The organism is Pseudomonas sp. GW821-FHT03E01 (assembly GCF_059420765.1).
Genome location: NZ_JBWKUI010000007.1, coordinates 112,045 through 169,715, shown reverse-complemented (window position 1 = coordinate 169,715; position 57,671 = coordinate 112,045). Strand labels below are relative to the sequence as shown.

At 54.4% G+C, this 57,671-nt stretch carries 40 protein-coding genes and 3 pseudogenes (2 of these 43 only partly in view); 15 read left to right on the top strand and 28 right to left on the bottom strand.

What is annotated here, in order from left to right; all coding sequences use genetic code 11:
• The 6 genes and pseudogenes from AC07VO_RS13955 to tnpC all read left to right on the top strand — a co-directional run.
• A protein-coding gene (locus tag AC07VO_RS13955; protein ID WP_436275202.1) for a sugar phosphate isomerase/epimerase family protein crosses the window boundary here: on the top strand, positions 1-174 show its final stretch. It extends 663 nt beyond the left edge of the window; only the last 174 of its 837 coding nucleotides appear in the window; its start codon lies off the left edge, out of view; the stop codon is at positions 172-174.
• Positions 175-176: 2 nt separating this feature from the next.
• Positions 177-533 carry an SMR family transporter gene (locus tag AC07VO_RS13950; RefSeq protein ID WP_495007603.1) on the top strand — a complete coding sequence of 119 codons (357 nt, stop codon included), beginning with the start codon at positions 177-179 and terminating at the stop codon, positions 531-533.
• An 8-nt stretch (positions 534-541) separates the two neighbouring features.
• Entirely contained in the window at positions 542-1,372 is an 831-nt protein-coding gene (locus tag AC07VO_RS13945; RefSeq protein ID WP_436275201.1) for a glycosyltransferase family 2 protein, read from the top strand.
• A complete protein-coding gene (locus AC07VO_RS13940) occupies positions 1,369-3,723 on the top strand; it encodes a hypothetical protein (protein WP_495007593.1) in 2,355 nt (784 codons plus the stop codon). The genes AC07VO_RS13945 and AC07VO_RS13940 overlap by 4 nt, the downstream gene beginning before the upstream one ends.
• 189 nt (positions 3,724-3,912) lie before the next feature.
• Positions 3,913-4,272 carry an IS66 family insertion sequence element accessory protein TnpB gene (gene tnpB / locus AC07VO_RS13935; protein WP_495007592.1) on the top strand — a complete coding sequence of 120 codons (360 nt, stop codon included), beginning with the start codon at positions 3,913-3,915 and terminating at the stop codon, positions 4,270-4,272.
• A gap of 18 nt (positions 4,273-4,290) precedes the next feature.
• A pseudogene (gene tnpC / locus AC07VO_RS13930) lies at positions 4,291-5,789 on the top strand (IS66 family transposase).
• Between the two features lie 163 nt (positions 5,790-5,952).
• Here tnpC and AC07VO_RS13925 read toward each other — a convergent pair.
• The 4 genes and pseudogenes from AC07VO_RS13925 to AC07VO_RS13910 all read right to left on the bottom strand — a co-directional run.
• Positions 5,953-6,165: pseudogene (locus AC07VO_RS13925) on the bottom strand (IS66 family transposase zinc-finger binding domain-containing protein); the annotation flags it as partial.
• A gap of 75 nt (positions 6,166-6,240) precedes the next feature.
• Positions 6,241-7,308 (bottom strand): glycosyltransferase family 2 protein, encoded by a 1,068-nt coding sequence (locus AC07VO_RS13920; RefSeq protein ID WP_436275198.1) that lies wholly within the window; start codon positions 7,306-7,308, stop codon positions 6,241-6,243.
• A 54-nt stretch (positions 7,309-7,362) separates the two neighbouring features.
• A pseudogene (locus AC07VO_RS13915) lies at positions 7,363-7,623 on the bottom strand (IS3 family transposase); the annotation flags it as partial.
• Between the two features lie 322 nt (positions 7,624-7,945).
• Positions 7,946-9,940 (bottom strand): polysaccharide biosynthesis protein, encoded by a 1,995-nt coding sequence (locus AC07VO_RS13910; RefSeq protein ID WP_436275197.1) that lies wholly within the window; start codon positions 9,938-9,940, stop codon positions 7,946-7,948.
• Between the two features lie 671 nt (positions 9,941-10,611).
• Here AC07VO_RS13910 and AC07VO_RS13905 point away from each other — a divergent pair.
• The 3 genes from AC07VO_RS13905 (at position 10,612) to AC07VO_RS13895 (ending at position 13,858) form a co-directional block, all read left to right on the top strand.
• On the top strand, positions 10,612-11,412 hold the full coding sequence (locus AC07VO_RS13905; RefSeq protein WP_064616679.1) for an ABC transporter permease: 801 nt from the start codon (positions 10,612-10,614) through the stop codon (positions 11,410-11,412).
• Positions 11,413-11,425: 13 nt separating this feature from the next.
• Positions 11,426-12,169 carry an ABC transporter ATP-binding protein gene (locus tag AC07VO_RS13900; RefSeq protein ID WP_064616677.1) on the top strand — a complete coding sequence of 248 codons (744 nt, stop codon included), beginning with the start codon at positions 11,426-11,428 and terminating at the stop codon, positions 12,167-12,169.
• Positions 12,170-12,637: 468 nt separating this feature from the next.
• Positions 12,638-13,858 carry an acyltransferase family protein gene (locus AC07VO_RS13895; protein ID WP_436275196.1) on the top strand — a complete coding sequence of 407 codons (1,221 nt, stop codon included), beginning with the start codon at positions 12,638-12,640 and terminating at the stop codon, positions 13,856-13,858.
• A 300-nt stretch (positions 13,859-14,158) separates the two neighbouring features.
• Here AC07VO_RS13895 and AC07VO_RS13890 read toward each other — a convergent pair whose 3' ends face one another.
• The 20 genes from AC07VO_RS13890 to mtnA all read right to left on the bottom strand — a co-directional run bounded on the left by AC07VO_RS13890 (position 14,159) and on the right by mtnA (position 42,736).
• A complete protein-coding gene (locus tag AC07VO_RS13890; RefSeq protein WP_225609238.1) occupies positions 14,159-15,205 on the bottom strand; it encodes an NAD-dependent epimerase/dehydratase family protein in 1,047 nt (348 codons plus the stop codon).
• Between the two features lie 197 nt (positions 15,206-15,402).
• The gene (locus AC07VO_RS13885; RefSeq protein WP_495007591.1) at positions 15,403-20,352 is read right to left on the bottom strand and encodes a glycosyltransferase; all 4,950 of its coding nucleotides are present in this window, start codon (positions 20,350-20,352) and stop codon (positions 15,403-15,405) included.
• A gap of 724 nt (positions 20,353-21,076) precedes the next feature.
• Positions 21,077-23,014, bottom strand: a complete 1,938-nt coding sequence (locus AC07VO_RS13880; protein ID WP_111454895.1) for a glycosyltransferase family 2 protein — start codon at positions 23,012-23,014, stop codon at positions 21,077-21,079.
• A gap of 136 nt (positions 23,015-23,150) precedes the next feature.
• Positions 23,151-24,170, bottom strand: a complete 1,020-nt coding sequence (locus tag AC07VO_RS13875; protein ID WP_086944631.1) for an MraY family glycosyltransferase — start codon at positions 24,168-24,170, stop codon at positions 23,151-23,153.
• Positions 24,167-25,129 (bottom strand): UDP-glucose 4-epimerase family protein, encoded by a 963-nt coding sequence (locus AC07VO_RS13870; RefSeq protein ID WP_064616666.1) that lies wholly within the window; start codon positions 25,127-25,129, stop codon positions 24,167-24,169. The genes AC07VO_RS13875 and AC07VO_RS13870 overlap by 4 nt, the downstream gene beginning before the upstream one ends.
• Entirely contained in the window at positions 25,126-26,049 is a 924-nt protein-coding gene (locus AC07VO_RS13865; RefSeq protein ID WP_064616664.1) for a glycosyltransferase, read from the bottom strand. Before AC07VO_RS13865 ends, AC07VO_RS13870 begins: the two co-directional genes overlap by 4 nt.
• Before the next feature lie 54 nt (positions 26,050-26,103).
• Positions 26,104-26,994: a glucose-1-phosphate thymidylyltransferase RfbA gene (gene rfbA, locus AC07VO_RS13860; protein ID WP_064616662.1), complete on the bottom strand. Its 891-nt coding sequence runs from the start codon at positions 26,992-26,994 to the stop codon at positions 26,104-26,106.
• Positions 26,991-27,884, bottom strand: coding sequence for a dTDP-4-dehydrorhamnose reductase (rfbD, locus tag AC07VO_RS13855; RefSeq protein WP_111454896.1), 894 nt, complete (start codon positions 27,882-27,884; stop codon positions 26,991-26,993). The genes rfbA and rfbD overlap by 4 nt, the downstream gene beginning before the upstream one ends.
• On the bottom strand, positions 27,881-28,957 hold the full coding sequence (gene rfbB, locus AC07VO_RS13850) for a dTDP-glucose 4,6-dehydratase (protein WP_086944628.1): 1,077 nt from the start codon (positions 28,955-28,957) through the stop codon (positions 27,881-27,883). Before rfbB ends, rfbD begins: the two co-directional genes overlap by 4 nt.
• 229 nt (positions 28,958-29,186) lie before the next feature.
• Positions 29,187-29,426 (bottom strand): LapA family protein, encoded by a 240-nt coding sequence (locus AC07VO_RS13845; protein ID WP_064616656.1) that lies wholly within the window; start codon positions 29,424-29,426, stop codon positions 29,187-29,189.
• A 27-nt stretch (positions 29,427-29,453) separates the two neighbouring features.
• Positions 29,454-29,750, bottom strand: coding sequence for an integration host factor subunit beta (gene ihfB, locus AC07VO_RS13840; protein WP_003369729.1), 297 nt, complete (start codon positions 29,748-29,750; stop codon positions 29,454-29,456).
• A gap of 150 nt (positions 29,751-29,900) precedes the next feature.
• Positions 29,901-30,179 carry a hypothetical protein gene (locus tag AC07VO_RS13835; RefSeq protein WP_019650498.1) on the bottom strand — a complete coding sequence of 93 codons (279 nt, stop codon included), beginning with the start codon at positions 30,177-30,179 and terminating at the stop codon, positions 29,901-29,903.
• Between the two features lie 217 nt (positions 30,180-30,396).
• A complete protein-coding gene (gene rpsA / locus AC07VO_RS13830) occupies positions 30,397-32,088 on the bottom strand; it encodes a 30S ribosomal protein S1 (RefSeq protein ID WP_018929851.1) in 1,692 nt (563 codons plus the stop codon).
• Positions 32,089-32,207: 119 nt separating this feature from the next.
• Positions 32,208-32,897, bottom strand: a complete 690-nt coding sequence (cmk, locus tag AC07VO_RS13825) for a (d)CMP kinase (protein ID WP_007939921.1) — start codon at positions 32,895-32,897, stop codon at positions 32,208-32,210.
• A complete protein-coding gene (locus AC07VO_RS13820; protein WP_018929852.1) occupies positions 32,894-35,101 on the bottom strand; it encodes a bifunctional prephenate dehydrogenase/3-phosphoshikimate 1-carboxyvinyltransferase in 2,208 nt (735 codons plus the stop codon). Before AC07VO_RS13820 ends, cmk begins: the two co-directional genes overlap by 4 nt.
• 28 nt (positions 35,102-35,129) lie before the next feature.
• Positions 35,130-36,242: a histidinol-phosphate transaminase gene (gene hisC / locus AC07VO_RS13815; protein WP_086944627.1), complete on the bottom strand. Its 1,113-nt coding sequence runs from the start codon at positions 36,240-36,242 to the stop codon at positions 35,130-35,132.
• A 12-nt stretch (positions 36,243-36,254) separates the two neighbouring features.
• Positions 36,255-37,349 (bottom strand): prephenate dehydratase, encoded by a 1,095-nt coding sequence (pheA, locus tag AC07VO_RS13810; protein WP_007899727.1) that lies wholly within the window; start codon positions 37,347-37,349, stop codon positions 36,255-36,257.
• Positions 37,349-38,434, bottom strand: a complete 1,086-nt coding sequence (serC, locus tag AC07VO_RS13805; RefSeq protein ID WP_086944626.1) for a 3-phosphoserine/phosphohydroxythreonine transaminase — start codon at positions 38,432-38,434, stop codon at positions 37,349-37,351. Before serC ends, pheA begins: the two co-directional genes overlap by 1 nt.
• Positions 38,435-38,653: 219 nt before the next feature.
• Positions 38,654-41,323 carry a DNA gyrase subunit A gene (gene gyrA, locus AC07VO_RS13800; protein WP_018929855.1) on the bottom strand — a complete coding sequence of 890 codons (2,670 nt, stop codon included), beginning with the start codon at positions 41,321-41,323 and terminating at the stop codon, positions 38,654-38,656.
• A gap of 336 nt (positions 41,324-41,659) precedes the next feature.
• On the bottom strand, positions 41,660-42,736 hold the full coding sequence (gene mtnA, locus AC07VO_RS13795) for an S-methyl-5-thioribose-1-phosphate isomerase (protein WP_018929856.1): 1,077 nt from the start codon (positions 42,734-42,736) through the stop codon (positions 41,660-41,662).
• A 108-nt stretch (positions 42,737-42,844) separates the two neighbouring features.
• On the opposite strand from mtnA, the gene AC07VO_RS13790 reads away from it, so the two are divergent.
• The 5 genes from AC07VO_RS13790 to AC07VO_RS13770 all read left to right on the top strand — a co-directional run bounded on the left by AC07VO_RS13790 (position 42,845) and on the right by AC07VO_RS13770 (position 47,834).
• Positions 42,845-44,179: a TRZ/ATZ family hydrolase gene (locus tag AC07VO_RS13790; protein WP_192350951.1), complete on the top strand. Its 1,335-nt coding sequence runs from the start codon at positions 42,845-42,847 to the stop codon at positions 44,177-44,179.
• Between the two features lie 57 nt (positions 44,180-44,236).
• Positions 44,237-44,935: a bifunctional 2-polyprenyl-6-hydroxyphenol methylase/3-demethylubiquinol 3-O-methyltransferase UbiG gene (gene ubiG, locus AC07VO_RS13785; protein WP_018929858.1), complete on the top strand. Its 699-nt coding sequence runs from the start codon at positions 44,237-44,239 to the stop codon at positions 44,933-44,935.
• Between the two features lie 4 nt (positions 44,936-44,939).
• A complete protein-coding gene (gene mupP / locus AC07VO_RS13780; RefSeq protein ID WP_018929859.1) occupies positions 44,940-45,611 on the top strand; it encodes an N-acetylmuramic acid 6-phosphate phosphatase MupP in 672 nt (223 codons plus the stop codon).
• Positions 45,612-45,792: 181 nt separating this feature from the next.
• Positions 45,793-46,533, top strand: coding sequence for a YciK family oxidoreductase (locus tag AC07VO_RS13775; RefSeq protein WP_007939907.1), 741 nt, complete (start codon positions 45,793-45,795; stop codon positions 46,531-46,533).
• A gap of 374 nt (positions 46,534-46,907) precedes the next feature.
• The gene (locus tag AC07VO_RS13770; protein ID WP_018929860.1) at positions 46,908-47,834 is read left to right on the top strand and encodes a GGDEF domain-containing protein; all 927 of its coding nucleotides are present in this window, start codon (positions 46,908-46,910) and stop codon (positions 47,832-47,834) included.
• A 60-nt stretch (positions 47,835-47,894) separates the two neighbouring features.
• On the opposite strand, the gene AC07VO_RS13765 is transcribed toward AC07VO_RS13770, so the two are convergent.
• Both AC07VO_RS13765 and AC07VO_RS13760 read right to left on the bottom strand, forming a co-directional pair.
• The gene (locus tag AC07VO_RS13765; protein WP_218584820.1) at positions 47,895-48,656 is read right to left on the bottom strand and encodes an iron-containing redox enzyme family protein; all 762 of its coding nucleotides are present in this window, start codon (positions 48,654-48,656) and stop codon (positions 47,895-47,897) included.
• Positions 48,657-48,733: 77 nt separating this feature from the next.
• On the bottom strand, positions 48,734-51,193 hold the full coding sequence (locus AC07VO_RS13760) for an EAL domain-containing protein (protein WP_436275193.1): 2,460 nt from the start codon (positions 51,191-51,193) through the stop codon (positions 48,734-48,736).
• 218 nt (positions 51,194-51,411) lie between these two features.
• On the opposite strand from AC07VO_RS13760, the gene AC07VO_RS13755 reads away from it, so the two are divergent.
• Positions 51,412-55,605 carry a deaminase domain-containing protein gene (locus AC07VO_RS13755; RefSeq protein WP_086944623.1) on the top strand — a complete coding sequence of 1,398 codons (4,194 nt, stop codon included), beginning with the start codon at positions 51,412-51,414 and terminating at the stop codon, positions 55,603-55,605.
• A 13-nt stretch (positions 55,606-55,618) separates the two neighbouring features.
• Here AC07VO_RS13755 and AC07VO_RS13750 read toward each other — a convergent pair whose 3' ends face one another.
• Together AC07VO_RS13750 and AC07VO_RS13745 are read right to left on the bottom strand one after the other, a co-directional pair.
• A complete protein-coding gene (locus AC07VO_RS13750) occupies positions 55,619-57,436 on the bottom strand; it encodes an ABC transporter ATP-binding protein (RefSeq protein WP_086944622.1) in 1,818 nt (605 codons plus the stop codon).
• On the bottom strand, positions 57,429-57,671 hold the end of the coding sequence (locus AC07VO_RS13745) for a DsbA family protein (RefSeq protein WP_172901241.1). It continues 360 nt past the right edge of the window; 243 of the gene's 603 nt are visible here — the last part of the coding sequence; its start codon lies beyond the right edge, outside the window; the stop codon is at positions 57,429-57,431. Before AC07VO_RS13745 ends, AC07VO_RS13750 begins: the two co-directional genes overlap by 8 nt.

Genomic DNA, 57,671 nt, shown 5'->3' with positions numbered 1-57,671 from the left:
GGAGGTACTGAGCATGGACAAATGGCTGCCGCCCTGTCGCAGTACCTGCCCACTCATGTGGTCTCTATCGAGATGGTGGCAACCAAGGATGAGTCGCATGTGGTGTCGATTGAACGAGCCCTTCAGGTGGCGACGCAACATTACCGCGGGACTGGTGTTGAGGTGAGTGTATGAGTATGAAGTGGCTCATCCTCATTCTCGGCATTCTCTCCAATGCTTCCGCCAGTGTGTTGGTGAAGATGGCCATGATGCCCCCGCGCAAGTTTCCCTCCCTCAACGACCCCATGACGGCGTTGAGTAATTGGCCATTTTGGCTAGGGCTTGGGCTATACGGTGCGGCCTTTCTGCTCTATGCCGCTGCCTTGGCGCGCCTGCCGCTGAATGTGGCACACCCGGTTCTGACCGCCGGAGCTGTGGCGACTGTCGCCCTGTTTTCAGTCGTATTTTTTCGTGAATCCTTCCACTGGACTACAGGGGTAGGGATCGTACTGGTAATCGCCGGCGTAGGGCTAATTACAGCTCGCGTAGCTTGATGGTAAACATGATGACCTCTCTCGATATTGCTCCTGCAGCCCGCGACGCGTGGCAAGTACCCACGTTTGACACGCGACTCTGGCTTGGCCGCCAACACCCTTGGTGCGTGGTGATACCCGTCATCAATGAGGGGGAACGAATTAAGAGCCTGCTCGCCAAAATGGCGGCGCTCAAAATCGAAAATATTGCCGACATCATCATCGTAGATGGTGGTACCACGGATGGTTCACTGGAGTTGCAAGCGCTGAAACAAATAGGGGTGCGTGGGCTGCTGGTTAAAACAGCGTCTGGCAAATTAAGTGCCCAGCTCCGATGCGCCTATGCTTTTGCGCTTGACCATGGCTATGAGGGCATCATTACTATTGACGGTAATGACAAGGATGAACCTGATGCCATTGCGCGCTTTATTGAAGCGTTGCAACAGGGCGTGGATTTTGTGCAGGCCTCGCGCTTCGTGGCGGGAGGCGTGGCCGAGAACACGCCAAAATCGCGAAATTTCGCAATTCGTTTTATCCATGCGCCGATGCTGAGACTTTCCTCTGGGTTTAAGTGGACTGATACCACTCAAGGCTTTCGTGCTTATAGTCGGAAAATGCTTCTTGACCCAAAAGTGGCCCCGTTCCGTGATGTATTCATGACTTACGAACTGCTGGCCTACCTTTCGTATCGGGCACCGAAGCTGGGTTATAGCTGTGTCGAGCTTCCTACAGTTAGACGTTACCCAAAAGGTGAAGTGCCGACCAAGATTAGTAGTGTTAAAGGTAATATTTCAGTGTTGAGTATTCTGATAAAGAGTTGTTTTGGACACTACAATGTTAAGAGAGAAAGCGATAAGTGAATAGTTTCTTTAGCGCTCGCACCCTACCTAAAACAATCGGTAATTTAGAGTCCTTGTTAGGGAGGTACAAAACAGAGGGACTGGCCTTTCTGGCCGTTTTTGTTCTTGCTTTCTCCTCATTGAAAATGTATTCGGTGGCATTCTCAAATGGAAATGTTGAACAATGGGCAAATATAACTAATCAGATGTTCTATGGAGGGCAGGACTTTCTGTTTAGTTATGGTCCGCTGTATTGGCTGACTGGAAACAGTTCGTCGCAGTACAACATGTCTACATATTGGGGGTCTATAATATTCCTGAGTGGTTTATACGCATGTTTTTGGTCGGTTATTTTTACACTGATCAGAAAGGTGCGCACATATATATATTTTTCAGTGGCGTTTTTTCTGTTTTTTAGTAGTTTGATTTTTCCGGCGGCACTATTCATTCTACCATTCTCCATCGTAGCCTATTTTGAATTCTCAAAGGATAAGCCATTAATTATCAAGTCGCGATTTATGATGGTTATTGGTGCTGTGGTTGGTTTTTTGTTTTATGTAAGGTTTTTCTACGGTCTCGTTGGATTGGCGACATTTGGGTCTTACTTTTTTGTTCGTTTTTTTTCTGAAAAGAAAGTTTCGAGATTGGCTTTGTTTGTTGTGGGTGTAGTTGTAAGCTATGTTTTTTTTGGGCTGATCATTTTTCATGATAAGATCAGCTTGATTAATTATTTGGTCATTAATAAAAATCTGAGTTTCGGTAACTCGGTAGATATGACGCAGGATGTTGTGAATTCGGGAAGTACTTTTGTTGCTGTGCTGCTGGTGATTGTTTTTTTAAATGTGTATCTTTTGTTTAAGCGTAGATCGCTTCTGCTAACGGCAAACGTTTTATTGTTGCTTTTTTTCAAACTTGGATTTAGTCGCACGGATCACTACGTGGGATATTTCGTTATCCCGACAGCCGCATTAGCACTTATAATGATTTTTGATAAAAGCAGATTGGGGCGACTGCTGTTCGTGCTAACTATGGCTGGTTTATATTATCTTTCAGCCAATCCAAGCTATCCAGGCGCCCCAACTAAAAGTGCTCTGCTTCCGGCAATAGATTTTAGTGTGGAATACGAAGATCGGATGCAGAGCTTATATGCTGAATTTAAGCTTGAAGATGATCTTCTAAGAAGGATTGGCAAGTCGACAATCGACGTATATCCATATAATAATGAGTATGCTTTTGCGAATAAATTGAATTACAAATATCGCCCGTCATTTCAGAACTATATGACGCTTACACCTGCACTGGATTTGATGAATAAGAAATTCTTTGAGTCTTCGGAGCGTCCAAAGTTTGTTTTGTTTACGTCTGGCATAAATTGCGGATCTGAAAAATGCAATGTATTTGATGATTTTGATCAGAAATTTTCATTGAACGAGGACCCTCTGACAGTAAGCTCTATCCTTCTAAATTATCATACCGTTAGCGTGTCGAAAGGTAAAAATGGTTTGCCGTTGATTCTTTTAGAAGAAAATGATGGGTATACCGTTTATTCTGAATCGCCACTATCTGAAAAAACAATGAATTTTGGTGAGTGGTACAAGGTGCCTAGAGCTGCGGATGGGGTAACCAAAATAATTCCTGAATTTGAACTTACAAATTACGGGCGCATAAAGAATTTACTATTCCGTGGAAGTATTCTAAAGGTCAGGTATAAACTCTTTTCAGGCGATGTTCGTGAATACAGGCTAAATATCATAAACTCAAAAAGTGGTGTTTGGGTATCCCCGCTGCTGGATAACTTTGAGCTTTCTGGTGATGCTGTTGATTCAGTTATGTTCTTATCGCAATCATCTAATTACTTTAAACCGAAATTCAAATCTAGATGGGTGAAGGTTCATATTCCGGGGGTGCATACTAAAGTCATTCCAAGGGCATCTACTAAAGATGTAATACTTAACGGCATATCATCATCAATCCCTGGCGTTGATAAAAATGTGGAAATTGCTTGCGATGGCTCAATTGATGCGATTAATGGAGATCTCCCAACTTCATCTGAACTTTATTTTAATGCAGCGGAGCTTTTGAAAGTGCGTGGATGGCTCGCACTCTCAACCAAAGATGGCACATTGTTTGATAAAACATTTTTGACACTTACTGATATCAACGGCAAAAGAACTTTTATTTCGACGAATGGCGAGGTCCGGGATGATGTGGGGGCCGCCTTCAAAAAAACCAGCCTTAACGTGGCAGGTTACAATACGCTAATTGATCTTTCGATACTAAACGGAGCCTACACACTAGGAATGGGAGGTATTCATAATCAAGAGTTTTATAGCTGTAGCCAATATGCAATCCCTGTGACTATAGATAAATAAAATAATGCTTAGGAGGGCCTGGATTATTCAGGCCTTTCTTAGCGTATTGCAAATATCATAAGTTATATGACAGGTCGTGGCTTACCGATATTGTTGCCTAGGACTTGTGTAAGCGCTCCACCCCACATTCAAAGTCACTGCCTGATCCCCGATGCTGTGCTCCCGATTCCTCTCCGGAGCCAGCACCTCATGATGCGTCCCGACGCAAAAGTCGAAAAAGTCTATCTCTACCCCAAGCCCGTCGACTTCCGAAAATCCATCGATGGCCTCGCCGCTCTGGTCGAACTGGACATCAAGGTCGCGGTGTTTGACCCGGTGCTTTTCGTGTTCCTCAACAAGCCTCGAAACCGCGTGAAGATTTTGTATTGGGAGCGCAACGGCTTTTGCCTTTGGCTAAAGCGCCTGGAATCCGAGCGTTTCAAAACATCGCCGGATTGTTCGGATGAAACCATCGTGCTGACGGTTCAAGAACTCAACTGGTTATTGGACGGTTTTGATTTGTGGCGCAACCGTCCGCATCAAGTTTTGACGCCTCGATTCGTCGCCTGATTCGGTATAATCCGCGGCATGATTTCCATGCCCGAAAATCTTCCTGATGACCCTGTTTTGCTCAAGCAACTGCTTGAGCAAATGCTGAGTGAGCGCGAGTCGGATAAGGGCAAGATCGTTCATCTCGAGGAAGAAAATGCGCTGTTGCGTCAGCGCCTTTTCGGGCGCAAGTCAGAGCAGACAGCTGATCCCACGACTCCGCAAATGGCGTTGTTCAACGAAGCTGAAAGCGTGGCCGGGGTTGTCGACGAAACGGTTGAGGAAGAGGTCGTAGCTCCGACCAAGCGACGGGGCAAACGCAAGCCTCTGCCCGCCGATCTTCCGCGTGTCGAAGTCATTCACGAACTGCCCGATCATGAGCTGACCTGCGCCTGCGGTTGCCGTAAACACAGCATTGGCGAGGAAGTCAGCGAGCAGCTCGAGATCGTGCCGATGCAAATCCGCGTGATCAAACATGTGCGCAAGGTCTACGCCTGCCGCGATTGCGAAACTGCACCGATTACAGCGGACAAGCCCGCTCAACTGATTGAAAAGAGCATGGCCAGCCCAAGTGTCCTGGCGATGCTGCTGACGACCAAATACGTCGACGGCTTACCGCTGCATCGCTTCGAAAAAGTGCTAGGCCGCCACGGTATCGATATTCCACGCCAAACCTTGGCGCGCTGGGTTATCCAGCGCGGCGAACACCTGCAACCCTTGCTCAACTTGATGCGGGATCGACTGCTGGAAAGTCGCGTAATCCACTGCGACGAAACGCGCGTACAGGTGATGAAAGAGCCTGATCGAGAACCGAGCAGCCAATCCTGGATGTGGGTGCAAACCGGCGGGCCGCCAAATCAGCCGGTGATCCTTTTTGACTACTCGAAGGTTATCGCGGCTACCTGATGACCGATGATTACGCTGGTTATAACGCCTTGGGCGTGCATCCGGTGTCGAACGCTTAGTTAGGCTGTTGGGCACATGCACGACGCAAGTTCGTCGAGGCGTAAAAGGTGCAGCCTAAAGGCAAAACCGGGCGTGCCTATATCGCCCTGAATCTGATCAACCAGCTGTAAGGTATCGAGCGAGATTTAAAAGAAGTCGGCGATGAACATCGGCACGAAAGCCGACAGCAGAACAGCCTGCCGGTGTTGGCGCAGTTGCACACATGGCTGGAGAAAACCCAGCCACAAGTGACGGCGCAAAATGCACTGGGCAAAGCCATCAGTTTCCCGGCCAGCAACTGGATCAAGTTGGTGCGCTACACCGAAGCCGGTTACTTGCCGATCGACAACAACGCGGCAGAGCGTGCGATCAGGCCCTTCGTTATAGGGCGCAAGAACTTGCTGTTCAGTGACACGCCTAAAGGCGCGATGGCCAGCGCTCAACTTTACTGTTTGGTCGAGACGGCTAAAGCCAACGGCCAAGAGCCCTATGCGTGGCTGCGCCACGTACTTGAGCGCCTGCCACAAGCCACGAGCTTAAACGACTTCGAAGCCTTGCTGCCGTGGAACTGCACGCCGCAAACTCCAAGATAGCCATAGATCCCCATCTTTAAAATGTGGGGTTCATGGAGCGCTTACAAGTCGACGGGCTTGGGGTAGAGATAGACTTTTTCGACTTTTGCGTCGGGACGCATCATGAGGTACTGGCTCCGGAAAGGAATCGGGAGCACAGCATCGGGGATCAGGCGGTGACTTTGAATGTGGGGTTTATGGAGCGCTTAGCGCGGATTTGCATCGGTACGATCTTGAGCTGCTCGCTGACTTCCTCGCCAATGCTGTGTTTACGGCAACCGCAGGAGCAGGTCAGCTCATGATCGAGCAGTTCGTGGATGTCTTCGATACGCGGAAGATCGGCGGGAAGAGGCTTGCGTTTGCCCCGTTGCTTGGGCGGAGCTACGACCTCTTCTTCAACCGTTTCATCGACAGATTAATATATGCGAGGCCGTGCCCTGAAAACTCAGTCCTGTGGAAAAGCACGTAGATATTACACAGATCTAAGCTTGCGAATTACCTTGCCTGCAAAACCACGCAACCCGCCTGATGCTACAGGTTGGACTGTAACAGGTGCAGGTGCGACTGCTGCAGGGCCGAAAAAGTCCTCCTTACCGGAGAGCGAGATAAAATCAAGATAATTGAAGCCGTAAATCGATTCGATATGCTCTTGCTCTTTGGGGCAAGTCATTAGCTGGTAAAGCAACTCGATACCAAATAGTCGAGTACCTGGGCAATTGCTTTTGTAGATGGCGACCATGGCAAGCACGTATTTACTGTTAGCCCCTTGAGGCGTCACCCATTGCTCGGACTCTGGAAAGGCCTCAAGAATATCGGCGAGTGGTAAGTCGATATAATGCTGCTTCTGCAGGTACCACTCCACCTTCAAACGGGCCCGCCTGTCCGGCCGATCACCACTGGCATTGGACTGATCGGAGAAAATCCGATGCAAGGTCAATTTTTCCTGAACCACATGGATGTCGCTTACCTTCAAGAGGCGCGTCCACAGTTCCGCGTCATCGATCTGGGCATGTGCACTCTTATACAAACCGCTCTGCTCGTAAGCGCTTCGTCTGACCAATGCACTCGGATGGCACAGACGATTGTCATTGAAGAAGAGAACCCGCAGCCAAGCTGCGCGGGATTTATTTGGCTGATCGAACCAATCGATTGTTAACGAGCGGTTGTTTTCATCAATACATTGCACATGGGAAAACACCGCACCTATTTGCGGACTTGATTCAAGTACAGCGACCTGCTTCTCCAGCTTATCCAATGCCCAGGCATCGTCCGAGTGATGGATCGCAATGTAGTCGCCAGTTGACTGGGTTTCGATAGCACGGTTGATGTTGTAAATATAACGACGCGTCCGATCATTCCGGATCTTGATGATTCTTGGGTCATTATAGGTCTGGATCACCTCCCAAGAAGTATCTGTCGATACATCATCAACGATGATCAACTCCCAATCATCGTAGGACTGATTGATAACAGTATCGATCGCCTGCCTGATGTATTTATCATGATTGAAAGATGTAAGTACAATCGACACTTTTGCCACTTTACTCTCCTTTGCGCCACTTCATGAACCGCAAAATTCTGCGCAATCGAGTATTCATTCCGGCCTCAAAAACCTTACACGGAATCCCCCGGATTTTCCAGACACTCCCTGCATCATCATATAATGCTTTTCGAACTCTACCGATGACAACAGATTATTGAGATCATGAAGGTGTACGGGTTATAGATCATCTCGATGCGATCAAACATCGCTGTGGAAATCCTGCTTTGTGGTGCAGATGTTCTGCTTAATTCGTTCCCGTTTCAATAGCTGGAAAAACCTCCCAGCCACGGCGTAGTCATCGCAATCGTTTCGCGACTCACGCTGACAATGAAAGTCGAGTGGTGTTGGTGTAGGCGATCTGCTGCAAAGAAGCGATCCGCCTGTGAAAATTGATACCCAGACCTGCCAGTAGACCAGAACGGAGCTGCTGACAGCCCTGCTTATACAAATATACCCTCCCGATGAAACGGGTGCCTCGGTGACAGCTATGACTCAGAGTGGTAGCCAAGGTTTAGGCTTTCAGCTTTCTTTTACGGCCGGCCGTTCAGATGAGTTGCTTCTCCGAAGCTACCTCCCAAACCTTAGTCATGGGACTACTCTGTCAAAAACGAGTCCGTTACAGTGCGTGTAACAGTCAGGGCTCGAGGCGACGCTGCTGGTAAATCAAGTCGACGATTTCACCATCCGGGGCGTAACCACTGACAGTGTCACGCAGAAGTTCGCGAACCCGCGAATAATCATCTCGCTCAACGGCAGACAGCAACTCCATCAAGCTGCGCTTGAGCACTTCCCAAGGCAAATGATCCTCTTTGGCGCTCATGATCATCGGATGCCGGGTAGCAGACACGTTGTCGCCGATCAGCAACTCTTCGTAAAGCTTTTCCCCGGGACGCAGTCCAGTGAACTCGATGGCAATATCGCCTTGCGGATTTTTCTCCGAACGAATGCTCAAGCCAGACAGGTGAATCATCTTCTCCGCCAACTCAATGATCTTGACCGGCTCGCCCATGTCCAGCACAAACACGTCACCACCCTGCCCCATGGAGCCGGCCTGTATTACCAATTGTGCGGCCTCGGGAATGGTCATGAAGTAACGGGTAATCTTCGGATGGGTAACCGTCAAAGGCCCACCCGACTTGATCTGGCTGTGAAAAAGCGGAATAACCGATCCCGATGAGCCCAACACATTACCGAACCGCACCATGGTGAAACGGGTCTTGTTGACCCGGGACACATTGGACTTGTCCCCGAACAACACCGGCGCCAACTCACGACTTAGGGCCTGCAAGGTCAACTCGGCAAGCCGTTTGGTGCTACCCATGACATTGGTCGGGCGTACGGCCTTATCGGTCGAGATCAGCACAAAGTTTGCAACACCAGCCTCCAATGCAGCCTGAGCGGTATTGAGCGTCCCGATCACATTGTTGAGCACGCCTTCGGCAATATTGTGCTCAACCATCGGCACGTGCTTATAGGCCGCCGCGTGATAAACCGTGTCCACGCTCCAGGTCTTCATTACATCCAAAAGTTTATGTGGATGGCGAATCGACCCCAGTATCGGTAATAACCGAACAGGCAACGACTCACGAGTAATACGATGCTCGAGCTCAGACAAAATGCTGTAGAGATTGAATTCGCTATGATCGAACAACAGCAGCGTGGTTGGCCCCAGGGAGAAAATCTGACGACAGAGTTCGGAACCGATCGAACCGCCCGCCCCCGTCACCAAAACGGTCTTGCCCTTGACGCATCGAGCCAACAAATCAGGCTGCGCCGGCACCGAATCCCGCCCCAACAGGTCAGCAATGTCGACTTCCTGAATGTCGTCCACCTTGACCCGACCACTGGCCAGATCAGTGAAATTCGGAACACTGCGCACATGGAGCGGGAAGCCCTCCAGAAAATTGAGAATCTCCCTACGCCGCGCACGAGTCGAAGACGGCAGCGCCAGAAGGATTTCCTGAGCACCAGTCACGTCGATCATCTGCTGAATATGCTTGGGCTTGAAGACCTGCAACCCAGCAATCGAACGATCCGCGATAGAGGAATCGTCATCGATAAACGCCACAGGACGCATCACGCGCCCCATGCGCAACGCTGCAACCAACTGGTTGCCCGCGACGCCAGCACCGTAAATGGCGACCTTGGTCAAACCATCGTCTCGATTGACAAACGGTACATGCTGCGCAGCGGTGAACCAATCGCCCATGAAATACTGACGCATGCACAGACGCAGGCCGCCAATGATTACCAGGCTTAGCCACCAATAATTGAAGATGATGGAGCGCGGCACCACGACTTCGTGATTGCTGTACCAGTAGACCACCACGGCGAGGATCAGCGAGGACAGACTGACCGCCTTGACGATGGCAATCAGTGCATCATTACCGAAGTAGCGCATGACAGCGCGGTACATGCCAAAGCGTACGAAAAGGGGAATGGCAATAATCGAGGCACTGACGAACAGCCAGAAATGCGACTTTAGCGGATTGTACATGTCGTCGATGCCGAGGCGGACGATAAAGGCCAGCCACAAAGCGACCCACACCAAAACCACATCGGTGGCGACCTGTATCAGTCTTTTTTGCCTACGAGGCAAACCCAGCAAAACTCTCCGTACTTTATCCATTCAAACTTTCGAGCACGCAGCCCCCCCCTTTTTACGCGGTCGTTGATCAGCATTGTAACCTCAATGAGGACGAGATCACCCAATACTTGCACATGGCAGGGTCCAGGAAGGAGCATTTAACTGAAAGCGCCGCTATAATTCACCCCTCTGACCGGCCTGCCCGATAGACAACGCACGGACGCGAAACTCGCTTGAAAACCACGAAACGTTGCTGCCGCGAAACTGCTCGTCGGCAACCAGTTAGCTAATCGCTCCACCCGCTTCCGAGCAGGCGATTTATTGGAGCGCTGACGATCAGACGCCGTGACTTGACCCAAAATGCGTTTCTGGAGTGAGGGAAATTTCTTGGGAGTTCACCTCTGACCGTGGGATGATAGAAAAAGTGCGAATCATCTGACAGAGACTTTATTTATGATCGCTAGCACACCTAGCCTGCTCGACACAAGCGCTTATTTTTTTAACGAATAGCCCAAGCTTGGCATGATAGCGAGCGCGCGCCATACGAAATAGCTGCAGACTTTATGCTCCCTCCTTGCAACAGGGGGAGGCACTCTACGTGGAGCACATCCCGCGATCGCAAAAAACTGGAAGCCAGACGGGATGGAAAAAGTGACACTCCCCCCTCCTACAAGATTACAATCATTGACTGTTTTGACAACCCGGTGTTTCGAATGCTAAACAACTCAATTACCGCCGCCATGGCAGATATAGCGACAGCTGTAAAGCGCTATTCTCTGGTAGGCATGCTCGGATGGCAGGATGTACGTCAACGGTATAGGCGCTCTGCTGTCGGACCGTTTTGGCTAACCATCAGCATGGGCGTTATGATTGGTACCATTGGCCTCGTATTTGGCCAAATATTTAACTCCCCCATGAAAGACTTTCTGCCATTTCTTGCAGCAGGTATGATTCTCTGGAGTTTTATTTCTACCTGTGTGTTAGAGGGCTGCACCAGCCTCATCGCCGCAGAAAGCATTATCAAACAACTCCCCATCCCATTATTCGTGCATATTTTACGCACAATATGGCGCAATACTTTGATCCTCGCGCACAACATCGTCATTTTCCCGCTTGTACTGCTGGCTGTTCAGAAGCCATTGGGTCTTGGAGCACTGTTGAGTGTCCCGGGCTTTGCACTGCTTGTTCTCAATCTGGCATGGATCTGCTTGATATTGAGCCTTTTATGCGCTCGATATCGCGATCTCCCGCAGATCATTGCGAGCGCCTTGCAAATTGCCTTTTACTTGACGCCAATCATGTGGCTTCCAAGCCTGCTACCAGGACGAGCCGGCACTTATTTACTGGATTTGAACCCCATCTATCACCTCATACAAATCGTCAGGGCCCCCTTGCTCGGACAGGATGTGAGCACTGTTAGCTGGTGCGTGGCCGGGGGCATGGCTCTGTTTGGCTGGTGCATAGCGATCATCATCTATGGCCTCTATAAACGTCGCATTGCTTATTGGCTCTAAGAAGAAAACTATTATGGCTTGTATTGAATTTCATAACGCATGCGTTGATTTCCCTATCTACAACGCAAGTTCTCGCTCTCTGAAAAAGCAACTGATTCAAGTCGCTACAGGCGGCAAACTCAGTGCCAACGACCAAGGCCGAGTGATCGTCAGAGCACTGGAGGACCTTACTTTCTCCCTCAATGACGGAGACCGGGTTGGATTGCTCGGTCATAACGGCGCTGGCAAAAGCACATTACTCAGACTGCTGAGCGGTGTATACGCCCCCTCCGCTGGCACCGCCAGTATCAGCGGCGAAGTCGCTTCCCTCATTGATATTTCATTAGGGATAGACCCGGAGGCATCCGGCAGGGAAAACATCTTCATGCGCGGCATCCTGCTTGGGATGACAAAAAGCGATATTGCAGAAAAACTCGACGAAATCATTGAGTTTTCAGAACTGGGTGACTTCATTGACCTGCCGGTACGCACGTACTCTTCCGGCATGCACTTGCGCCTGGCCTTTGCGGTATCGACGACCATCAGACCTGAAATATTGATCATGGACGAATGGCTGTCGGTAGGAGACGAAGGCTTCAAGCACAAAGCAGAAGCTCGGATGAACGAACTGGTCCAAGCCACCAGCATTTTGGTGATAGCCAGCCACTCCCGTGACCTGGTGCTGCATACATGCAATCGGGTCATTTGGCTGGAGCACGGCAAAATAAAAATGGACTCGGACCCCGAAACAGTTACCCGAGCTTATTTTGGCCACTAATATTTTCGTTCGCGCCTGCAACCCTCAATAAGCTAATAAACCGGCGAACTCATAAAGAATCCACTTTATCAAGTCAAGATAAACGTAGATTCTGTATGAAAGTAGCCGCGTAGCCATTGCAGCGTAGAAGCCAAAGCAACAAAGCCTCTTGCCAACCGCATCTCATGATGCGACCCGACGTAAAAGCCGAAAAGGTTTATCTGTATCCAAAACCAGCCCCCACAAAAAAAATCTATCGATAGCCTCGCAGCCCCGGTTGAACGGGTCATTATGGTGACGTTATTCACCCACCTGCGCTTTACGCTCTCGTCAACAAATCCGGCAACCGTGTGAAAATTTCCGCAGTGCGGAGAGAGACGACGCCACTGCAAGCCCCTCCCAAAGCTATGGGCCAAGGCTAGCCAAAACAAATAAATATGCCTATCATCCCGCACCTAAAGTTCAAACGATAAATATTCAAGGTCTGACATGTCAGCAAAATTGGAATACGGAAGCAATAGACTATTCCCTCTTGAAGCCTATAGGGGAATAGCTGCATTTATTGTGCTTGTTCACCATTTTTTTTTAGCGTTTTCCCCATACACAACAGGATTATCAGAGCAAACTCGAGACAAAGACAGCTTAATAGGGCAGCCATATTTTGCTCTTTTAAACGGCACAGCGGCTGTCGGTTTTTTCTTCACACTTTCCGGTTTTGTTTTGTGCTGGTCCTATTTTAATCATGAAAACCCGCAAAAACTTCTCCTGGCATTTCTTAAAAGATTTCCCAGACTGGCCGCTATCGTAACAATTACCACTGTCGCAAGTTACTGCTTATTCAAGCTTGATTTTTATTACTTCCATGATGCCTCGCAACTTAGCTTGAGCCCATGGCTTGCGACATTTGCTCACGGATGGACGCCAGGGTTTGAGCCGAGCTTTTGGGAAGCTCTAACGCAGGGGATGACAACTTTTTTCACAGGCGAAGCCTTTTACAATACAAACCTTTGGACTATGAAAGCCGAGTTTTTCGGCAGCATGATTGTCTTTATGCTTGCATGCTTTATTTCCGTAATACTCGGATACCGCTACCTAATTTACGCCTTTATAATTATTTCAATATCAGCACTGTTCTATAACGACTTCATATTCCCCTTTGTTGCCGGTACATTTCTTTCTGCCTATCTAGCCAAAAACAAAAAAGAAATCCCTTTCCATGTCTCCATTGCGCTAATTATTTTTGGGCTATACATGCTCGGCTATATGATCCCGGAAAAATCATACGCATGGGCTTCAGCCATCCCAATTATTATGAAAATACACACCCAATCCCTACTCCACACACTTGGCTCCGCCTGCATAATATTCGCAACCATGAGCAATCAAAAAGTGTTTAAAAACCTGAACGGAAAATTTTTAAGAGGCATTGGAAAAATCAGTTTTCCACTCTATCTTGTCCACACCCTTGTGATCTGCTCGCTATCAAGCTACGTATATATCAAACTTGCAAATCATGGAATCAGCAACACACAAAGCTTAATTATCGTATTTATTGTCACCGCTACCACTTCAATAGCACTAGCAGTACCACTCTCTCGCTTTGATGACTGGTGGGTTAAGCAGGTCAATTCAATCACACGAAAACTATTGAAAGAAAAACAATTAGTCCATCGACTCGACCCACAAGATGCACCTGCCGACCACCGATAAATCAGCTACAGGTGCGTAAATGGCCTTTCACGGATGAAAGGAAATACAGAAACAAGAACGCCGATTTGATTGATGATGTTCGCGGGTGCAAACATATCTAACAAATCGGCGTTCTTATACGTAATATTCTGGAAGGGCATTTCTTTCGTCACAACCCGGCCGAATGGCAACCCTTTACAGATCGATTTGACGCCTTATGCCCCCCCGCTTTTGAAGCCTTCCCAGAGATCGTAACCACCCCATAAGCTCACCTTCCAAGAAGCGGGCTTATGGAGTGTTTACATCGTTAAATCAACGTGCTTATTCCGGATTATCCAATAACCAAGCAGCAAAGCGCTCCAACCCCTCATCGAAACTCACGAAAGGGGCCCACCCCAAAGACTGTTTGGCGCGCTCGATATCCAGGACACTGACAGGCACATCAAATCCTCGACCCGACAAGTACTCACGACTGGCATTTCGCCCCGTGACCCTCTCGATCGCGTCAAGAACCTCATTGAGACTATGTCCGCGCCCTGAACCGATATTGAACACATGCTCTTCACCGGATTGCGCTGACGATGCCAACAACGCTTTCACCACATCAGAGACATGAATGTAGTCACGTACAACCGTGCCATCGCCCCAAATCTCAACCGTCTCGCCACGCAGGACTTTGCCAAGGAATACGGCTACCGCGCCTTGGCTAGCATAGGTGCGCTGCCCCTCACCAAAGGGGTTTGCAAGACGTAGAACAGTATAATCAAGGCCGTATAAGCGATGGAAAAGCGCCAAATACTTCTCGATCGCCAACTTGGCAATTCCATAGGAACAGGCCGGGTCAGTAGCATGGGTTTCTGGAATAGGTACTTGCGTAGGGTCTCCATACACCGTGCCGCCGGAGGAAATAAAAACAATCTTCCTCAGCCCGGACTTCACCGCGAGGTTTAGCAGGCGGATGGTCGCAACGACATTGCTCTCCACATCGAAGACGGGATCCGCATTTGAAGACTTGGGGAGGGTCGTAGACACCAGGTGATAGCAAACATCGCAACCTTCCAAAGCCTTGGCGACTTCGGCCTCGCTGGTGAAGTCTCCTTCGCAAAGCTCGAAATTAGGATGATTGAAGTGGGATTCACCCAACGGCGCCACATTGGGACGATCGAAACAGCGCACAAAATGGCCCTGATCGAGCAATGCGTCTATTAAGTGGGTGCCTATGAAACCACGCCCCCCCAAAACCAGGGACCGCTTAACGGGATTAGGGGAAGTGTTCTCGGAATTATTCAACGTTGCCCTCCAGCGCTTGATATGGTTGAAACTGCCGCCTTGTGCAGCAGCAGACAAGGCGGGCGTGACCTGCCCCATCCTTGGCAACCATTGCAACGACCTACACTTTATTGTTTAACGGAACACACTGTGACGGCTAATGATACGTCAAGAGAGGCGGCTTACCAAATTGCCGGAGACGCCCGTCTTGCTCTCAGCGCAGGCCTGGTAATCAGCCGGACCTGCCCTGTGAGCCCTCCCCTTAACGCTAGCTGTCCTGCTTACAGCAACTCCGGCTACAGGTCTTGGACAGTCAGGCCAGCGGCTTCGGCCTTCGCCGGCTCCGCCCTGCGCTGCTGAATGTCACGCTCGAACAAACGAAGATATTGAGAGGCAACGGCGTCAATTCGATATCGACTGGAAACGTCTTTCACCAGGCCGACGGCTTCCTTGTATTTCCGTTCATCTGTCGCGAACGCTGCAATCACGCGGGCCGCACTCTCAATTGGGACGACCCAATCTTCCAACCCGATAATCTCCCCGGCAACGCCGCTCTCTATCGTCAACATGTTTTTGATGTCGCCTACGTCTGTGGCAATGTATGGCTTGCCGGCGAACAGACAATCGACAATGGTCAGAGGGAAACTCTCTGACCTGAAGGTCGATAACATGATGCCCATGTCCGCGGCAGCATAATGGCCTACGGAGTTATCACTAAAGCCAGCCAGGTAAACGAAGTCCGGCGCACCTGCTTGACAGTATTCATCGTACACCAGGCCATTACCGACCAATATAATACGGATGTCCCGACCGGAAAGTGATCGCGCAAGTTCTACCGCCTGGATAGCTTCGCCCCAGCCTTTATCGGGAATTGCCCGACTGACACAACACAATACAAAAGCATCTTCCGGTATACCCATCTGCACGCGCGAGATTGGAACGATTTCCGGCGGCTGCAACCCGTTAGGAACCTTGACGAAACGGGGAGAAGACTTGTCGTACAGTGAGATGTCCGAGAAAGGAACAAGATTTTTCTCAGCGGTGTAGACCCATGTACTGACACCTTTGTCAGCAATGCGCAACTGTTCATCAGTCACTCCATTGCCATGTTCAATCATCCCGTGCAGAGCAGCCACATGGGCGCCAAGCTCGGAAAAAACATCCGGGACATCGACCGGATACTTCTGAACGTACCACTGGTGGCTATTAAGTGCTTCAATTCCGAAATCATGAATGATCTCTTTCACTGATTCGATATTCGACGTCTCGATCACCGGCACGTCGTTTCTCAGCATCTTGCGAACACCATCTTCGCGTTTTGGTATCCCGGCGCTAAACAAGGAGACGGAAATACCTTGGCGTTTAAACTCGTTTGCCAGTCGAATCGGAAGAATTTCGGCACCACCCGGATAGAAGCCGATGGTGGAAACCATCACGTTCGGCAGTCGGTCAGCCCTTGCACGAACAATCGAATCATGGTCGTACCAACGTAGAAACTCTTCTGCGGAGCCCCCGACATAGTGGTCATACAGCTTCTTGCTGGATTCCTCACAAGCCTCAAGCACCGACATCGGAACATTGTAGAGGGACTGGACCGTTCTGTTCGCCACCCCGAGCTCGCGATAAAAGACCTCTTTGCGATAAGTGGTGTTGGCAGTACTTGCATAATGTCGACGGAAATAGTTTGTACCCTCAGTGGAGTAAGCAATCTTTCCGCCACGCATGATGTGCAAATAGAAGACCCAGTCACCGGCAACCTTCATTGATAACCACGACTGATCATCCAACAGTGGCATATCAACGGGACGCTTGAAAAGCACGCCACTGGCATTAGGTATTGTGTTTTTAATACCCAACGCCGAGCGCACTTCGTTATGCGCTGTGCTTACATAGGAACCCGCCCATTTATTCGCACACTCCAGATCACTTACATAGTTAAGGAACTGGTCCGGCATCACAACTTCGTCGGTCGTTACGAACTCACATTTCGAGTACGCAAGCATGACCGCTTCATCATCAAAACAACTAACAAGCGCCTCCAGGAAACGCTCATCACAGTAATCATCGCTTTCAGCGACCCATACCAGATCACCTTTGGCCGCCTTGATCCCCTTAGCCCACTGATGAAAAACGCCACCCGAATTCGTCTCATTGAACAACAAGCGCGTTATATCAGGGTACTTTTCCGCATAACCAGTTAACACCGAACGGCTATCATCAGTCGAACAGTCATCCATCAGGATAACTTCTATATTCTTGTAAGTCTGCCCATAAATACTATCCAGCCGACGAGCAAGGTAGCTCTCATGATTATAGTTTGGAACAATTACCGAAACTTTTGGCATAACGATACTGGAATCAATATCCAGCAAAGCGCGTGTTGTTTCGTTCAACCGACCATAACCGGTGATACTGTCTGGCTCAAGGAAAAGTCCTTCCTGCCAATTGTTCCAGGCATTCACGAACAGTAGACGGCGATCCTCGGGGAGCGCCTTTCTCGCGCCCCTGATCGCCGCGTCAAGCCAACGTCCATAGTCACGAATGTGAAAGCGCGAATACACAAGAGGAGAATATTGCTTAAGCGCAGTTTCATCACGCCCCAATGAAATAGCGTGGAAAACCGGAGTAGTACGAAGATGTGTTTTCTGCGCTCGTACGATCCCTTGCGAAGCAACAAGGTTATACGGAACGGTATCTATTCCATTCTTGTTTTGCGGTGTAAATACGCCAGTTTCGCCCGGTACAGGATCTGCAGAAAGATCAAGCACGGCGTCACACAAACCATCCAGGTCCTGCGCCAACTCTTCCGAACCCGCAAAACCAAACTGAGCAATCAGGTACACCCCGTCACACAGTTCATTCAATCGCTCACGTAGCTTGCGAATTGAATCAACGATGTCTTCGTCGTACTCATTGAGCTTAACCACGATGACGGGACGCTCATCAACCCGCACACATCGCTTATCAGCTAGAACTGCAACAACAGGCGTAATCAAGTTGTTCGCCAGGCCTTCCAGATGCAAATCTATTTGAACGCAGAAATTAAAGTCGATTTCTGTGTGGGCAAGAAAAATGTCCAGAGGCTGTGGCGACGCTTGCACAACCGAATCCGCGCTCAGTTTAAAGCAAAAGCCAAAAAAGCCATGGCTCTTGGCACTGAGTACCTGCTGGGTGAGCACACGCCCATCCAACGGATCATACAACCCAAGCATCTTGTCAGGACGTGGTCGCTGCGAATTGCCTTTGGCAGCGAATCTGGCACTACGCAACGCCTCCCAGTCAGGCGATACATAGAACGCGAGCAACTTGATGTCGCTGTTAACCTCACCAAAACGGATGTCGTTTTCGTGATTAATGAGTGCATCCGGTACCGCTATTCTATGCTCCGCCGCGCCAGTGACAATGTAATGCCAAAGCGGGTTGAGACCAATGTGTTGAATGTCTTTGTAAAGTGCGAGATAGGCGCGCGTATCAAAGTCCATGGAAGGATTTTTACCTTCGCGCCAGCCCTGTTCACAGTAGTGCCTGAGCGGATCGACCGAGACCTCTGGCACATCGCTGTACATCGCAAGGTAGTACTTCTCGTCGAACAATCCTGACTTTTTGACGGCTTCGATCTGTGCCTCGAGCACAGCCTTGAGAACCGGTATCGGTGTATATTCACCATACGGATTGAAAACCGCATTGCGCCCGACGGGTCGACGCTTGACCGCCGTCATTTCGCAAATGCGAACTGGCAATCTGATTGGGCGACCTTCGAGCTGTCCGCATTGAATGTAGTGAAGCAGCGGATGAACCTGAGCCTCGGCAACATCAGGGTTGGCCAACAGATAATCCGAAGGACTGAAAGCGGCGCAAGGATTGCGATTTTCTATCCAGCCCTTGAGCATGTAGTGCTTGAGTGGATCAGTGCCTTTTGCACGCACTTCTGCATTATTGGCCAGGTAATAATCCGGATCAAACAACCCGCTTTCCTGAATCTCACGAAGAGTATTTTCGTTATAAAGCTCTCGACGACGCCTTAACGAGTCGACAACTTTACTCCATGTCAGCGTTCTGACGTTATGGACGGACTCTCGCACAAACCCTGAAACCATGCGCACAGACGACATTAAACGCCAGGAATGCGAAGAGAGTAATGCCTGGAGTTCCTGCTGCGTTTTGAGCAGATCAGCCTTCAGACTGACATTCTCTTTTTCGTAATCAACCAAAACGGCTTTGAGATCGACTAACTGCCTATTGAGCACACCCACAGATTGCTCAAGACTGGCGATATGCCGGTCACGTTTAACCAAAGAACCCATGAGCTCTTTTAACTGCGATTCACGCTCGAACAGAGTCGGGTTCAATGAGGCAATTCGCTGATTCAAATCCTCGATCTGTTGGGTCAAGTCCTGAATTTGAAGGGAGCGCGCACCTATCTGTTGACGATTTTCCCGAATCAGCCTGGCCGCGTCAAACGCAAGATCCAACTGCTCTACCGAAAACGCTTCTGTACGTTCTGGTACTTGCCTATCATATTCAAAGACATCAAAATCTTCGGCATACAACTCTTTAATCAAACTCGCACTTCGTTCCGTTATAAAAGCAGGAAGGAAGGGAATGACATTTTCACTTTGCGAAGGCTCTGCGAAAGGATCGGCGGCCTGCTCACCGAAGTGCTCCGATAATGCTTTATGGAGTTCAGAGGAGTTTTCAATTTTGACCAACAGGGAATAATTGATCAAATCCGGACGCAATAGCGTGGCTTGAGGCGCCCAAAAATCTTTTTCAGGTGAAGATGCGCTATTACTTGCGAGATACTCCAGAAACGCCTCAAAAGCCGAAGCAACATCCGCTACGCTTTTTACCGGCTGCTGTAATAACTCAAACTTTGGATACGATGCGACCTGCTCCGGATCTTGTAACAGTATTTTCGACTGCCATGCGGAGAAGATGCGCTTATAAGGATTTCGTACGGCGGCAAATCGAAAATATGTATCAGCAAGAAGCGGTTCCAAAAGGTCGTCTATTTCCAGCCCGCTGACATGGGGCGCAACCTTGTGAATCTCGTGAACAACTTGATCAGAATTGCTTCCCGCAGCCTCACCGACGCCGCGCAAGGCCTGCGAGCAACCTTCCAGTGACGCAAACCACCACTTCAGGGAAGTACTCGCAACTTTGGGGGTACTAACGTATAAAACCTTGTACTTCTCGGAACGGAAACTGTTCCACTTGAGATAGTCGAAGACTTTTTGTTTGTCCACTGATGACAAATCACTAATATTTAGCATATGCGTCAAAAAATCCTATGGGCATGCTGACTCTCAGCAACGCACTTCCAAACGAGTAAATTATCTGCACTAATACGAACACCCTGTAAGACGGCTACAACCATAGCCCTACATAAAAGGGTAACACTTGCAAATGACCACTCCCTGGTTCCACGACGACTTTACGTCGACGACGTTAGCCCCCTTGGGCCGAGTGAACCTCAAACGCGGTCACTGACCCGGAGCAAACAAGCGCGAAACCATCCAAAACTGATTTATAACATTTTTTGGTCTTAACATTCAAAATAGCTCAGAAATACCGGGTTCCTTACCTATGGTCTAGCTGCAGCCCCCAACAAAAAAGGTTCCCCCCTACCGCCAAGAGCGAAAAACACGTCAACCCCAGGCAGACACACGGCGGACTGAATCGTTGACGGGACAGAGGATGGGCACCGCTCGAAACCATCCCGGCCCAGACCTGCGCCCCCTCCCGAAACAGCCAGATTTGATTACTTTAAAGGGCTGCCGCCGTCCATCTGAAAAAAAGCCAGAATATTGAGGAGCAAAAAACCAATAAAGAGTCAACAAATCGTATACAAAACCAACCACTTCGACTAACGAGCCAGAGCTACATCAGTAGAAAAATACAAAAAAAGAGTCACTCACTCGGAATGACTCAATTCAAAAACTCGATACCACAAACCGCTAAAGCACGAACTCAGGTATAACTCTTACACGTTTTCAGCGCGTGATTCTTGGCAATATAATATGCGTCATGCAACTGCATATGCCGCTCTACCCGTACAGTGGGGTCACCTGGAGTTCTAAACAAAGACGTGGTTTTTGGCACATAAACAAACTTATTGCCATAACCATACCTCAACCAAAGATTCCAGTCTTCGAGACTGCTCATATCGGTTTGAAATCCGCCTCGTTGCAAGAAGAGATCCTTTTGAAAAAGGAGAGACTGGATAGCTATATAGTTGTGATCCAGCAGAACCTCATAGTCATATTCTTGCTTGAGAATCGGAGGTACCGCATGGCTAACCTCAAAATATTGCCCTTCCACGCCACTGGCAACAGTACCGACTTCCAGCGCCAACGAGTAGGCCGCTACCGCGTCAGCATTTTTCGCCAACGCACCAACAAGCACCTCGACATGATCCGCGAAAAGCAAATCATCATCATCGAGAAACATGCAATATTTTCCGGCAGCCTTTTCCAAACCATAATTACCGGTCACCGAACGACCGACTTTATCGAGGGAGTAGTAACTAACACTCATTCCCTCCGGAAATTCAAAATCAGACACAACCGAGCTCATCGTAGAACCGCCATCCTCAACGACTATCAACTCGATATTCGGGTACGTCTGATTACACACAGACATCATGGACTGTCTGAGAAACTCTCCTCGATTCTTGTAAGTTCGAGTAACCACAGTAACAAGAGGGTAATCAGCCAATGATTCGCCCACCTCCCAGAACGCCCCATCCCTGATCATTTCATAATCAAAGCCCCTGAAAGGGAAATAGCAGTTTTCACTCGGTCCCTTGCCCCGCATAAAATACCGAGCCTTCTTGAATATCACACCGAAGTTTCTGAACACATCGCGACGGGCGCCAGCATAGGGTTCTGGACGGAGCAAAAGCAGGCACTGCAAGATAAAGCCACCCACTCTATCGCTCAAATTCCCATAGCGCAGCCTGATATAAGCATTGGCCAGCGTGCTGCCGGTATACTGAATCGGTTTTATATGATGCTCATGCTCATAGGTATAATGATAGACGACGGCGGACGGGCAATACTTGAGTTGGTATCCATAGGACCTGAAGCGATAGGAAAGCTCGACGTCTTCGCCATACATGAAGATCTCGCGCTCGTATCCACCGACTTCAACGTAAGCCGACCTTCTTACAAGTACGCAAGCATGGGACGACCAGTTGGTTTCCAACGTTACCGGATCATAATATTTAGGGTGTTCATAAGGTGCCTGCCTCAACTCCCAGGATGCCACCTCAGCCTTGGCATCAGCCAAAGCAGCAGCCACCACTTTGGTTATAGAGTCTTTGGCAAAAACGATATCCACATTACTAACAAGAAAATATTCAGAGCGTCCTTTACGGATTGCCTTTTCATGCCCGGCACCAAACCCGACATTGTCGCCTTCCATAATGTCGAAACCAGCCACTTCCTGACCAAGCAATGTCTGCCAACGCTGCAATGCTTCGAGGGTGCTGTCCGAAGACCCGTTATCAACAAAGAACATATTCAATTTGCTGAGCGGGTAATTTTGCGCTCTTAACGATTCAAAAAAACCATCAATCCACTTGCCACTATTGAACGTCACCACCGACACATCAATAACTGGTTGCGCCTGAGCGATCGACGAGCTCTGGAACCGTGAGAAACGACGATTCAATATAGCCTGGATAGCCTTGGTATTATTCCGCGAATTAATCACTAACATTATGTTTTCGCGCAAACGCTTGAAAAACAAATGTATACGAACACGAATCCACACAAGGAAAGGAAACTTTTGGTAAAAGGGCCGAATAAACGCTTTAGACTTAGCCAAAAAAGAGCGCAGCCCTCGTGAAAAACGCGTTATGACTTGCCAGATTTTTGAAGCAACCATACTGAATAAACCACTCATCAAATCGAACTCCCTAACCAATGCAACTTAGCGACCTGCAAATATCACAACATCAGCGGCAGGTACATCCCTAGATGCTCTATAAGAGAGGCGACCATGCAAACCCGTGTTGATATGTGTTTTTGACGCTTTTTAATTACACTACTTGCTCCGACTCTCCTGCTTTGTAGGTACGTGCGATAAACAGCAGTGGCGCATAAGCTACGACCATACCAAAAAATCCGGAAATCCAGCCACTTGCTACAGCGATCGATAACGGCATGAGCCATACAAAATTGATAGTGATCGATGCCAGCGTTACTGTTTTATGGCTACGGTGCTTGCGAGAGGCATATTGGTAACCATGACTGCGATGGGCTTCATATACCTTTTCACCTCGTAAAAGCCTGCGCATCAGGGTCCACGTCGCATCAACAATGAAAACGCCAAGCATGATCAACCAGCTCCAGAGCAACTCGGGCGACTTGGAGGCTGCCTCAATCGACATCCCTGCTAATACAATCCCCAAAAAACCGCTGCCTGCGTCTCCCATGAAAATTTTCGCCGGCGGATAGTTCCAACAGAGAAAGCCCGCGACCGCAGCTACCAGAGCCAGAGGCCCCCAGGCCAGTTCGAGGTTTGCGCTAAACCAATAGACCAGCAACATTCCGAGGCAGACGCTGATCGCTTCAGCACTGGCCAGGCCGTCAATGCCATCCATGAAGTTGTAAAGATTCAGCATCCAGACCAAATACAGCACAAACAAAATATTCCCAATCCACCCTGGATCAAGGGTGACTCCAAAGAGCGTGACGCCAGGAGAGCCTCCCAGCCAATATAACGCCCATATCGAGGCTGCAAAATGGCCTAATAGGCGCCACCTTGCGGCGATATGCCCGTGATCATCGGCAAAACCGATAAGCGCGACCAACAAGCCGCCCCCCAGTAAACCGACGAGCGTCGCCAGGCTCATCAAATCAAGCCCCCGAAGGATCAGAAGCGCCAACAGAAAGGAGACAACAATAGCTACACCTCCACCCCGAGGAGTAGGCACAGAGTGAGAGCTGCGCTCGTTTGGTGTATCCATCAAGCTATTGGCCAAAGCATAACGACGTAAAACAAACGTCAGCCCCCAGGAAACAACGAATACTGCTAGTAGCAGCCACAAAAAAGTCATTTCGTCTGCGCGTCCAGATAGTGACCTGCGGTTTGGCGCATGGCTTCATCCATGTTGATGGGGGGGGTCCACCCCAATAATTCACGATTTTTGCTGATGTCGACCTGCAATGACCCGCAGATCCGTTGAGCAACAGATTGCTTTCTCAATGCCGAAGCTGCCATTACCAGCAACCACTTTGGCAGTGGCAAGAGCCAGGCCTTCGTCCCGAGCGCATTGCCCAGGCGACGTAGTATTTCAGTTGTGGACAAGTCCTGGCCATCACTGACCAGAAAGGTTTGGTTCGCTGCGGCAGGATGATCGATACAAGTGATTACAAGGTCCACCAGGTTTCCGATCGCCACAAGGCTACGCTGGTTCCGGACCGCTCCCAACGGTAACGGAATACCTTTGTTCAGCCAGCGCAGCATACTCAGAAAATTGGCTTTAACACCCGCCCCATAGATCAATGGCGGGCGAATAATCACGACTTCCATTCCGGTTTCGCGAGCAAGTTTTCTCAGGCCTTGTTCAGCCTCGTGCTTGGACACGCCATAAGGATCCGCCGGGGCCGGTGTATCATCAGCCTTGAACGGCTTGCCTGGCTGGGTGCTTTCGCCATTGACCTTGATCGAACTGATGAAGATGAAGCGTTTGACTCCCGATTCAGCGGCGCGCTTTGCCAACCGAAGAGTGCCCTCCACATTAACCTTGCGAAACTCGGCCAAGGCATCAGAAGCGATTTCGTTCATCACATGAACTCTGGCCGCCGCGTGGACGACCGCACTGACTTCCTTCAACTCAGGCAAGGCTTCAGGATCATTCAGATCAAAGGGTACAACCGGGCATAAACCCTGCAACCGGGTGAGACTGCGAGCGGCCGCGATCGGAGCGAACTGTTTGTCCACCAACATCCTGAAAACCAGCGCCTCACCCACGAAACCGCCTGCCCCCGTGACCAATACCTTTGGGGCTGTCATTGAGCTTTGTTTCCCATCAATGCGGTGAACCAACAGATAAAAAAGAAAAAAATCTTGTCCCGCACCCGGCGCCTGCATTGCCAGGCACTGAAGGACAGTTTCATCAGTTCCGTACGCCGTAATTGCAACAAGACGCCTTTAAAGGGCTTCGCCCCCTGCCCCACCAGATCTGCAATCAGGTGAACCTGACCGAACCACCAACCGTCATGAATGGTTTTGTAACGAGCGATCAACGGACTCAGGCCTGTGTTGGCACCCACCTGATTACGCTCGTGCTGCCGGTAATCCATGCTGGGTAACGGGTCGATATACCAACGGTAACCATGACTGCGCGCAAAGGCGTAGAAATACCAGTCATGCAAAGTTACACCTTGCAGTTGCTGCCAGTTGGCGAGCATCGAGCCTTTCAAGGCTTCTATCAGGCTTTTTCTAAAGACATAGGTGCAGCCAGGCCCGGCTGCCTCGAACAAAAAATCCCAAGCGACCTGAGGTTGCGCCTTGTCCAGCAGCAGGGTTCTGCCATTTGGCCAGAACGCCGTCACGTTACTGGAGTAGGCATCCACTCCTCGTGCCTGCAACGCCTGGGTTGCTCTGTGCAGCTTATCGGGATACCAGATGTCGTCCTGGTCGGCAAAGGCGACGAAGTCGTAGCCATCGAAGTCAACGTCCCGGATCAGCCGAAAGAAGTTGCGCGATGCTCCGCCGAAGCGATTGGCATCCGGAAGCACTACAACTGCTGGATGCTCAGCCGCATAAGCTCTGCACCACGCCTCGGTGCCGTCAGTAGAGGGGTCGATGCTAATGTGCAGGGTAACGTCGACCGATAACTGGCCGAGAATCGAGACCAATTGCTCCTCAATCCACTGCATTCCGTTGTACGCAGCCAGCAAAACTGCAACCTTGGGATGTTTTACTGGCATGCTATTCCTGCTTGCTCGGATTAAACGCTAGGTTTGAAAGTAAACCCTCTCGACTCAGAGGGAATCCAAATCCAGCAGTTTTTGCAGGTACTGACCATAGCCAGTCTTCTTCAGCCTATCGGCCTGAGCGCCCAACTGTTCAGCGGTAATCCAACCGTTGTTGTAGGCGATCTCCTCCAGGCAGGCCACTTTCAAGCCTTGACGCTGCTCGATCGTGTGCACGAAGTGACTGGCCTCGAGCAACGAGTCGTGAGTCCCCGTGTCCAGCCAGGCAAAACCGCGTCCGAGCATTTCTACATTGAGGGTGTTTTGCTCGAGGTAGGCGCGGTTAACGTCGGTGATTTCCAACTCGCCACGCTCGGATGGCTTGATGTTCTTGGCGATCTCGACAACCTGGTTGTCGTAGAAGTACAGGCCAGTCACCGCGTAGCTGGATTTTGGCTTCAGCGGCTTCTCTTCGATGCTCAAGGCACGGCCGGCAGCGTCGAACTCGACGACACCAAAACGCTCTGGATCCGACACGTGATAGCCGAATACAGTCGCGCCGCGTTCTTGAGTGCTAGCCGAACGCAGGTTGTCCGAGAAGTGTTGACCGTAAAAGATGTTGTCGCCCAGGATCAGGCAGCAAGGATCCTTGCCAATGAATTCTTCGCCGATGATGAAAGCTTGAGCCAGACCATCCGGGCTAGGTTGCTCGGCATAAGTCAGCTTGATGCCGTACAGGCTGCCGTCACCCAACAACTTCTGGAAACATGGCAGGTCTTCAGGCGTGGAGATAATCAGGACTTCGCGCATACCGGCGAGCATCAGCACCGACAGCGGATAGAAGATCATCGGCTTGTCGTAGATTGGCAGCATTTGCTTGGATACGCCGAGGGTCAGCGGGTGCAGACGAGTGCCCGAGCCGCCAGCGAGGATGATGCCTTTACGATTTGTCGTGGTCATTTATTCAGGACTTCCATAAGCATTCGGGTGACACCACTTTGCCAATCCGGCAAGTGTAGAGAAAAATTTTCGCGCAGCTTCTGAGTGTTCAACCGGGAATTCAGAGGGCGGCGTGCCGGTGTTGGATAAGCGGTCGTGTCGATCGGATTGATTGCCGTGACAGCAAGCTCTTCACCGTTGGCCTTGGCAAAACCAATCACATGGCTGGCATAGCCGTGCCAGGACACTTCGCCAGCGGCCGCCAGATGATACAGACCCGCCAGCTCAGGACGCTGCAAGACTTGCTGAATAGCCAGCGCCGTCACGTCGGCGATCAGGTCTGCGCCGGTAGGGGCGCCGATCTGGTCGGCGATGACGCTCAGGGTTTCGCGATCCTTGGCCAGGCGCAACATAGTCTTGGCGAAGTTGTTGCCGCGTGCGCCATAGACCCAACTGGTGCGGAAGATCAGGTGCTTGCAGCCGGAGGCGATAATCGCCTGCTCGCCGGCAAGTTTGCTGGCACCGTAGTGATTCACCGGCGCGACAGCATCTGTCTCTTGCCATGGCGTCAGGCCTTCACCGCTGAACACGTAATCGGTCGAGTAGTGAATCAGCCACGCCCCTAGAGATGCCGCCTCTTCAGCCATGACCTGACTCGCCTGACCGTTCACGCGGTCGGCCAACTCTGTCTCGGACTCAGCTTTATCGACCGCCGTGTAGGCCGCTGCGTTGACGATGACGTCTGGTTTGACCTGACGAATCGTCGTGCGCAACGCATCGAGATCAGACAGGTCACCGCTCAAACCATCAACCGGGTGACGATCCAATGCGATCAGTTCACCAAGAGGCGCCAGGGAGCGTTGCAGCTCCCAGCCCACTTGACCGTTTTTTCCCAACAGGAGGATTTTCATGCCTTGTCCGAACGGTCCGTGTAGTTCTGGTCGATCCATTGCTGGTAGCTGCCGCTCTTCACGTGAGCGACCCACTCAGCGTTGTTCAGATACCACTCGACGGTTTTGCGGATGCCGGTTTCAAAAGTCTCTTCCGGCGTCCAACCCAGCTCACGCTGGATCTTGCTGGCGTCGATCGCGTAACGCTGGTCGTGGCCCGGGCGATCCTGAACGTAGGTGATCAGGCTGGCGTGTGGACGATGAGCGGAGTCTGGACGCAGCTCGTCGAGCAGTGCACAAAGGGTATGCACCACTTCGATGTTTTGTTTCTCGTTATGGCCGCCGATGTTGTAGGTCTCGCCGATAACACCTTCGGTCACGACTTTGTAGAGTGCGCGGGCGTGGTCTTCGACGTAGAGCCAGTCACGGACCTGATTGCCTTTGCCGTAGACCGGCAGCGGCTTGCCTTCCAGCGCGTTGAGAATGATCAGCGGGATCAACTTCTCAGGGAAGTGGCAAGGACCGTAGTTGTTCGAGCAGTTGGTGACCAGGGTCGGCAAGCCATAAGTACGGCTCCAGGCGCGAACCAGGTGATCGGAACTGGCCTTGCTCGCGGAGTAAGGCGAACTTGGCTGATATGGCGTTGTTTCGGTGAAGAGGTCTTCCGGACCTTCAAGGTCTCCGTAAACTTCGTCAGTCGAAATGTGGTGGAAGCGGAAGCTGGCTTTACGCGCGTCATCCAGCGCCGCCCAGTAGTGGCGCGCAGCTTCAAGCAGGGTGTAAGTGCCAATAATGTTGGTCTGGATGAATTCGGACGGGCCGGAGATCGAGCGATCAACGTGGGACTCTGCGGCCAGGTGCATGATGGCATCCGGTTGGTGTTCACGCAGGACACGGTCAATTTGATCGCGGTCACAGATATCGACGCGCTCGAACGCATAGCGCGGGTCTTCGCTGACTTCGGCCAAGGACTCAAGATTGCCGGCATAAGTCAGCTTATCGACGTTAACGACAGCGTCAGTGGTGTTGGAGATGATATGACGGATGACCGCCGAGCCAATAAACCCGGCGCCGCCGGTAACTAGAATTTTCACGCGAAACCATACCCTTGAGTTGCTGACAGGGCCGCCAACCGAGCACTGTCGAATCCATGAATGCAAAAGCCATCAAATTCGCTGAGGCTTCTGACAGAGTCAGTCTGAACCGATGTGGGAATATGCCACTATCGGATAAGCGCAGCATTTTACAGCTAAATGAAGGTTTTACTAATGGATATAGACAAGCTGTGATGCAAATCCGATGCTCACCATGGGTTTGTCGCAATCAGACAAGGCGCTTGCGTGAGGCTCTGGACGTACGCCCCAGAAACCAGCCGAGAACCGGCCCTATCACCATACCGATCAGCAACGTAATCACCATGATCAACGACACTGGCAACTGCGGGCTCGCCCACCCCAGGAACAGCAGTGACATGGCCTGCTGATTCTCAAGAACGAACGCCAGGATCGCCAGAACAAGCAACAGGACAAATACAGCGAGGAGTACGCGCTTGAAGTTACGCATCAGCGGCTCCCTGGAGTGCAACAGCCGTCAAAGCCCTTCCTCCTCATCCTCGTTCACACGATCACGCAGTTCTTTGCCTGGCTTGAAATGTGGAACGAACTTGCCGTCAAGGCTGACGGACTGACCGGTTTTTGGATTACGCCCCACGCGCGGCGCGCGATAGTGCAGTGAAAAGCTGCCAAAACCACGGATCTCGATTCGATCACCAGTGGCCAGACATTGGGACATTTGCTCAAGCATGGTCTTGATGGCCAGCTCCACATCTTTAGATGAGAGTAGCCCTTGATGGGTGACAATTCGTTCGATCAACTCCGACTTCGTCATATTTTTCCCTTCTTTTTCAAGCAGCTAGATCAGCGCTTCAAAGGTTTTAGCATGCCCCGAGTAATTTGAACAGCCCGAGCGTTGACATATCATCCCCAGCAGCGAGATGCCCGATTTCAAGGCACCGGAACTCTGATCGAACCCACACACTCACCTGCAGATAACCAGCATGGTGCGTGTCAAATAGCCCGCGGGATTGAAACCGAAAGGGAATATATCTTCCTCCTTGGCGTCATCAGACCTTACGATGACTTTATAACCTGCCCCTTTACACTCCTTGGCCGCTCGCTTGTGACACCTCTCCCATCCTGAGCCCAATCCCGAACAATCGACCTCTATACCACTGACGCCGCGCACCACATGAGTCTTGGCGCTGGTGGTACAACCTGCCAATGTCATTACTGCTATCACGACAATGAGCTTATTCATTCACTTCCTTATGCCGGATACGCAACCCAGCGGTCGTTCACTTCAGACTAAGCCTAGCCTTGAATAGACGATTGACCTACTTGAAGAAACAGACAGCCCAATCAAATCATTGGTTTCATGAATGAAACACTGCAATCCCCACACACCCTGAATCCACCAAATCGCAGACACAAAAAAGGGCGACCGAAGTCGCCCTTTTTCTATGGTCTGACAGAACTCAGTTCTGTTTTTCCATTTGTGCACGCAACAGGTCGCCCAGAGTGGTAGGACCAGCAGCGATGTCAGCAGCAGGCTTGTCTTTCAAGCTCTGGATTGCTTCTTTCTCTTCAGCATCATCTTTCGACTTGATGGAGAGCTGGATTACGCGGCTCTTGCGATCAACGCTGATGATCTTGGCTTCTACTTCCTGGCCTTCTTTCAGAACGTTGCGCGCGTCTTCAACGCGGTCACGGCTGATTTCGGAGGCTTTCAGAGTCGCTTCGATATCGTCGGCCAGAGTGATGATGGCGCCTTTAGCGTCAACTTCTTTCACGATGCCTTTAACGATGGCGCCTTTGTCGTTCTCTTGAACGTACTCGGAGAACGGATCGCTTTCCAGTTGCTTGATACCCAGGGAGATGCGCTCGCGCTCTGGGTCAACCGACAGGATAACGGTGTCCAGCTCGTCGCCTTTCTTGAAGCGGCGTACGGCTTCTTCGCCCACTTCGTTCCAGGAGATGTCGGACAGGTGAACCAGACCGTCGATGCCGCCGTCCAGACCAATGAAGATACCGAAATCGGTGATCGACTTGATGGTGCCGGAGATTTTATCGCCCTTGTTGAACTGGCCAGAGAAATCTTCCCATGGGTTAGATTTGCACTGCTTGATGCCGAGGGAGATACGACGACGCTCTTCGTCGATGTCCAGAACCATAACTTCCACTTCGTCGCCGACTTGTACGACTTTCGAAGGGTGGATGTTCTTGTTGGTCCAGTCCATTTCGGAAACGTGCACCAGACCTTCAACGCCTTCTTCCAGCTCAGCGAAGCAGCCGTAGTCGGTCAGGTTGGTTACACGAGCGGTAACGCGAGTGCTTTCTGGGTAACGGGCTTTGATAGCAACCCATGGATCTTCGCCCAGTTGCTTGAGGCCCAGGGAAACACGATTGCGCTCGCGATCGTACTTCAGAACCTTGACATCGATCTCGTCGCCAACGTTGACGATTTCGGAAGGATGCTTGATACGCTTCCAAGCCATGTCGGTAATGTGCAGCAGGCCATCGACGCCACCCAGATCGACGAATGCGCCGTAATCGGTGAGGTTCTTGACGATACCTTTGACTTGTTGGCCTTCCTGCAGGGATTCCAGCAGAGCTTCACGCTCGGCGGAGTTCTCGGCTTCGAGGACGCTGCGACGGGAAACGACAACGTTGTTGCGTTTCTGGTCGAGCTTGATGACCTTGAATTCCAGCTCTTTGCCTTCCAGGTGCGTGGTGTCGCGCACTGGACGGACGTCAACCAGAGAACCTGGCAGGAACGCACGGATGCCGTTAACGTCGACAGTGAAGCCGCCTTTAACCTTACCGTTGATAACGCCCTTGACCACTTCTTCGGCTGCGAAGGCTGCTTCCAGAACAATCCAGCATTCAGCGCGCTTGGCTTTTTCACGGGACAGCTTGGTTTCACCAAAGCCGTCTTCAACCGAGTCCAGAGCAACGTGAACTTCGTCACCGACGTTGATGTTCAGTTCGCCAGCGTCGTTGTAGAACTGCTCAAGCGGGATGAGTGCTTCAGACTTCAGGCCAGCGTGAACGGTTACCCAGCGAGCTTGGTAATCGATATCAACGATAACACCGGTGATGATGGAGCCTGCCTGAAGGTTCAGGGTTTTTAGGCTTTCTTCAAAGAGTTCCGCAAAGCTTTCGCTCATTTTAATTCCTGTTGATAAGGGCGAAGAATACGCCCATCTCCACATCCCAGACGATGTGGGTTAGTTTCATTTAAAAGAAGCTCCGCAGGACTATGACTGGTCCCCTGCGGCCCTCTTGGTCACCCGGCGATATCGCGAATGGCGATCTCGCTCATGATGCGTTCCAGCACCTGGTCGATGGATAATTCCGTGGAATCCAGCTGTATGGCGTCAGCCGCCGGTTTGAGCGGGGCTACCGCTCGCTGGGTGTCACGCTCATCGCGCGCACGTATCTCATCTAGCAGACTCGACAGACTAACACCATCGACTTTGCCCTTCAACTGCAAGTAACGTCGGCGCGCACGCTCTTCGGCACTGGCAGTGAGGAAAATCTTCAAGGGCGCGTCGGGAAATACCACCGTACCCATGTCGCGACCATCGGCCACCAGACCCGGCGCCTCCTGAAAAGCCCGCTGACGCTGCAGCAACGCCTCGCGAACCGCAGGCAACGCGGCGACCTGCGAGGCACCCGAGCCGACACTCTCGGTACGGATCACATCGCTGACTTCATCACCTTCCAGAATAATGCGCTGCAACTGACCGTCGGTCGCTGCGATGAACTGCACATCCAGATGCGCGGCGAGCTTCTTGAGCAATTCCTCATTGGTCAGGTCGACGCCATGGTTATGCGCGGCGAAAGCCAGCAATCGATAAAGTGCACCGGAATCCAGCAGGTTCCAGCCCAGGCGCTTGGCCAGAATCCCGGCGACAGTACCTTTGCCAGAGCCGCTTGGCCCATCAATAGTGATGACCGGTGCAATGCTGATCACGACTGAGCCTCTTGTGCAACACGGATACCGACCTGCGCGCACAGCGCGAGGAAGTTCGGGAACGAGGTCGCGACGTTGGCGCAATCATGGATGCGGATCGGCGCAGTGGCGCGCAGTGAAGCCACGCTGAAGGCCATGGCAATCCGGTGGTCGCCGTGACCGTGCACTTCGCCGCCGCCGATCTGGCCGCCGTCGATGATGAGGCCGTCCGGAGTGGGCTCGCACTTGACGCCCAGCGCCAGCAGACCGTCCGCCATGACCTGGATCCGGTCCGATTCCTTCACGCGCAGCTCTTCGGCACCACGCAGCACAGTGCGACCTTCGGCACATGCAGCCGCCACGAACAGCACCGGAAACTCGTCGATAGCCAGTGGCACCAGCGCTTCGGGAATCTCGATACCTTTGAGTTTAGCTGCCCGTACGCGCAGGTCGGCTACCGGCTCGCCACCGACTTCACGCTGGTTTTCCAGAGTGATGTCAGCGCCCATCAGGCGCAGGATGTCGATTACGCCGGTACGGGTCGGGTTGATGCCGACGTGCTCGAGCACCAGCTCCGAACCTTCGGCGATCGACGCCGCCACCAGGAAGAACGCCGACGACGAGATATCGCCCGGCACTTCAATGTGGGTCGCGGTCAGCTTGTGGCCGGACTCGACCGAGGCGGTCGCCCCGTTAACGGTCACCGGGTAGCCGAAGCCACGCAGCATGCGCTCGGTGTGGTCGCGAGTCGGTGCCGGCTCGGTGACCGTGGTCTTGCCTTCGGCATACAGACCCGCCAGCAGCAGGCACGATTTAACCTGGGCACTGGCCATCGGCATGGTGTAAGTCAGGCCCTTGAGCTTGTTGCCGCCACGAATGGTCATCGGTGGACGACCGTCAGCGGCGGTCTCGATCACAGCGCCCATTTCACGTAGCGGATTGGCCACGCGATTCATCGGACGCTTGGACAACGAAGCGTCGCCGGTCAGGGTACTGTCGAAGTTCTGCGCAGCCAGCAGGCCAGACAGCAGACGCATCGAAGTGCCGGAGTTACCCAGATAGATCGGGCCCGGCGCAGGCTTCAGGCCATGCAGGCCGACGCCGTGAATGGTCACGCGACCATGGTGCGGACCTTCGATGACGACACCCATGTCGCGGAAAGCTTGCAGGGTCGCCAGGGCGTCTTCGCCCTCGAGGAAACCTTCCACTTCGGTGACGCCTTCGGCCAGGGAACCGAGCATGATCGAGCGGTGGGAAATCGATTTGTCGCCCGGTACACGAATCCGCCCAGTCAGGCGGCCACCAGGTTGTGCCAGGAAAATCAGATCGTTGGAATTCATAGCGTCCACATAGGCCCGGCGGGCCAGGATTTTACTGAAATGCTCGCGGGCAACCCGGGCGCGAGTGAACACGCCCAACAATTGGTGCCCATCCCCTGCATCGACCGCGTCGCGCAAGGCGTCGAGGTCGCTGCGAAATGTATCGAGTGTGCGCAGGACAGCTTCGCGGTTGGCGAGGAAGATGTCGTGCCACATGACCGGGTCGCTACCGGCGATTCTTGTGAAATCGCGGAAACCGCCCGCAGCGTAACGGAAGATCTCAAGATTTTCATTGCGTTTGGCCAATGAATCGACCAAACCGAACGCCAGCAAGTGCGGCAAATGGCTGGTCGCCGCCAACACTTCGTCATGACGCTCGACTTGCATGTGCTCGACGTCGGCGCCCAATTCGCGCCACAACCGGTCGACCACCGCCAGCGCGGCCGGATCGGTCTGATCCAGCGGCGTCAGAATCACTTTATGGCGACGGAACAGGTCAGCATTGGAGGCTTCCACCCCGCTCTGCTCGGAACCGGCAATCGGATGCCCTGGCACGAAACGCGCCGGCATGCCGCCAAACGCTTCGGTCGCCGCGCGCACCACATTGCCCTTGGCACTGCCGACGTCAGTCAGGATCGCCTGTCCCAGATCCATGCCCGCCAACAGCGCGAGCAGTTTCTCCATAGCCAGGATCGGCACCGCCAACTGAATCACGTCCGCGCCCTGGCAAGCCGCCACCAGGTCTTCTTCGCAGCGATCCACCACACCCAACTCGACCGCCAGCTTGCGCGACTGCGGGTCGAGATCGACCCCGACCACTTCGCGGCACAGACCGCTTTCACGCAGGCCTTTGGCAAACGAACCGCCGATCAAACCCAGACCGACCACCACCAGGCGACCGATCATAGGTTCAGCAGATTGCAGTGCAGTGACATCAACCACGAGCCATAACCTTGGTCAGCGCCTCGAGGAAGCGGCTGTTTTCCGCTGGCAAACCGATGGTGATGCGCAGGTGATTCGGCATGCCGTAGTTGGCCACCGGACGCACGATCACGCCTTCGCGCAGCAACCCCTGGAAAACCGGGGCAGCAACGCGACCCAGATCGACACAGATGAAGTTGCCTCTGGATGGAATCCAGCTCAGCCCCAACTCACGGAAACCCGCCTCAAGCTGCTGCATGCCGGATTGGTTCAGGCGACGGCTTTCAGCCAGGTACTCGACGTCTTGCAGCGCGGCACAAGCGGCGGCCAGCGCGAGGCTGTTGACGTTGAACGGCTGACGCACGCGATTGAGCACATCAGCGACGATGGCCGAGGACAAACCGTAGCCGACCCGCAGCGACGCCAGACCATAGGCCTTGGAGAAGGTGCGCGAGACCAGTAGGTTCGGATAGGCCGCCAGATAGTCCAGGCCATCCGGCAAGTCGCTGCCTTCGGCGTACTCGATGTAGGCCTCGTCCAGCACCACCAGCACATGGGCCGGAACGTCCTGCAGGAATTCATCCAGCGCCTCGGCGTCGAACCAGGTCCCGGTCGGGTTGTTCGGGTTGGCGATGAATACCACGCGGGTATCGGCATCGATCGCGGCCAGCATCGCCGGCAGATCATGACCCCAGTCTTTGGCCGGGATCACTTTTGCCTGGGCGCCAACGGCCTGGGTCGCGATCGGATAGACCGCAAACGCATGTTCGCTGAACACCGCGTTCAGGCCCGGTGCCAGATAGGCACGCGCCACCAGCTCCAGAATATCGTTGGAGCCGTTGCCCAGCGTCACTTGGTTCAGCTCGACGCGACACTGATCGGCCAACAGGGTTTTGAGCGCAAAACCATTGCCGTCCGGATAGCGGGTCAGCTCGGCCAGCGCTTCGCGAATCGCCGCCAGCGCCTTGGGACTGGCGCCCAACGGGTTTTCGTTGCTCGCCAGCTTGACGATGCTGGCCGGATCGAGGTTCAGCTCACGGGCCAGTTCGTCCACAGGCTTGCCCGGAACGTAAGGCGAAAGTTGTTGCACGCCCGGCTGTGCCAGAGCGAGGAAGTTGCCACTCATTTGCTACCGCCCTTAGAGAACTGCTTTCGGGTAGGAACCCAGCACCTTGAGTGCCACCGCTTCCTGACTGATCTTTTCCAGCACACCTTTGACCAGCGGGTCGCGGTGATGGCCGACGAAGTCGATGAAGAACACGTAGGTCCATTTACCGCTGCGCGACGGACGGGTCTCGATCCGTGTCAGATCGATGCCATTGTCGTGGAACGGCACCAGCAACTCGTGGAGAGCGCCGGGCTTGTTGCTCATGGAAACGATGATCGAGGTCTTGTCATCACCGGTCGGCGGCACTTCCTGGCTGCCGATCATCAGGAATCGCGTGGAGTTGTCCGGGCGATCCTCGATTTTCTCAGCCAGACGGGTCAACCCGTAGAGGCCGGCAGCCATGTCGCCGGCAATCGCCGCCGAGTTCCACTCACCCTTGACCCGTTTGGCCGCTTCGGCGTTGCTGGACACCGCCACGCGCTCGACATTCGGGTAATGGGCGTCCAGCCACTTGCGGCACTGGGCCAGGGACTGGGCGTGGGAATAGATACGGCTGATGCTGTCGGTCTTGGTATTTTCGCCAACCAACAGGTGATGGTGAATACGCAGCTCGACTTCGCCACAGATCACCATGTCGTGTTCGAGGAAGCTGTCGAGAGTGTGGTTGACCGCGCCTTCGGTGGAGTTTTCCACCGGGACCACGCCAAAGTTCACCGCACCGGCCGCCACTTCACGGAACACTTCGTCGATCGCCGCCATTGGCTTGCTGATCACCGCGTGACCGAAGTGCTTCATGGCCGCAGCCTGAGTGAAGGTACCTTCAGGGCCGAGGTAAGCCACTTTCAGCGGCTGCTCGAGGGCCAGGCACGAGGACATGATTTCGCGGAACAGCCGCGCCATCTCTTCGTTGCCCAGCGGCCCCTGGTTACGCTCCATCACGCGCTTGAGCACCTGAGCTTCACGCTCAGGACGATAGAACACCGGCACTTCGCCTTCGGCCAGCGAGGCCATCTTTACTCGCGCAACTTCCTGGGCGCAGCGTGCGCGCTCACTGATCAGCTCCAGGACCTTTTCGTCCAGAGCATCAATGCGCAGGCGCAGTGCCTTGAGTTCTTGCTCAGACATTAGCCGTGTTCCTTCTCGAACTCTGCCATGTACGAAACCAGTGCGTTGACCGCAACGATATCGACGGCGTTATAGATGGAGGCACGCATGCCGCCCACGGAACGGTGACCTTTGAGGTTCAACAGGCCACGTTCGTCGGCACCGGCCAGGAACGGCTTGTCGAGACGATCGTCGGCCAGACGGAACGGCACGTTCATCCACGAACGGTCCGACTTGTTGATCGGGTTGCTATACAAGCCGCTGGCGTCGATGAAGTCGTACAGCGTGCGCTGCTTCACTTCATTGAGCTTGCCGATGGCTTCGACGCCGCCCTGCTCTTTCAGCCACTCGAACACCAGGCCGGACAAGTACCAGGCCAGTGTTGGCGGTGTGTTGTACATCGAGCCGTTGTCGGCCGCGACCTTGTAGTTGAGCATGGTCGGGCAGATGGAACGGGCGTTACCCAGCAGGTCTTCGCGAACGATGTTGACGACGATGCCGCTCGGGCCGATGTTTTTCTGGGCGCCGGCGTAGATCATGCCGAAACGCGAGACATCCACCGGGCGCGAAAGAATGTCCGAGGACATGTCGGCGACCAGCGGCACATCACCGGTTTCCGGGATCCACTGGAATTCCAGGCCGCCGATGGTTTCGTTCGGCGCGTAGTGAACGTAGGCCGCATCTTTCGACAGGTTCCATTCGTTCTGACCCGGCACAGCGAAATAGTCGTAAGGCTTGGCGGTTGCGGCAACGTTGACGTGGCCGTAGCGCGAGGCTTCTTCGATCGCCTTCTGAGACCAGATACCGGTGTCGATATAGTCGGCGGTGCCGCTTTCCGGCAACAGGTTCAGCGGAATCTGAGCAAATTGCTGGCTCGCGCCACCTTGCAGAAACAGCACTTTATAGTTCGAGGGGATATTCAGCAGATCACGCAGATCCTGCTCGGCCTTGGTGGCAATGGACACGAACTCATCGCTGCGATGGCTCATTTCCATGACCGACAGGCCCTTGCCGTGCCAATCAAGGAGTTCAGCCTGGGCGCGCTTCAGGACAGCTTCGGGAAGCGCCGCAGGACCGGCACAGAAGTTATAGGCTCTCTTGCTCACATCCAATCTCGCTCTGATTTGGTGGTATCACGCAATAAATCTGTAGGAGCTGTCGAGCAGAGCGAGGCTGCGATCTTTTAGTGCTGAGCGAAAGCAAGAGCCAGATCAAGAGATCGCAGCATCGCTTCGCTCGACAACTCCTACATAAAAAACAATTCCACAGTTCCCTGAGGACAAACAACAAGGGGGCGAATCTTCATCCGCCCCCTGCTTGCCCGCTTACTCCTGCGGCTCTTCGTCGGCGGCGGCGTCGAGTTGCTGGTCGTCGGCAACATCGTCGATCACGACCTCACCCTCGAACACTGCACCCTCTTCACCTGCAAGCCCTTCGCCTTCCAGCTCTTCGCCTTCGACTTCCGACGGCTCCTGAACCCGCTCCAGGCCCACCAGCGTTTCATCGTTGGCCAGCTTGATCAGGGTCACACCCTGGGTGTTACGGCCCAGGCTGGACACTTCGTCGACGCGGGTACGAACCAACGTACCCTGGTCGGAAATCAGCATGATTTCCTCGCCGTCGAGCACTTGGACCGCGCCGACCAGACGGCCGTTACGCTCGTTGCTGACCATGGCGATAACACCCTGACCGCCACGCTTGTACTCAGGGAACTCGGTGATCGCGGTGCGCTTGCCGAAACCACGCGCCGAAGCGGTGAGGATCTGGCTGCCTTCTTCCGGGATCAACATGGAAATCAGCTTCTGGCCTTCCGGCAGACGCATGCCGCGGACACCGCGAGCGGTACGGCCCATGGCGCGAACGTCGGTTTCCTTGAAGCGAGTCACCTTGCCGCCGTCGGAGAACAGCATGACTTCGCGATCGCCATCGGTAATGGCCGCAGAGATCAGCACGTCGCCTTCATCCAGCTCCAGCGCGATCAGACCGACGCTGCGTTGACGGCTGAAGGATTCCAGCGGGGTCTTCTTCACGGTGCCTTTGGCAGTGGCCATGAAGATGAAGTGACCTTCGGTGTATTCCTCGACCGGCAGCATGGTGGTGATGTATTCATCACTGTCCAGCGGCAGCAGGTTGACCAGCGGACGACCACGGGCCGCGCGGGAGGCTTCCGGGATTTCGTAGGTTTTCAGCCAGTACACTTTGCCTTTGCTGGAGAACAGCAGCAGCGTGGTGTGGCTGTTGGCGACCAGCAGGTGAGCGATGTAGTCCTCATCCTTCACGCCGGTAGCCGATTTACCTTTACCGCCACGACGCTGAGCCTGGTACGCAGCCAAAGGCTGGGTCTTGGCGTAGCCACCGTGGGAAATGGTCACGACGCGCTCTTCTTCCGGGATCATGTCGCCCAGGGTCAGGTCGAGACGGGCATCGAGAATCTCGGTGCGACGCACATCGCCGTACTCGGCGCGGATCACTTCCAGCTCTTCGCGGATCACTTCCATCAGGCGCGTGGCGCTGTTGAGGATGCGGATCAGCTCGCCGATCTGGTTGAGGATCTCTTGATACTCGGCCAGCAGCTTCTCGTGCTCCAGACCGGTCAGGCGGTGCAGACGCAGTTCCAGAATGGCTTGCGCCTGCTCTGGCGACAGGAAGTACTTGCCGTCGCGCAGGCCGTATTGTGGATCGAGGTTTTCCGGACGGCACGAATCGGCACCGGCACGCTCAACCATTGCAACCACCGCGGAGGACTCCCACGGCGTGCTGATCAGCGCTTCCTTGGCTTCCGACGGGGTCGGCGAAGCCTTGATCAGGGCGATGACCGGGTCGATGTTCGACAGGGCAACCGCTTGACCTTCCAGGATGTGGCCGCGTTCGCGCGCTTTACGCAGCTCGAACACGGTACGACGGGTCACGACTTCGCGACGGTGACGAACGAAGGCTTCCAGCAGATCCTTGAGGTTGAGGATCCGCGGACGGCCGTCGATCAGCGCAACGATGTTGATGCCGAACACGCTTTGCAGCTGAGTCTGGGCGTAGAGGTTGTTGAGAATCACCTCAGGCACTTCACCGCGACGCAGCTCGATCACGACGCGCATACCGTCCTTGTCGGACTCGTCGCGCAGCTCGGTGATGCCTTCGAGCTTCTTCTCTTTGACCAGCTCGGCGATCTTCTCGATCAGACGGGCCTTGTTCAGCTGGTAAGGGAGTTCGGTGATGACGATCTGCTGACGGCCACCGACCTTGTCGATGTCTTCGATGATCGAGCGGGCACGCATGTAAATGCGCCCGCGACCGGTGCGGTAGGCTTCGATGATGCCGGCGCGACCGTTGATGATCGCGGCGGTCGGGAAGTCCGGACCGGGGATGTATTGCATCAGCTCATCGACAGTCAGCTCCGGATTGTCGATGAGTGCCAGGCAACCGTCGATGACTTCACCGAGGTTGTGCGGCGGAATGTTGGTCGCCATGCCCACGGCGATACCGCTGGAGCCGTTGACCAGCAGGTTGGGGATCTTGGTCGGCATGACCGCGGGGATCATTTCGGTGCCGTCGTAGTTCGGCACCCAGTCCACGGTTTCTTTATGCAGGTCGGCCAGCAGCTCGTGCGCCAGCTTGGTCATGCGTACTTCGGTGTATCGCATGGCCGCGGCGTTGTCGCCGTCCACCGAACCGAAGTTGCCCTGACCGTCCACCAGCAGGTAACGCAGCGAGAATGGCTGCGCCATCCGAACGATGGTGTCGTACACCGCGGTATCACCGTGCGGGTGATACTTACCGATCACGTCACCGACAACACGGGCAGATTTCTTGTACGGCTTGTTGAAGTCGTTGCCCAGCTCGCTCATCGCGAACAGCACACGCCGGTGCACGGGCTTCAAGCCATCGCGCGCATCCGGCAGTGCCCGCCCGACAATAACGCTCATCGCGTAGTCGAGGTAGGACTGCTTCAGCTCGTCTTCGATATTGACCGGGAGGATTTCTTTGGCCAGTTCGCCCATGAGAAGCCTGATTCCTTTTTCTGGTGAAACTTCGTCACATCCATATGGGACGAACGAAGCTCGCCGGTACAGACTGAGTGCCATGCACCGACTTACGACAAATCAACGAGTTATGCCATGGATCTGCGCAGTAAAGGCAGCCACATCAGGCTACCCTGGAAACCGCCGGATGTTATCACAAGAGCCGCCACGCACCTATCCCCCAGATGCGCATGGAGCATAGTTAGTTGACCGGTGACAGGCTTGAAGGAGACGAGAGGGGCTTAGAGGCGTGATCAACCGGCATTCAACCGTATTTTTCACTTGTAAACACCGATTTCGTGCAGCCTGAATGATTTAATGCAGACGCTTGCGGCACATCAATTGAGCCATTTTCGCGGTGTCCGGGCGCTCGACGATGCCTTTTTCGGTGACGATCGCATCGATCAGGTCGGCCGGGGTCACGTCGAAAACCGGGTTGAACGCTTCCACATCTGCCCCCACCCGCTTGCCGCCAACTTCCAGCAACTCGCGGCCATCACGCTCTTCGATAGGAATCTCGTCGCCACTGGCCAGATTCATGTCGATGGTCGAACTCGGCGCCACCACCATGAAGCGCACGCCGTGGTGCATGGCGTTGACCGCCAACTGGTAGGTACCGATCTTGTTCGCCACATCGCCATTGGCGGTAATCCGGTCGGCGCCGACGATCACCCAGGTCACACCCTTGGTTTTCATGATGTGCGCGGCAGCGGAATCGACATTGAGGGTCACCGGAATACCCTCATTGGCCAATTCCCACGCAGTCAATCGCGAACCTTGCAGCCATGGCCGGGTTTCGTCGGCGTAGACGCGCTCGACCATGCCTTCGATGAACGCCCCGCGAATCACCCCCAGCGCCGTACCGAAACCACCGGTGGCCAGTGCACCGGTGTTGCAATGCGTGAGGATCGCCTGGGCGTTGCCTTGATGTTTGCGGATCAGGTCGACGCCCAACTGGGCCATGGTCAGGTTGGCTTCGCGATCACTTTCGTGGATGGCGATGGCTTCGGCTTCCAGCACCGACAACGGATCGGCGTGCTCCCTCAGGCGCTCAAGCCGCTCACGCATGCGACCCAAGGCCCAGAACAGATTGACCGCGGTCGGACGGGAGTCGGCCAGCAGCGCGAAATCCTCTTCCAGCGCCGCTTGCCAGTCGCCACCTTCGGCAAAACGGGTACGGGCCGCCAGCACCACGCCATAGGCCGCACTGATGCCAATAGCCGGCGCACCGCGCACCACCATCGAGCGAATGGCTTCGGCCACACCCGCAGCGCTGGTGTAGGCGATCCAGGTTTCCTCGAACGGCAAAATACGCTGATCCAGCAAGTACAGTGCGCCATCACGCCAATCGATGGCCTTCACCTTCTCCGCAGCCAACAGTCGATCGCGCATCCCACACCCCGCACTCATGAACAAAAGCCGCCGATTATAGCGATCCCCCCGCGAAGACGCTCGGGTATACTTCGCCATCCTTTACAAAAGCACTGGAACCGACTCTCGATGCCGACCCCCACCGCTGCGCTCGACCTATTATTGCTGCCAACCTGGCTGGTACCCGTCGAACCGGCTGGCGTGGTCCTTAAAGAGCATGCCCTGGGTATCCGCGACGGTCGTATCGTGTTTATCGGCCCACGCGCAGCAGCCTTGAAGCTTAACGCAGCCGAAGTGCGCGAATTGCCGGGCATGCTGCTCAGCCCGGGCCTGATCAATGCCCACGGGCATGCAGCAATGACGCTGTTCCGCGGCCTGGCCGACGATCTGCCGCTGATGACCTGGCTGGAAGACCACATCTGGCCGGCCGAAGCCAAATGGGTCGACGAGGCGTTCGTACGCGACGGCACGGACCTGGCCATCGCCGAGCAGATCAAAGGTGGCATCACCTGCTTCTCTGACATGTATTTCTTCCCGAAGGTCGCCAGCGAACGCGTACATAACAGCGGCATTCGCGCCCAGATCGCCATTCCGATCCTCGATTTCCCGATTCCAGGCGCCAGCACGGCGGATGAAGCCATTCGTCAGGGCGTCGAATTATTCGGCGATCTCAAGCATCACGAACGGATCAAAGTCACCTTCGGCCCCCATGCCCCGTACACCGTGGGCGACGAAAACCTGGAAAAAATCCGGGTGATCGCCGAAGAGCTGGACGCCTCGATTCACATGCATGTCCACGAAACCGCCTTCGAAGTGCAGCAGTCGGTGGAGCAGCGCGGCGAACGCCCGCTGGCCCGCCTCGGCCGCCTGGGCCTGCTCGGGCCGCGTTTCCAGGCCGTTCACATGACCCAGATCAGCGATGAAGACCTGGCGCTGCTGGTAGAAAGTAACACCAATGTGATTCATTGCCCTGAGTCGAACCTGAAGCTGGCCAGTGGCTTCTGCCCGGTCGAGCGCTTGTGGCAGGCTGGGGTGAATGTGGCAGTCGGCACCGACGGCGCGGCCAGCAATAATGACCTGGACCTGCTTGGTGAAACCCGCACCGCCGCATTGCTGGCCAAGGCTGTCGCCGGCTCGGCCACCGCGCTGGACGCCCATCGCGCCCTGCGCATGGCCACGCTCAATGGCGCCCGCGCGCTGGGAATCGAAGCGCAAACCGGTTCGCTGGAAGTCGGCAAAGCGGCAGACATCGTCGCATTCGACCTGTCGGGCCTGGCGCAGCAACCGGTCTACGACCCGGTTTCGCAACTTATATATGCCACTGGCCGCGACTGCGTGAAACACCTTTGGGTCGCTGGCAAGCAACTGCTCGACGACCGCCGCCTGACCCGCCTGGATGAAGCGCAACTGTGCGCCACCGCCAAGGCCTGGGGCAGGCGCATCAGCGGCCACACCGAATCGTAAGCACCCTGGACCAACACCGGGGCAACAGAATTTTTCAAGTTTTAGAGGACTGACACCATGAGCAACGTCGACCACGCCGAAATCGCCAAATTCGAAGCCCTGGCCCATCGCTGGTGGGACCGCGAAAGCGAGTTCAAACCGCTGCACGACATCAACCCCCTGCGGGTCAACTGGATCGACGAGCGCGTCAATCTGGCCGGCAAGAAAGTCCTCGACGTCGGTTGCGGCGGCGGCATCCTCAGCGAAGCCATGGCCCAGCGCGGCGCCACCGTGATGGGCATCGACATGGGCGAAGCGCCGCTGGCGGTCGCGCAATTGCATCAGCTGGAATCCGGCGTAAACGTCGAGTACCGGCAAATCACCGCCGAAGCGCTGGCCGAAGAAATGCCTGAGCAGTTCGACGTCGTCACCTGCCTGGAAATGCTTGAACACGTTCCGGATCCGTCCTCGGTGATCCGCGCCTGCTTCCGCATGGTCAAGCCTGGCGGCCAGGTGTTCTTCTCCACCATCAACCGCAATCCGAAGGCCTATCTGTTCGCCATCGTCGGCGCCGAATACATCATGAAGCTGCTGCCGCGTGGCACTCACGACTTCAAGAAATTCATCCGCCCTTCCGAGCTCGGTGCCTGGAGTCGCATGGCCGGCCTGACCGTCAAGGACATCATCGGCCTGACCTACAACCCGCTGACCAAGCACTACAAACTGGCATCCGATGTCGACGTCAACTACATGATCCAGACCCTGCGCGAGGAGTAAGCCGATGCGTATCAGAGCAGTTCTTTTCGACATGGACGGCACCCTGCTCGACACCGCGCCGGACTTCATCGCCATCTGCCAGGCGATGCGTGCCGAGCGTGGTTTGCCGCCGATGAACGACAAGCACATCCGTGACGAAATCTCCGGCGGCGCCAGGGCGATGGTTGCAGTGACTTTCTCGATGGACCCGGAATCGCCGGGCTTCGAGGAGCTGCGCCTGGAGTTTCTGGAGCGCTATGTCAAAGGTTGCGCGGTGCACAGCAAGCTCTTCGACGGCATGGGCGAATTGCTGGCCGACATCGAGAAGGCCAACCTGATCTGGGGCGTGGTCACCAACAAGCCGCTGCGCTTCGCCGAGCCGATCATGCAGCAATTGGGGCTGGCCGAGCGTTCGGCGCTGCTGATCTGCCCGGATCATGTGAAGAACAGCAAACCGGACCCGGAGCCGTTGATCCTGGCGTGCAAGATGCTCGACCTCGATCCGGCCAGCGTGCTGTTCGTCGGTGATGACCTGCGCGATATCGAATCCGGCCGCGATGCCGGCACCAGAACAGCCGCCGTGACCTACGGCTACATTCATCCGGAGGATAACCCGCGGCATTGGGGCGCGGATGTGGTGGTCGATCATCCAATGGAGTTGCGCCTGGTGCTGGATAGCGCTTTGTGCAGTTGCTGATGACAGAGGCTTTTGTGGCGAGGGAGCTTGCTCCCGCTGGGCTGCGAAACGGCCCCTTTTATTATCGCGCAGTGTCAGGTATGTCGCATTTGCAGGTTTACGACTGCTTCGCAGCCGAGCGGGAGCAAGCTCCCTCGCCACAAATACGATGCCTGCCTGTTGAATTGTGTTGAGGTTTTTTATGTTTGATTATTCCGCCCGTCCTGAATTGCTCAAGGACCGGGTCATCCTGGTCACCGGCGCTGGCCGAGGCATCGGTGCTGCCGCCGCGAAAACCTACGCCGCTCATGGCGCCACCGTGTTACTGCTGGGCAAGACCGAAGCCAATCTGACTCAGGTCTACGACGAAATCGAAGCGGCCGGGCATCCACAACCGGTGGTGATCCCGTTCAACCTGGAAACCGCCCTGCCCCACCAATACGATGAACTGGCGGCCATGATCGAAACCGAATTCGGCCACCTCGACGGCTTGCTTCACAACGCGTCGATCATCGGCCCACGCACACCGATCGAGCAGTTGTCCGGCGAGAACTTCATGCGCGTCATGCAGGTCAACGTCAACGCCATGTTCATGCTCACCAGCACCCTGCTGCCGCTGCTCAAGCTATCGCAGGACGCCTCGGTGGTGTTCACCTCCAGCAGCGTCGGTCGCAAGGGTCGTGCATATTGGGGCGCTTACGGCGTGTCCAAGTTCGCCACTGAAGGCCTGATGCAAACCCTGGCCGACGAAGTAGACACCGTCGCCCCCGTGCGCTCCAACAGCATCAACCCCGGCGCCACCCGCACCAGCATGCGCGCTCAGGCCTACCCTGGGGAAAATCCGCTGAACAACCCGACACCCGAGGAGATCATGCCGGTCTACCTTTACTTGATGGGGCCGGACAGTACCGGCATCAACGGTCAGGCGTTCGACGCTCAGTAATGCCCGTGCGTCGCTTTTGTGCCGCGACGACTTCCCGTCGCGGCACGCAAAGCCCGTGATAACTGTTGCTGTTTCAAGTCAAATAAATGCCAATACCCCCGACACCATCCTTCGCAACCTCCCCAACCTTGTTGATTTAGAACGCTTTTTAACCGACTGAACCGAATGGCACGACTTTCGCTCTAATTTTGCTCAGACACGCCGTGTGAAAGCAGACGGGGCAGAGCTCGAGCCGAGAGGTTACTAATCTTCGGCAAAGCGGACTAAACTCGTGCCAAATGTCCTACGGGACTGATGGACCAGTATGACGCGCAGCCCAAAGCCGCTCTCACCCAGCCTGTAAGACAGTCTTACTGTTTAGGGGCTCACGCCATATGAAATCGCCTTCCCAGACCAACGCAATTGACTTCGACAGCGCCAAATTGCAACGCCTGGGCTTTGGTCAGCAGCCTCCCCTTCTGGAGCGGCCCGTCAGTCTTGCGCAGTTGCGTCAGGAGCTGGGCCTGCAACTGCAAACCAGTCTTGAGCCGCAACGTATTCTCGGACTTTTCTTCCGTGAAATTCAGCGCCTTGTACCGCTGGATGCCTTGAATTATGAGCATCAGCCCAGCGACTTGCGCCTGCAGTTCGGCCAGCGAGGTCATCATTCGATCAGCTACAGCCTCAGTCATGAAGGCGAGCAATTGGGTGAACTGGTGTTCCGTCGCAATCAGCGTTTCAGCGATGAAGAGCAAGGCCATCTGGAATCGCTGTTATCAGCGCTTCTCTACCCGATGCGCAATGCCCTGCTCTACCGTGCCGCCACCCAAAGCGCCTTGCGCGACCCGCTGACCGACACCGGCAATCGCATCGCGATGGATCAGACGCTGCAACGGGAAATCGAGATGTCGCGCCGACACTCACAGCCCCTGTCGTTGCTGATGCTGGACATCGATCACTTCAAACAGATCAACGACACCTACGGGCACAGCGCCGGCGATGAAGTGCTCAAGGCCGTCGCGGCCTCGATCAAAAGCCAGTTGCGTAACGTGGACATGGTGTTCCGGTTTGGAGGCGAAGAATTCATGATCCTGCTGTCCAACACCAGCCGGGAAGCCGCGGCCATGGTCGGCGAACGACTGCGGTTCGCTGCGCAGGCCCAGGACTATGTGGCCGAAGGCAAGACCATCGAACTGACGGTCAGCCTGGGTTGCTCGACCCTGCTGCCCGGCGAGTCTGCCGAGAGCCTGTTGCGACGAGCCGACAGTGCGCTGTATGTGGCCAAGCGCGAGGGGCGTAACCGGTTGGCGATGGCGGGGTAGATATTTTCGAAGAGATCGCAGCCTACGGCAGCTCCTACAAGCTGCCGTAGGCTGCGTCTTTTAGCTCTCGGCCAACGCCATCCGCTCACGGACTACCGGGGCTTTTGCCGCCAGTTCCAACTGCATGCATCGCTCCAGGAACAGGTACATGTAGTCGTAACTTTTGCAGACTGCCTGACGCAATTCCATTTGCAGGGATTTGCTCGGGTTCAGCCCCGCCAGGGTGCAGATGATTTCCAGCGCTTCCCAAGGATGGGCATCGTCGTACTGGGCGTGCATCTTCAACCACTTCATGGCCCGCTTGCGATCTTCCTCGGGGAACGATGCCGCATAGACACCACTGGAACAGACCAGCGCCGACCACTCCCCGGTAGCACCCTCGATGGCATAGTTGGTGGCGGCGATAGCCACGATCAACGAGTCCGACGAACTGGTGTGCCAGCACCAGTGACTCAAGGCGTGAAGTTCAGGGGCAACCTGTTGCGCCTGCAGATCTTCCAGGCTGATACCGTGAGCACGGCTCCAGTGCACCCAGTAATCGGCATGGTTCAGTTCGACGCGAATATTGCGCATCAGCCAGCGACGCGCCATGTCTTCGCCAGGGTGGCGTGCAAAACGGGTCTTGGCCAGGTTCTGTGCCATGTATAAGGCGAACTGTTCGACCACCGGCCAGCCACCAATGAGGTACTGACGCATGGTTTTTGCGCTGAGCTTGTTATCGCGCATCCGCTGGTACAGTTCATGTTCGACGACGCGGCGCTTGCTCTCACTGCAATCCTGAATCAATTGCTGAGCCCAGGCGGGGTAACTTGCAGCTTCCATGAGGGGTCCGGTTCTGTTGAATGTGTCGATCACTGTCGCGCTCCTTTTGATTGTGATTTCAAGATCGACAGGAGCTTTCAACGGAATGTGCCGGGCGCCTTGAATAACAAAGGCCGGGGTCTGGCAGGACGACTTTGTAAACTGTCGCAGGTAAACAGATGCGGGCGTTCAATCAGATACCCTTGAGCGTAATCCACCCCGATCTCCAGCAATGCCTGCTCGATCTGAGGTGTTTCAACGAACTCGGCAATCGTGCGCTTACCCATGACATGCCCGATGTGATTGATCACTTCGACCATGGCGCGGTTAATCGGGTCGTCCAGCATATCCTTTACGAAACTCCCGTCGATCTTCAGGAAGTCTACAGGTAAATGTTTCAGGTAAGCGAATGAGGACATACCGGCACAGAAGTCATCTAATGAGAAGTGGCAACCTAAGCCTTTGAGTTCATTAATAAATCTAATTGCGCTAGGCAAATTGGAAATCGCGCTGGTTTCTGTAATTTCAAAACAAATCATTTCAGGCGGAATTGAATATGCAACAAACTGTTCACGAAGGAAGTCCAGAAACGCCTCATCTCCGATAGTAATACCTGACAGATTTATCGCACACATGGCCAGCGGCTCTTCGCCCTCTTGGGCGATGGCCTGGGCAATGACCTTGAAAACGTTCTCCACCACCCAGCGGTCAAGCGACGTCATCAAACCATAACGCTCGGCGGCCGGAATGAAACTGTCCGGCAGAATCATGCGCCCGGCTTCGTCATGCAGGCGCAGCAGGATTTCGATATGTCCGCCGTCCCGCTCGCCAAGACCCAGAGGCGCGATTTCCTGGGAGTACAGGCAAAAGCGGTCCTCCTCCAACGCCATGTGCAGGCGCTGCACCCAAGCCATCTCGCCATAGCGCAGGGACAGCTCCGAATCGTCGGCGTGATAGACCTGAACCCGGTTGCGGCCCTTTTCCTTGGCCATGTAACAGGCCATATCAGCGGCTCGCAGCGAGGCCTCGAGGGTGGCCGGACTCTGAGTGACGTGCACCAGACCAATGCTCACCGTGGTCACGAACGGTCGGCCTTTCCAGACAAAATGCAGGTTCTGCACAGTCTGGCGCAGGACTTCGGCAATTTTCTCAGCCGCTTCCGGCGCACAGTTTTCCAACAGAATGCCGAACTCGTCACCACCCAATCGGGCCAGGGTGTCGCCTTCGCGCAATCCTGATTGCAGCAACGCACAAATATGCCGCAACAACTCATCGCCGGCAGCATGACCGCAGGTGTCGTTGACCAGTTTGAATTGATCCAGATCGAGGAACATCAAGGCGTGACGCCCCGCTTGTCGCATCAGGCTATGCAGGGCCTGTTCCAGGCGATATTCGAATTCGCGGCGGTTGGTCAGCCCGGTCAAGGCGTCATGGGTCGCCTGCCAGGACAGATTGGCGATGTACTGCCGCTCCTGGGTCATGTCATGCAGCACCAGCACGGTGCCACTGACCTTGCCCGCGTTACGGATCGGCGCACCGACCAGGGTGACCGAAACCGTGCTGCCATCCAGTCGCTGGATCAGTTTGGAATGTTCGCTGCCGCCGCTGAGCTGGCCGCTCAAAATGTGTTCGATCAAGGTAAAACCGTCGGCCTGAGCGTTCTCGTCCAGCAGATTGAACAGCGCCGCCAATGGCAACCCCGTCGCCTGTTCGGCCTTCCAGTGAGTCAAGGCCTCGGCGGCCGGGTTCATGTAGGCAATCGCGCCCTCGACGTCGGTGGTGATCACCCCGTCGCCAATCGATTGCAGGGTGATCTGCGCCCGGTCTTTCTCCAACTGCAAGGCATCGGCGAAGGCATGCCGCTGTTCGAGCAGTTTGTGGGTACGCAGCAACGCCAGCACGATCAGGCCCAGCGCGGTGGCGAGGTTCGTCGCCAGCAGCAGCCGGAGAATCATGCGCGAGCCCTCGCCCAAGGCATCGCTGAACGCTTTGGCAGGGGGCGTCACACCATCGTTGATGGCCAAAATCTGCACCTTCCAGCGCTTGATGTCGGCATCGGTGGCCTGGTTATCGACGATACCCTGATGCATTTCCCGCGCGACGTCATCGAGCCGCACCAGGTACGCGTCACCGATCGTCCAGAGCTCGATGGCTTTTTCCAGGTAACTGAAATGCCGGAAATTGAGGTACAGCCAAATCAGGCTGGGGACGTCGTCCGGGTGATTGCCGCCCTTGAGAATCGCGAGCCGCGCGGCCTCGATATTCGGTGGCTGATGATCCAGCGCCATACGCAACTCATGGCCGCCCTGAGGCACGGCAATCGCGTTCTGGTATTTGAGAAAAATCGTCTCGTCGCGACTGTCGGCGTAGAGATTGAGGTAATAGATGGCGTCTTTCTGGCCCTTGGACCACAGGCTCTCACCGCCGACGTAGCCACGAACCGCTGAAAGAACGTAAAGACTGACGCCGCCCAACAGTGCCTGAAACAACACAACGGCAATAAATGGCCAGACGATGCCCAACAGCCGTGGCGTTCCGAGAGTCCGCGCTTGATTCATGAGGTCCCTTGTTTTAGCACCGCCAGATCATCATCCAACGTGATCGCTACAGCTAGACTAGGGTGCGTTCTCGAAACCGGCAAGCAGAGGATCGACCTCAACGCCGTACACGTGCGCCCCATATAGATATATACCGCCAAGGCCAGTTTGGAGATCTGTTTACTGGGCACTTCGGGCTCCCCCTATCCGTTACGGGATCCCTTTCAAAGGAGTGCAACATGACAGAGACGTCTTCACCTTCACCCGATCAACCGGCGCTGTCACCGGCAGACGAAGAATTTCGCGCCAGACAGGCTCTGGGACTCGACGACGGCCCGGATATCGAAAACTTCGGCCTGCGCACCACCGCCCAGGATCGACGAGGGTTCAAGCTTATTCAACGCGGGGGCCCCAACCTCGCGCAACACATGACCATCGACACTTACAAGGCAAAACGCATCGATGTTCAAATCACCAACATCGTGAAGGCTTTCCTGAATGGCAAGCGTTCGTTAATCGGTCATCTTGGCGCCTCGGTACTGGCTTCCACCTCCATGGATCAACTGCGAGCAACGCCGTCTGTATTCCTCCAGCGAATACTGAACACAGTCGAAGCGAAAGAGTTGGGGGACAGGCTGCTCAAGATGCTCAGGTGGTATGGCGCAGGCCCTGGCGAACAAACTTCGGCGTCCGTGCGCCATCAGCTCGTATGCAAAGCCATATGCCTTTACTTGCAAGCCCCGTCAGCGGATGAGCCGCAGGAAGTCGCCGGATTCCGCTGGCAAGACACGGCTCACTGGGGCAAAAGCTACCAGGCCCTGCGCAGCGATTTTGAACAGCACTTGCTGCGCACCAACCGGGTGACCGATGCAAAAGAGGCGGCCTTTCTCGCGCGGGTGTTCGAGACCCGCCTCTCAAAGGACTTCGCTGTGCGCGATATCCCGTCCGACCTTCCTTACAAAAGTTCGGTGGTGTGGGTGAACTTCATGCACGGCGTGCTGCTGGCAGATGAACTCGGCCTTGATCGATTGCAAGCGCTGTCCTTTCAACAACTCGTCGACTTGCCCCTGAGCCGGAGCGCCGACGCCTCGCCCGAACAACTTGAGCAGATAACTCGACTGAGGATGGGGCCGGCACTGGAATGGGCGGTCTGCTGCGGCATCGTTCAATCGCGAACAAAATCCGATTACGACGAGGACGATATGAAGCGGGCGATGGCGGCGCTGGAAAGCCACAGCAAGAGCCTGAACAACGCCATTATGGCACTGGACTTGCCACCCCCTGAAAGATTGAAGATGGCCAAACGGGTAAAGGATGATCTGTTTGGCGAGGCCATGTTCGAATCGGACGGGCTCAAGTTGCTGCGCGATGATCCACCGAGCGGCGGCCCCAAAGACACGCCCTCATTGAAGCTGCCAGGCTATGCATTCCTGGATGTCTATGCCGACGGCCAATTCGATGACAAGAGAAAATGGTTTGTAACCCGGTCCGACGGAAAAACACGAACCCGTCACTGGATCAAGATCGACGACAAGCGAATCCTGCGTCATGAGGAACTCTTTCGCAAGGATCATGAGGGGATCGAAAGGCGTGTGATTACCAGATACGGAGGCAAGACGTTGCCCGATATCAACACGCAGTTTGAAACAGACTTCACAAACTACCTCTCGAAAATCAGGACGGCCTATCAGCCCCTGATCGCCAGTTTGCTGACCTCACTGCCACTGACCGACCGCCAGGCCCTTGAACGGGGTGACGTCCGCTTGCTGAGCCTGCACCTGGACGAAAAACTCATCAAGGCAAGGGGAGACATCCGGCCAAGAAAAGGTTTCGTTCTACAGGTGACCCACAATCATGAAATTACCTATTACGAACTGATCCCGAATGCTGGCGTCATTCGTCGTCGACCCCACCTGAGAGTTTCAACAGTCAACGGGGTTCGCACCACGTTTCCATTGCACGCCTCGATCCCCGGACAAACATATACTGCTGAAATCAGCACTACGCTGCTTCTCGATTGGGCCGCTCACTTAAATGGCACGCAGCCTGCTGAAAGAGCGTACTGCGTGGCGATCCTCGGCGTGGTAGGCGACGTGCCCACAGTTGTATCGCCAATCGCAGCCGTTAACGATAGCGAAGTAACAGCGCTGGCATCCTCCCGTTTGAATGCAGTGGCCCACTACATTGCAACGAACTTCCTGTTCGTCGACGAACAGCTGTTGCGTACCCAGTCTCGCGGCGTGACGGCATTCGACACCATCAGGACCAGAAGCGAACAAAGGATCAGTACGACCCTGGAAATAGCCAAAGGGCTTGTACCCTTCTGGGGCAGTATCGAGGACATTTTGTCGGGCAAAATTGAGCAGATACTCATAGGCGTAGCCGGAGTCGTGCTGGACCTGGCTTCATTCCTCACCCCAGTCGGGAAATTCATGTCAGGTTCGGTGCGGCTGATCAGGGCGGGCGCCAAAGCCTCGCAAATGACCGTCAAAGCAAGTCTGCCTTCCTTTTCAACATTGACCCGAAAACTCCTGACCGCTTCCCTGAGCAACCTCAATCCGCTGGATGGGGTCCCGACACTACTCAAGACACTGGGAAGCGGTGCGTGGAAAGGACTGCATACGGCGGGACGCATTGGTGTTAGCGGGTTCAAGAAACTGACAGGACACGCCGACAGCTACCGACTGGTGCACAACCTGCCCCAGACGACCGATCCGGGGCGCTGGAAGCCGCTGGCAAGCGGTGATCGACTGGCAACGGTCAACGGTGTCGATGATGTACTTGTGCGCAATACCAGCCCATCGGACCTGACCCGATTCCACCCCGTCGATCCAGTGACATCCTTGCCCTACGGCCCCCGCCTGCACAATCACAGCAAAAACCTCGTACAGGGCCGGTCAACCTTCAAAACGTTATCTCCTACCGAATCCCACGTCCTGGTAGAACTTCCGAAAGACGCCCATGTCCGTGAAGTACTTGAGGTCGATGGTCGAACCACACTGTTCGTTGATGACATTCCCTATCGTCTGGACGGCAACCAACTGCGCCGTGCCGACTTGATTGATGATCAGGCAATGTTCAGATCCTTGCCTTGCCGGGTACGTCGCGCCCCTGGTCCCGAGCTGTGTCAAACAAGCTACGTCACTCGCGACCCGGCTCCTACCCCTGCTATCGCTACTTTCGATGAAACCAAAGGCTGGGCCCCCTGGTTCGGAGACGCCATTTACACCCCCGCAACAGGCAGGGCACCGATGCAAGTGTCCTCAATAGCTGCCAATTCATCCCTCAAGGCCGTACTGGAGTTTCAGAAAGGGATGTATGGGCGGGTCATGGTCAGCGTTCCCGTATCCGGGCAAAAACTCGTCGATAAATTTCGCGTGGGCGCAACTATCGTAGAGTCAATCGACGGTTCAAAACATTACGTGTTCACGCGGCTGAGCGCGGGAGACTTTTACGTTACCTCGCGCGCAAAGGGCCAAAGCGCTAAAGACCTCCTGACCTTCAGAAAAGCCGACACCCTTCCTGACGAACTGAGGAAAGAGTTAATGGTGGTGTACACCGGCTCACTGAACTCCAATAACATGGTAAGAATCCATGGCCAGGAAGCGGTGGAGCGCGCATTGAGAGCCATGGATGAAATTGCCATTTCGATCGGTAGCCATGCCAATCCGCCCGATACGCTCAGATTGCTCAAGGTCGATACCAGCCCAGCAGAAGCGGCCCTGTTCGATCACTCCACAAGAATGATCATCAGGAACTCCACCGATGGCGCCGCGACCTGGTCCTTGTCCAAGGCTACGCCGGACAGCGTGCGGGATACGACTGCGGAGGTTTTCAACACACTGTTTCAGAAAACCGTCATAACCTTGGAGTCGTCGGTTCAGGGCGGACCCAAGGCATTAAAAATCGATGACACAATGCGGCAACTACAAGAACTTATCAGGCAAAAAACCGGTCGGCCTTTGCACAACCCCAGGAACATTGCGTTCGTCGAAATAAAGACCAAGGCAGGGGTGCGTGAAGTGTATGTCAGCGTATCCGGTAGCAAGCGTGACACCGGCTTTTTGCCGTTGTTTGCCAAAAACAGAAATATGGATGAAGTAAAAGTCGGCAGTACGAGTTACTTCAATATAGATAATGGAATGCGCTTCCCGGAGACGGCACTTAGCGTAACTCCCCAAGGCAAGCTACAGGCGATCCCCCACACCATCGACAATATTGAGACGTACACGCCTGCGCTCACATCTCGCCCCACTTCGCTGGACACCGAAAGCAAGCTCATCAGCGTCATACGAACCAAATACCCTGACCCTAAAGATCTTGATTCCATCACGATAGCCACCACTATGGCGCCTTGCGACTCATGCGCCGTCGTCATGAAGCAATTTGGTTATGACGGTAGCCCTGGTGCACTGCAAGTGACCTGGAAATGACTTCGCGACTTTATCAGTGCTGCTGCAAATGCCCATACAGCTTGGCGTACAAACCACCATCGGCAATCAACTGCTGATGGTCGCCATCCTCGGCAACCTGCCCGCCATCGAACACCAGCACCCGATCAGCCTGCTTCACGGCCGACAATCGATGCGCAATGATCAACGTGGTGCGGTGGCTCAAGAACCGCGCCAGCGCCTGGTGCAGGTTGTACTCAGTGGCCGCGTCCAGTGCGGACGTGGCTTCGTCGAGGATCACCACTTTGGGCTCGGCCAACACCATTCGGGCAATCGCCAGGCGTTGACGCTGCCCGCCGGATAAACGCACGCCGGATCGCCCGACGATACTGTCCAGGCCATTGGGCAGTTCACGCACCGTGTGTTGCAACTGAGCAATTTCCAGTGCCTGCCAGCAGGCCTCGTCACTGCGTTCGCGGCCCATGGTCAGGTTGGCGCGCACGGTGTCGTTGAACAGGGCGGGATGTTGCAGGACCACGGCGACATTTTCGCGCACGGTTTCCAGGCCGATTTCTTGCTGAGTCGAACCACCGAAACGGATAGTCCCGGCCAGCGGCGTGTACAAGCCCAGCAGCAACTGCACCAGGGTACTTTTGCCTCCACCGCTGGCGCCGACAATCGCGACTTTTTCACCGGGGGCAATCGACAGGTTCATTTGATTCAGCACCAACTCGTCGCCGTAGCCGAAACTCAGCCCCTGCACTTCGATGCCCACCGTGTCGCGCCCTTGGAACGGATCGACACTGCCGGTGTATTGCGGCTCGTCGGCACGGGCCAGCAACTCGTTGATCCGCGACAGCGCACCACCAGCGGCATAAAAGGCGTACTGCAGATTGAGCAGCTGTTCCACCGGACCGATCATGAACCACAGGTAGCTGAACACCGCCAGCATCTGGCCGATGGACAGGTCGGAAAACAGCACGGTGAGCATGGCCGCGGCGCGGAAAATATCGATGCCGAACTGGAACAGCAAACCGCTGGCCCGATTCGATGCATCGGTTTTCCACTGCGAGCTCACCGCGTAATCGCGCACTTCCCGCGCTCGCTGCCCCAACCGTCCGAGGAAAAAACCCTGACGATTACCGGCACGCACTTCCTGGATGGCGTCCAGGGTTTCGGTCAAGGCTTGGGTGAAGCGTGAGGTGCTGTCGTTCTCGAGCTTCTTCAGATGTTTGACCCGCTTGCCCAACTGCACCGTGGCGTAGATCACCAGCGGGTTGAACAGCAGAATCAGCAGCGCGAGTTTCCAGTGCATCCACATCAGGATCGATGCGGTGCCCACCAATGTCAGCATCGCCACGAGGAAACGACTGAGGGTTTCGCCGACGAATTTGTCCAGCGTGTCCAGGTCGGTGACCAGGTGCGTGGTCACCGTGCCACTGCCCAGGCTTTCGTATTCGCCCAGCGAGATGCGCTTGAGCCGGTCGATCAACCGCACCCGAATCCGATACACGATGTCCTTGGCCAGCGCCGCAAACAATTTCGCCTGCACCACGTTGAACAACAACGCGGCGCAACGCAGCGCCAGGGTCACCAGCAGCATCAGGCCGATATAACCCGCGGCTTTCTGCCAGACGTCGGGCAGCGCGTGGTTCATGACTTTCAGTGCAACGTCACCGTGGCCCAGCAGCACTTCGTCCACCAGCAACGGCAACAGCAACGGGATCGGCACGCTGCACAGCGTTGCCAATACCGCAACGCCGTTGGCGATCCACAGGGATTTTTTATGGTGTAGGGCCAGGCGGCGGACTTCCGCCCAGCTCAGCCGATCGACACGTTTGGGAGCTGCTGCATCATCGGGCAGATCATGCACAGGCAGCGCGCTCCAGCCAGCGGCCGAGCAACGGTGACAACTCGCTCAAGGGCTGATAGCCATTGGTCAGCAGCGCCAATTGACCATTGCGCTCTGCCAGCAAGGTCGGAAAACCGGCAATACCCAGGTCCTGGACCCAAGTGAAATCGGCGGCGGTCGCAGCGTGCTGATCGGCACGATCGAAGGCTGCGGCAAATTCGATGCGTGGCAAACCGGCCTGCTCCGCCAGTTCCAC

Excerpts from the sequence above, each read along its gene's own strand:
- AC07VO_RS13775 (WP_007939907.1), top strand. The coding sequence starts at position 45,793 with ATGTTTGATTATTCCGCCCGTCCTGAATTGCTCAAGGACCGGGTCATC.
- AC07VO_RS13770 (WP_018929860.1), top strand. The coding sequence starts at position 46,908 with ATGAAATCGCCTTCCCAGACCAACGCAATTGACTTCGACAGCGCCAAA.
- AC07VO_RS13900 (WP_064616677.1), top strand. The coding sequence starts at position 11,426 with ATGGCTTGTATTGAATTTCATAACGCATGCGTTGATTTCCCTATCTAC.
- AC07VO_RS13760 (WP_436275193.1), bottom strand. The coding sequence starts at position 51,193 with ATGAATCAAGCGCGGACTCTCGGAACGCCACGGCTGTTGGGCATCGTC.
- AC07VO_RS13875 (WP_086944631.1), bottom strand. The coding sequence starts at position 24,170 with ATGACTTTTTTGTGGCTGCTACTAGCAGTATTCGTTGTTTCCTGGGGG.
- AC07VO_RS13945 (WP_436275201.1), top strand. The coding sequence starts at position 542 with ATGATGACCTCTCTCGATATTGCTCCTGCAGCCCGCGACGCGTGGCAA.
- gyrA (WP_018929855.1), bottom strand. The coding sequence starts at position 41,323 with ATGGGCGAACTGGCCAAAGAAATCCTCCCGGTCAATATCGAAGACGAG.
- ubiG (WP_018929858.1), top strand. The coding sequence starts at position 44,237 with ATGAGCAACGTCGACCACGCCGAAATCGCCAAATTCGAAGCCCTGGCC.
- AC07VO_RS13950 (WP_495007603.1), top strand. The coding sequence starts at position 177 with ATGAAGTGGCTCATCCTCATTCTCGGCATTCTCTCCAATGCTTCCGCC.
- AC07VO_RS13895 (WP_436275196.1), top strand. The coding sequence starts at position 12,638 with ATGTCAGCAAAATTGGAATACGGAAGCAATAGACTATTCCCTCTTGAA.
- AC07VO_RS13870 (WP_064616666.1), bottom strand. The coding sequence starts at position 25,129 with ATGACAGCCCCAAAGGTATTGGTCACGGGGGCAGGCGGTTTCGTGGGT.
- AC07VO_RS13820 (WP_018929852.1), bottom strand. The coding sequence starts at position 35,101 with ATGATCGGTCGCCTGGTGGTGGTCGGTCTGGGTTTGATCGGCGGTTCG.
- AC07VO_RS13835 (WP_019650498.1), bottom strand. The coding sequence starts at position 30,179 with ATGAATAAGCTCATTGTCGTGATAGCAGTAATGACATTGGCAGGTTGT.
- pheA (WP_007899727.1), bottom strand. The coding sequence starts at position 37,349 with ATGTCTGAGCAAGAACTCAAGGCACTGCGCCTGCGCATTGATGCTCTG.
- rfbD (WP_111454896.1), bottom strand. The coding sequence starts at position 27,884 with ATGAAAATCCTCCTGTTGGGAAAAAACGGTCAAGTGGGCTGGGAGCTG.
- AC07VO_RS13905 (WP_064616679.1), top strand. The coding sequence starts at position 10,612 with ATGCTAAACAACTCAATTACCGCCGCCATGGCAGATATAGCGACAGCT.
- rfbA (WP_064616662.1), bottom strand. The coding sequence starts at position 26,994 with ATGACCACGACAAATCGTAAAGGCATCATCCTCGCTGGCGGCTCGGGC.
- ihfB (WP_003369729.1), bottom strand. The coding sequence starts at position 29,750 with ATGACGAAGTCGGAGTTGATCGAACGAATTGTCACCCATCAAGGGCTA.
- AC07VO_RS13910 (WP_436275197.1), bottom strand. The coding sequence starts at position 9,940 with ATGGATAAAGTACGGAGAGTTTTGCTGGGTTTGCCTCGTAGGCAAAAA.
- AC07VO_RS13755 (WP_086944623.1), top strand. The coding sequence starts at position 51,412 with ATGACAGAGACGTCTTCACCTTCACCCGATCAACCGGCGCTGTCACCG.
- AC07VO_RS13845 (WP_064616656.1), bottom strand. The coding sequence starts at position 29,426 with ATGCGTAACTTCAAGCGCGTACTCCTCGCTGTATTTGTCCTGTTGCTT.
- hisC (WP_086944627.1), bottom strand. The coding sequence starts at position 36,242 with ATGAGTGGCAACTTCCTCGCTCTGGCACAGCCGGGCGTGCAACAACTT.
- tnpB (WP_495007592.1), top strand. The coding sequence starts at position 3,913 with ATGATGCGTCCCGACGCAAAAGTCGAAAAAGTCTATCTCTACCCCAAG.
- AC07VO_RS13790 (WP_192350951.1), top strand. The coding sequence starts at position 42,845 with ATGCCGACCCCCACCGCTGCGCTCGACCTATTATTGCTGCCAACCTGG.
- AC07VO_RS13865 (WP_064616664.1), bottom strand. The coding sequence starts at position 26,049 with ATGCCAGTAAAACATCCCAAGGTTGCAGTTTTGCTGGCTGCGTACAAC.
- AC07VO_RS13890 (WP_225609238.1), bottom strand. The coding sequence starts at position 15,205 with ATGGGGCAGGTCACGCCCGCCTTGTCTGCTGCTGCACAAGGCGGCAGT.
- mupP (WP_018929859.1), top strand. The coding sequence starts at position 44,940 with ATGCGTATCAGAGCAGTTCTTTTCGACATGGACGGCACCCTGCTCGAC.
- AC07VO_RS13765 (WP_218584820.1), bottom strand. The coding sequence starts at position 48,656 with ATGGAAGCTGCAAGTTACCCCGCCTGGGCTCAGCAATTGATTCAGGAT.
- rpsA (WP_018929851.1), bottom strand. The coding sequence starts at position 32,088 with ATGAGCGAAAGCTTTGCGGAACTCTTTGAAGAAAGCCTAAAAACCCTG.
- mtnA (WP_018929856.1), bottom strand. The coding sequence starts at position 42,736 with ATGCGCGATCGACTGTTGGCTGCGGAGAAGGTGAAGGCCATCGATTGG.
- AC07VO_RS13880 (WP_111454895.1), bottom strand. The coding sequence starts at position 23,014 with ATGAGTGGTTTATTCAGTATGGTTGCTTCAAAAATCTGGCAAGTCATA.